The organism is Priestia sp. TRM10, from assembly GCF_057808375.1.
Genome location: NZ_JBJZOT010000002.1, coordinates 458805 through 515825 on the forward strand (window position 1 = coordinate 458805; position 57021 = coordinate 515825).

Consider the following 57021-nt stretch of genomic DNA (forward strand, 5'->3'; position numbering starts at 1 on the left):
AGTTATATAGCACACGAAATCAATTAGTTGAAAGTCTACTTAAGTTCATATATCTTTCTTCTCATAGCTTAGTTGACTGAGAATCCTTCATATTCAGAGGTGAGACTAGATTTTTAGTAAGCAAACTTACAATCACCATAAAGAAAACGTTTATAAGTAAAGCGACAACCCCAACGTTCAAATCTTTTAGCACGTGTGGTAATGAAGGAAATAAAGTACCGATGGTAGACTCAGTGATCGTCATATAAGCGACGGTAATTACACCGACAATCATCCCTGCAGATGCTCCTTGTTTTGTGATCATACTACGTTTTGACAGACTAAAAACAACAGCTGGGAACAGCTGAGTTATAAAGCTATAAGCCATTAAAAGCAAGGTCACAATAGAATTGCCTCCGTTAAACGTAAAGTAAACACAGATAAGAGATATAACAGGCACTAAAGCTCTTGCAAGGTTTGCAATTTGCTTTTCTGTAGCTGAAGGCGTAAACACCTTATATACATTCTTGGATAACGTTGTTGATGCTGCCATTAATAGCATGGAACCTGGAACTAAAGCTGTCAGTAAACCAGCGGCTCCAATCATTCCCACAAACCAAGGGTCAAAAGTTTGAATGGAAAGGCGCAGCAAAGCTAAATCGCTATCAGCTCCCGTTAATCCGGGTACTTGTTTAATAGCGGCAAAACCAACAAAAAAGATAAACAGTAACATAATGGTATAAAGCGGCGTAATAATAGCATTTTTACGAATAGCTTTTGCACTTGATGCTGAATACGTAGCCACAAATAAATGCGGCCACATTAAACCGCCCAAACAGTTCATAATAACAGTAGAAATAAACCATGAAGTGCTCAGCCCTTGATCAGGTAGCGTAAGAAAGTTAGGATTTGTTGCTTGAATCTCTTTAAACATTGGTTCTATGCCGCCATAGTAGTGAAAGGGAATATAAATGCCGATAAAAAGAACAATAACAAAAATCATAATATCCTTAATAACAGCTGTCCAAGCAGAGCCGTGTATACCGGAAATCATGACATAGGCCGTAACAGCAACAACCCCAATCCAAATGGCAACAGTAGGAGAAATCAAGCCGTAAGAAGCCTCAGAAACAATAATCCCTAATCCCTTTAACTGAAGAACAATATAAGGAATCATCGAAATAACACCAATTACAGCTGCAAGAACACCTAAATATGGACTTTTATACTTACTTGTAAAAAAGTCAGACTGTGATACTAACTTGTGCTCCTTCGCGTATTTCCATATGTTCGGATAAAACCAATAAAACAAGCAATAGAGTAGACTTAAATAACCAATGATGTAAAGAGCTGGTCCCCCTTTTCCATATGCCCATGAGCTTGCGCCAAGAAAGGTAAACGTTGTATAAGATTCTCCCGCCATTAAAAGAAACACAAAGATTGTCCCAAATCCCCGTCCACCAACTGACCATTGCTCGAGATCCATATCCTTTCCCTTTTTAGCTCGAATTCCTAAGTAGATTGCTAGTAGTAAAAAGCCAAGTATGACGAAAAGGGACGCATTCATTCCGTATCCTCCTTATTGGCTGGATCGAATCTAAAAACAATGGCCATCGTTACAGAAGTTAACATCGCCCATAACACTACCCAAAACATAATAAATGGCATTCCAAGTACATACGGCTCTACTCGATTTACTAGGGGTAAAAAGCCAAGCATACCGATAAAAGGTAGCATAGATAAAAAGTGAATCCCTTTCATTACACATCACCTCTTCATCATTTTTTTATCTTTACAAGGAGCGAATTTTAAAAGAAAGGTTCTCTCTAGTTCACTTGAATATTATTTTAAAAATTCTGAATATTAATTGCAATGTAGGTTTCTACCTATTAAAATTTAATTAAATGTAGGTTTTTACATAGGAGTTGTGGTAATGATGACAAATACCGGATTAATGCTCTCTTATTTAGAGAGAAATTCAAAAAATATTCCTTATCAAGTTTGGGTTCGGAAGCCACAGGGAGAAAATCAGTATGTGGCAAATGACATAAACATAAACAGCAAAGTTCCCCCTCCTTCCATCCCTAGAAATCCAACTTTTACAACGTTTCGGCAAAATCAGCATGTTTATCTTTCTTTTGGTTACTTGGAAGACTATGAGGTAATAATTGCTATTCCGGAAAAGTTCTATGTGATGAAAGTTGAAGAGTTGGAGTATTTAAATCTTCTTTACAAGCTTTCGTATCAACAAGAAATTGTCCAAAAAAAGGATCTAGAATTGGAAAACCTTATTGAAGGAATTCGTTCGATTACTTCATCTCTTGATTTGGATGAAGTATTAAAAAAGATTGTGACAAATACTTTAAAAGTGATTCCTGCTGCAGATAGAGGGTTTCTGCAATTATATGACCCTGTTATCGACAGACTTATCCCTAAAGCATTTGTGGGGTTTAACGACCGTCTCCAGCTGTTTAAAGTTAAAGTTGGAGAATCTATTACAGGAAAAGTATTTGAAGATGGCAAACCAAGAATCTATTATTCAGAAGAAGAAGTTTATGCTGCGATGGACAAGTATCATATATCAAAAAAGAATAATGATCATATTCTCTCTTCTACCTCTCCTTTCAATAGTATAAAATCCGCTATGTGTGTACCTGTTTCTATCGGAGAAAATCGATTAGGAGTCATGATTGTGCACCAACGATCTAGAGAAAAGAAATTAACAGATCATCATCTGAATTTATTAAATGGGTTTGCTTCTCAAGCTGCTGTCGCTATTCAAAATGCTCAGCTTTATTCAGAGGTCAAAATAAGATTAGAGGAAGTAACAGAGTTAAGTGAAAAACTAAAGGAAAAAAATCAGTTACTTTCAAAGAGAAATGAAGTCCACGGGACGTTAACAAAGCTGTCCCTACAAAATAAAGGAGCGGAAACCATTATTTTAGAATTAAACCGGATGATCGGTAAATCCCTTTCCTATTTTAATGCAACGGAAAATATATGGTATCCAAACCAAGCAAACCGTGTACCTGTGTTTAGCTCCGATGAAATTGAAAAAATCTTTTTAAAAAGACGAACGCCGGTTTATGTTGACGTCTTTACTCAAAAGAAAGAAAGTTATTATTTATATCCTATTGTTAATGGAGCTATTTTTTTAGGTTGTTTCGTTGTATCAGTTTCCGAACCATTTTCACCACTTGATCAAATTACAGTTGAACAAGGGAGTGCTGTTCTAGCTTTAGAACTAGTAAAAAAATTAACAATGACAGAGCTTTACTATACAAAGACACATGAGTTTTTCAATGAATTATTACAAAATAAGAATCGAGAAACATGTTTAGAGAAAGGAAAAGAATTTAATTTAAATTTGAATTCTTTTTTGTTCGTGGCGATATTTGAAGTTACTATATATAATGACCTACAAGTGTTAGAAATGAATATTCATCGTTTAGTCTCAAGAATTAAAGAAAAATTACAACCCTTTAGTATCCTTATTTATGGTTTTCATAACAAGGTTGTTCTGCTTGTTTCCCTATCTAACCAAAGCTCTTTATCAGCGGTTACTAAACAGTTTGATGTCACGATGAAAGAATGGAGAGCAAACAGCGGTGCCCCTTTGCGTGTAGGAGTAGGCACTCTATATAAGGGGATAGAGAATGTAGTGAAAAGTTATGAAGAAGCAAATCTGTCACTCTCTTATTTAAAAAGTCGTAATAAATCAGAACTTTTCTTTTATGAAGACATAGGGGTAAATCGTTTATTTTTACAACAACCCTCCGATGATATTGAGAGATTTTTGAATGAAGTATTTGTTCCATTACAGACTGAACACGGAGAACATAACGATTTAGAAAAAACTCTCCTCTCTTATATTAAAAATAATAAATCAGCAATTAACACCGCAAAACAACTCCACATTCATATTAATACTCTTTATCAGCGGTTAAAAAAGATTGAAAAACAATTAAATTTGAGTTTTGATAATCCAGAAGACGCTTTAAAAATCCAGTTAGCTTGTCATCTTAGAGAAACATTTTTTTATTCGCAAATTTAGAGATGTACTTTCTATATAAAGGGATAAAAGATCAACTTTCTTAAAAATTAGGGATTCTACTGGTTCTCCTTTTTCAGACAGACTCCCCCTTCTCCAGACAGGTTTCCTTTTTGGTGTACATGTTGATAAATTCGAAGAAACCACCTTATGTAAGGTGGTTTCTTCGAATTCCATCTTTAAACGAGATTTTGAGATACAGTAAGTCACAGCCCCTTCTTACCCTCAATAAATAGCATAGTCTTGCTGATTAAATAATCGATTTTAATGTGACTTCATGTGACCATTCTGAGCGATCAGAGTAAGCAAATACTGCATTCGTCACAACCCAGCATCATAAAAGAAGGCATAACGTACAAAATAAACAAGTGTCACCTAGTCTTGATCAAGAGCACAAATTTACATCAACTATATTCTCACTTCTATTATGTTTCTTCTTTTTTCTTCAGTGTACATTGGTAAATATGCATTGCCTCTTCATATGGAATGTGATGGAGGGAAACTTTCACTTTTTCTTTTCCTGAAGTTACAGCCATATTGATGGATGCCAGATGTTTTCTTTCTTGCAGCCATGTTTGGCGTAGCGCTATCCATTGAATACGTCCTCGTTTAATAATGGCCGTATTGCGAAAAAAAACACCGTATTGCAAAGTTAGAAAACGTTCGCTTTGATTCCAACCCGTAGTGCGGTATTCTCTCCACCCTAACCATAAACTTATGATTGGGATAATGAGAGAAAAATAGTGATATGGCTCTGGTATATACATCCACGATGGAATTAAAAGAAGACAACCTATTAGAAAAAGTGGTCCTACGTAAGAAATTCTAGCTTTCTTTGGCGGAGTGTGCAGATTGTTGCTCCTTTCATATCCAGTAAAAATCTCAATTAAAGATTGTACTCTGTCCTTTTTAACAAAAGGAATCAAAGAGATTGTTTTTTTCACTTGTTCATCTTGACTATTCTGAATAACAACAGCTTCGATTGAGGCATATCCTAGCAGGCGCTGTAATGGTCTTTCGGTGATAAAAATGGCCTGTATGCGGTGTTGTGCAATTGTTCGATGCTTCTTTTCGAATAGTCCTTGTTGAATTTCAATTTCTCCTCGTTCATTTTTATCTAATTTAAAATGATAATCACTAACATAGGTTAGGAACAAGGAAAGAGCAAAGGAGAGAAGAATCATGAGAGTAACAGTAGTGAAGATCCAGTTAGAACCAAACCAACTGGCTAAGTACGTAAATAAGGTATCCCTATCGCCTCCTTTTGTTATATCCCAATATTTCAGTAATCCGAGACATAAAAAGGTAAATACAATGCCAAACTTCGGAGAAAGCAAGCTATGGACTATTAAATCTTTGTTAGATAATTGAAGGCCGGATTCTTCGCCACTCTCTCCTAGCTTATCTTTGTTATATTCGTATAAAACTTGGCGGATCCGCTGCTCTTCTTCCTTGGAAATGCAGCTAAGGATGATACTAGATTCCTTTCCACCTGCAAGTTCAATCGTTAAAGTTCGGGTAGAAAATAAATGATCATACACACGTACTGTAGAGTCTAACGATTGAATACGGTCAGATGTTACCCATCTTTTTTTCGTTACAAATACACCTGTTTCAATATATATTCCTTTTTCTTGAATTTGATAAGTAAAGGCTTGCCATTTCAACCCCGCTACAACTAAAAATAAAAGAATAATTAAACTACCTGCGGTTACGTTGATTATTAAAGTAGAAATTTGATCTCCTATTTTTTCATGAACAAATAAAACGATAAGTGGAAAAACCCATATAAAAGATAGAGATTCTTTAATAGCAGCAACCATAAAATAAAGAATGGAAATAGGGTGAAGCCGGTGAATGGTTAATTTGTCAGACTTGTTCATCGTCTAACCTCGCATACATCTCAATTTCCCTACGAATCTCATCAGCTGTTTCTTCGGATACTCCAGGAATCTCATGGCTACCTGCTGCTGTGGATAAGACAATGGTATAAAGACGATACTTTTTCAAGATAGGACCTTGTTTTGCATCAACATGTTGAACTTTTACCATGGGAATTAATATTTTACGCTTAAACAGGAATCCTTTTATAATTTCAATACTTGTCTCACTTATACGGTATCTCCATATCCGATATTCCCACTTCGGCAGAAAATAAAGATGAAACGGTATAGATAATAGAGATAAGCATACGGTCACACCTATAATCCATTTTGGCCATTCCCATTTTGACGTACAATAGAACAATAAAAGAATAATGATTGCATATGCACATAAAGAAAGGATGCCTTCTATCATTTTTGCATGTACACTTTTTTCATTTAATCGTCTAAACCCCGTGTTACTCACTAAATCCTCTCCTAATATATATTCTCTTGTTGTATGATAAAAGATGCTTGCAAGGTAGACTCTAGATTTAAAAAATAAATTCTCTTTCCGGTTATAACCAATCTCTCACATAAGCTACTAACCCTAAAAAGTCGCCAAGAGAAGCTCCTATGAATAAGCTGTGAACAGATTTCCATTCCATTTGCTTTGTGTCATTCTTTTCTTCAATACTAACCCCTCCTACCTTCCTATTTTAAAATGGTTTTTCCTCTTTCTCTGTTAACTCTACGAGAAAAGGGAAAAAGAGAATGAACAGGATAGCAACGGTTGCACTTATATACCCTAGTCCAATTAAAGGACTGGTATTTTTAAAGGAGATAAACTGCTTTGTCCTACAGACAGGACATTCTCTTCCTTCTTTCGAAAACCCTAGTTGCCATACTCTTCTTTTTTTCCATTTATGATTACAATTTGTACAATGTGCCATAAGTTCACCTTCCTCTTTTCTTATACGTAACCTCATTGTTTTTGTTTCAATATTTTTGCATGTTTTCTACGGATAGCTCCAATCATAAAAAAGAGCGAGATCCTCTTACGCCTCTCTTGTTAGTTAAGAAAAGCCCTTATTTTAACTTTTCTTAGATTAATATGTTACTAAAATATTCGTTACAGCTGTAGTAAGAAACTTTTAAATCCTTGCTTTTTGTTACAGTTACAAGTGAATAAAACATAATTTGTTTAGATTCTTTATATTTCAAACAAACACCTTGTTTTCTTTTCGATAAAAAAACACTCAGTATGTACTAAGCAGATTATTAAACAAAACCTCGACATTATATTAAAATATAATAACTGAGATAAAAGAAATCCATTTTATTTCCTAACTGCACATAAAAGGTAAATCTACTGTATACATTAAAAATTGTATGAAGAAAGGACACACTCCTATGTCAAATATTAATATCCCTGTTTCGGTTTTAAACTTAGCTCCTATTCGAGAAGGCCAAGATGGGAAAGAAGCGATTGACGCTGTTGCCAATCTTGCTCAATCTACGGAGAAGATGGGCTATAAACGATATTGGATTGCAGAGCATCACAATACCCCTACACTTGTAAGTTCTGCAACTTCTATTTTAATGAAACATACGCTAGAAAACACAAATAGCATCCGCGTTGGCTCTGGAGGAATTATGCTTCCTAACCATGCTCCATTAGTCGTTGCAGAACAATTTGGGACGATGGCAACAATCTATCCTGACCGCGTTGATTTAGGTCTTGGGCGTGCACCTGGCACAGATATGATGACAGCAAGTGCTCTGCGTCGCTCAAAAAGTGATTCTGTTCATACTTTTCCAGAGGACGTAAAAGAATTATTAACGTATTTTGGTTCAGAAGAAACGCAAGGGTATGTAAAAGCCTATCCTGGCGTAGGGACAAATGTGCCCATTTATATTCTTGGCTCTTCCACTGATTCAGCTTATTTAGCTGCAGAACTTGGATTGCCATATGTATTTGCATCTCACTTTGCTCCTGCACAGATGGAAGAAGCGATTTCTATTTATCGTAGACGTTTTAAACCTTCTCCATATTTGGATAAACCATATATGACGGTAGGGTTAAATGTTATTGGAGCTGAGACTGATGAAGAAGCTGACTTTCTAGCTTCAACAATGCATTTCTTCTTCCTTAATGTTATTCGCGGTACAAAAATGCCGATGAAACCACCTGTAGAAAACATGCAGGCTCATATGAATCCGATGGAAGAAAACATGATTTCATCTATGACAAGCGTAACCTTTAAAGGAAGTAAAGAGACGATTCGTAAACAGCTAACAGGTTTCCAAAACAACTATAATGTAGATGAAATTATGGCTGTTTCATATATTTATGATCGTGAAAAACAAAAGCGGTCATATGAAATCTTAAAGGAAGTAGTAGACGAAAAATAAGGTGGAGAAATGCGAATATAAAAAGGGTTCCTAATTAGGAACCCTTTTTTTGTGTTTTTTTCTATTGAATCATGGCTTCATCATCTTTTTGATCATGAGTTCGTACACGCTTGTCTATTCTGAAAGCATAATAACTAATCACAACAACAGCAAGGAAACCAATTCCTACAATAAGGGATATTCTTGTTTCTTCATTAATCCACATACCAATAAGGACCATTAGTAAGAACGCAATGGTGATATAGTTTGTGAAAGGAGCAAAAGGCATTTTGAATGGATGGTGATCCATTTTTACCCTATTTCTTTTCCTGAATTGAATTTGACTAATAAGAATAACAAACCATGGAATCATACCTGGAAGAACGCTTGCACTATATACATGTACAAATAAGTTTTCTGGTGCAATATAACTTAAAACAACGCCAATGGCTAGCCCAATTAAAACACCAAATGTACCAAATAGCGGAACCCCACCAAGAGAGACTTTCGCAAAGAATTTAGGGGCTTGTCCATTTATACCTAACGTATAAAGCATGCGTCCTGCACTATAAATCCCACTATTGCATCCAGACATCGCAGCTGTGATGACAACAAAGTTAATAAATCCAGCGGCAGCTGTAATCCCAACTTTTGCGAAAGTGGCTACAAATGGACTCCCAATTGCATTCAGTTGATCCCATGGATAAACAGTGACAATAACGAAAATAGCGCCAATATAAAAGATTAAAATTCGCCAAATTGTACTTTGAATAGCTTTTGTTAACGTTTTTTTCGGATCTTTTGCTTCACCAGCTGTAATTCCAACAAGTTCTACACCTTGATAGGCGGCAACAACGAGAGATAAGGCAAAGAAAAATCCTTTCCATCCGCCTGTAAATAAGCCACCATGCTCCCATAAATTCGATAATCCGATGGCTTTCCCTCCACTTCCAAAACCAAAGAAAATGAGTCCAATTCCTGCTACAATCATTAAAATAATCGTTACAATTTTAATGAGCGCAAACCAAAATTCAATTTCGCCAAAAGATTTAACAGAAATTAAGTTAGCTGCTCCAAGAATAATCATGGCAATAAAACCTGGAATCCAAGCAGGAAGATCAGGGAACCAATACTGCATATACGTTCCAACCGCAATAATTTCCGCCATCCCAACAATTACCCACTGAAACCAGTTACTCCACGCTGTCATATACCCTGCTAATGGATGAATATACTTATAGCCAAATGTCGCAAATGAACCTGTACTTGGTTCTACATACAACATTTCTCCCATTGCCCGCATAATGAGAAATATAAAAACACCGGAAATTGCATAAGCTAACATAACAGACGGCCCTGTCCATTGAATTGTGCTCGCTGATCCCATAAATAAGCCAACGCCAATCGTACCACCTAACGCGATCATCTGAATATGACGACTTTTCAAATCCCTATTCAAATCTTTGTTTGCCATCCTATTTCCCCCTACACTACTCATAGTCAAAGTTTGATGAAACTAATGCTCCTGTTTTAAAGTTTTCTTCACGCCTAAAGAAAGCGCTTACTTTTAAAACAATATTAAGAGTGCATAACGTACTGATCTTTCATTCTCTTTGAATACTACATACAGTACTTCAAATAATAGGCTGATCTAGGCAGTAACTGAAATTGATTTTAATCTTAGCTTTGATAATATATCTTTCGTCATTTTTTCTAAATTATATTCTGGATTAAATCCCCATTCTTCTATTGCACAAGTTGAATCTATTCGATTAGGCCAGCTGTCGGCAATAGATTGTCTTACAGGATCAACTTTATAATTTAGGACAAACTCTGGAACATGCTTTTGGATTTCAGCGGCGATTTCCGCTGGATCAAAGCTCATAGCAGATACATTAAATGAATTTCGGTGTTTTAATTTGGAAGCATCAGCCTCCATCAATGTAATAATAGCTGTTAATGCATCAGGCATGTACATCATATCCATATACGTCCCCTCAGCAATATAAGATGTATATCTTTTATGTTTAATTGCTTCATAGTAGATTTCAACTGCGTAGTCCGTTGTTCCCCCACCAGGAGGTGTCATATATGAAATGAGCCCAGGGAACCGAAGCCCCCTCGTGTCTACTCCAAATTTGGAGTAATAGTAATCACATAGTAATTCTCCAGATACTTTATTGACCCCATACATCGTTGTTGGTCGTTGAATAATATCTTGCGGAGTCAGATTTTTAGGAGTTGTTGGACCGAAAGCGCCAATAGAACTAGGCGTGAAGAGTTGACAATTTAGTTCTCTTGCTGCTTCCAACGCATTTACTAATCCACCCATATTTAAATGCCAAGCTAAAAGCGGCTTCTTTTCAGCTGTTGCTGACAGTAAAGCAGCTAAATGAATAATTGTATCCACTTCATATTTTTTAGCGATGTTGAACATTGCTTTTTCTTCTGTCACATCTAAAATTTCAAATGGTCCTGATTGAACAACATCACTTTCCGTTCTTCTAATATCTGTTGCGATGATATTATCATGTCCGTAAATCTCTCTCATTTTTAACGTTAACTCTGAGCCAATTTGACCTAAAGCACCTGTTACTAAGATCTTTTTCATGAAAAAAACCTCCCCTTTTTTACTTACGATCCTGCAAGTATTGCTCTTAAATAAGTTCCATCTCTTTTCCTACTTTTTCATAAATAGCCAAAGCATGGTCTAGCATTTCTTTTGTATGCGCAGCTGTTGGCATATTTCTTACTCGCCCTGTGCCTTTTGGAACGGTAGGAAAAACGATAGATTTTGCATACACGCCCTCTTCATTCAGTCGCTTACTAAACTCTTGTGTTTTTGCTTCATCTCCGATTACACAAGGGGTGATCGGTGTTTCGCTTGCTCCAATATCAAATCCTAATGCTTTCAGCCCTTCTTTTAAATAATTGCTGTTTTCCCGTAGCTTATTTTGAAGATCTGAGCTATCCATTAAAATATCAATAGCTTCTATACAAGCAGCAACTGCTCCAGGTGTGACCGCTGTGGAAAATAAGAATGGACGACTTCTTACTTTTAACCAATCTATTAAATCTCTCTTTCCTGCTACATAGCCTCCTACAACCCCGATAGCTTTAGATAACGTTCCTATTTGAAAGTCTACTCGATCTGATAACCCAAAATGTTTCACTGTTCCTGCGCCATTTCCTAATACACCTGATCCATGGGCATCATCAACATATGTCATTACATCAAACTCTTCAGCAATCTCCACAATCTCTGGAAGCTTGGCAATATCTCCATCCATCGAGAATACTCCATCTGTGATAATCATGATTTTGTTGTATAATCCTGACTCTTTTGCTTGGCGTGTTTTCGTTCGTAGATCTTCCATATCAGAATGGTTATAGCGGATAATCTTTGCCTTTGATAATCGACATCCATCAATAATAGAAGCATGATTAAGTTCATCTGAAAGAATAGCATCATGTTTATCCATCACTGCTGAAATGGCTGCCATATTACAATTAAATCCTGATTGATAGGCAATGGCTGCTTCTGTATGCTTAAATTGGGCGAGTCTCTCTTCTAATTTGACGTGAATATCTAGCGTTCCATTAATTGTGCGAACAGCTCCAGCTCCAACGCCATAGGTTTTCGTTGCTTCTAAACAAGCGTCTATTAATCTCTGATCTGTTGCCAAACCTAAATAGTTATTAGATGACAAATTAATTAACTCTCTTCCTGCAATTGTAATGATTGGCCCATTTGGCCCTTCTACAGGATCAATCACATTATAAAGTCCTTTGTTTTTTAACTCATCCAAGTTTTCTTTTAAAAATTCATGTAATGTTTTACTGGACATTTCATGTACCCCCTTATTGTTTGTAGAAATAAACGTAAAATCTTTAATGATTTATCCCTATTTCAACGCTGACTTTTAAGAACACTACGCTTATTTCTCTTTTTAAAAAACACATGTGTCCTCCCCAAAAAGACACAAACAACCACTAAAAAGCTTTTATGATAGCGTTTACAAAACTTATAGTAATAGAAAAAATTAATTTTGTCCACCTTTCATGGACAAAAAATCAGAATTTTATTTACAAATAATTCTTTAGTCCTTAAGGATCCCCATTTCATAAACATGCTCAAATTCAATTCAATTCTTTTGATTAGTCTGTTGGAGCGATAATAAAATACTAACCAAGCGCAGTATAGTCGATATTCTATAACTACAGAGGTAAAGAAGGAATCTTCTAACTCCTATTGAAGTAATGTAGCCATAAGATAAATTTAAGGGAGAGGAATATGGGATGAAAAAGAAGCTGAACAAGTTATAACCTCTTTTTATTTTGCTGTTTTCACATCACCCACGCCCTCCTCCATGGCTAAGTTAAAACAAACTAAATATTTCAAGTCTCAAGGAGGGATATGGAATGAGAACTGAACAAGAAATGATGAATACAATCATGAACATTGCCCAAAATGACGATCGGATTCGAGCGGTATACATGAATGGCTCACGAACAAATCCTCATGTTCCGAAAGATATTTTCCAAGATTATGATATCGTTTATGTAGTGACAGAAACTTTACCTTTTATAAAAGACAAAAAATGGCTAAATCTGTTTGGTGACGTACTTCTCATGCAGGAACCAGATAAAAACGATCATTCTCAAAATAGTGCTATAGCTTCCCCTTGTTCATATAGATATCTTATGCTTTTTACAGACGGTACTCGAATAGATCTTCATATTGAAAAAAAGGAATATATGCAGGAGCATTATGGTCATGAAAAACTAACTCTTCCACTATTTGATAAAGATCATATTTTATCGCCTATCCCCTCTCCTATAGATGCGGATTATCATGTAGAAAAACCATCAGAGTTTATGTTCACCGAGTGCTGTAATGATTTTTGGTGGAACCTTCAAAACGTAGCAAAAGGCATTTGGCGTGATGAACTTCCATATGCTAAAGGAATGTTTGAATGTGTTATTAGATCAAGGCTAGATGAAATGGTATCATGGTGGATTGGCAGTCAGCACAACTTCGAAATTTCAGTAGGTAAAATGGGGAAATATTTCAAAAATCACCTTCCTAAAGAGTACTGGGAAATGTACAAAAAATCATATGGGGACGATAACTATGATACCTTTTGGAATGCAATATTTGTTACCTGTGAACTGTTTAGACATTTAGGAAAAGATGTGGCTAGAAACTTATTGTTCACTTACCACATTGAGGAAGATCAGAATATGGTGAGCTACCTTACACATGTGAGACATTTACCTTCTGATGCTGAGAGTATTTATTAAAGAAAAATCTTTAGCTCCTATACGAAAGAGCACGTTTTAATGAAAATAAAACGTGCTTTTTCTTCTTTAAATAGGCAGAAAATACACCATATATGGAGAGTTTATGCTTCGCTCGACTCTTTTGAAGACAATTTCTTGTTACATGGGAAGCATATCAACTGACCATTTCGGATAATAATTCCATCTAAAAATCCATCCAAACAATAAATGTCTCTCTTGCATTCAATGCATACTCCAACGGGCTCTTTCACTCTTCTCCCTCCCTCAGATGTTCTCATTCATAATAAAACATTTAAATGGGTTATTTTTCATCCCTTTGTTTTTTATATGGATTAACTAGAGGAAAAGCGATTTCCTACAATAAAACAAAATATTGTAAGGAATGTAATAAATAAATAGTAAAAAACGTTCAACATCTTGATAAAAGCCTAGTAATGCTTTAACCTTTTCATCAGGGAGTGAAAATTATGAGGGAAAATATTTCCGATATTGACTATAAACAAGTAATGGAATATGCATTAGATCCACTTATCATCCATTCAAATCATAAAATTATATATGTGAATCACGCAGCTGAAGAGTTTTTTAGAGGTACAAAAGAAGAGATTATTGGTGCAAGTCCATTAGATATCTTTCAAGAAACTTCTAAAGAAGCTATAAGAACAAGAATTCAATCTGCTTATGAACGTCCAGCAGAGCTCATTGAGGAAACGATATACAGATTGGATGGGACAACAGTTAACGTTGAATTATACTGTCACCCTATATTAATGGGAAATACAAAAGTAATCCAAACTTATGTCAGAGATATAACAACAAGAAAAGAACATGAGAAAAAACAAAAAGAAATCGTACAGCAAATAAACGAACTGTCTGCAACCCTTGTTCCTCTTTTAGATGGAATTGCAATCCTCCCATTAGTAGGCTCTATAGATGAGGAAAGAGCACATCAACTTTTAACAGATGTCCCCATAAAGGTACAGACTCAAAAAGTAAATTGTTTAATTATCGACTTTTCAGGTATTTATAAATTAGATTCAATTGTAACAGAGCACCTTTTTAAAATTAATCATGTAATGTCATTACTTGGCGTTCATTGTATTTTAACAGGATTAAGACCAGAGCTAGCTTTATCTGCTGTACAACTAGGTATTAATCTTGAAGGGACTTTAAAAATGGCTACTGTAAAAGACGCCCTGCACTCTTTAGGTATCATTTTCACTAGTGATTCCTCAAAATAAATAATGTGAAGTGAAACAAACGTGTTTTATGGATATTTTATTCATATCATGTAATTTAAAGGAAAAAAAGGCTTGAGTTGAAATAAACTCAAGCCTTTTTACTTGTTACGTAAAAGTACATTTGTTTTTACAAGTTTTTTAAATAATGCCAATCCAGATTTTAAGAGCAGTAGCCAAAATGAATAGAGCTAATAGCCATTGTAAAAACTTTGCCTTCATTCTTTGTCCTAGATGAGCTCCTAGCGGAGATGCTAGTAGACTAGCAATAATCAGAATGGAAGCAGGTACAAAGAGAACTTGACCTGTACTAACTTTTCCAATAACTGTTCCCATAGAAGAGATAAAGGTAATAGCTAGAGAAGAAGCAATCGTTGTTCTTGTTGAAATGTTCAATACACCAAGCATAATAGGAACCAATATGAAGGCTCCTCCCGCTCCTAAAACCCCAGATATTCCTCCAATGATAAAAGCTAAAGAGGAAGCTAACCATTTATTAAAAGTCACTTTTCTATTTGCCACGTCTTCTCTCTTTGTTTTAGCAGTAAACATGAAAATAACAGCTATAAGAGCTAATACTCCATATATACAATTCATTCCTTTTTCAGATAGTAAATGAGAAAAGTAACTCCCTGCTATGCTGCTGATAAAAATGCTGATTCCCATATATATAATTAACTTTTTGTGTAAAAATCCGCTTTTTCGATAGGCCCAAACCCCACTGATTGTAGAAAAAAACACTTGGATAGCCCCGATTCCCGCAACTTCATGTGCTGTTAATGACATTACCCCTACTAACGGAGGAAAATACAATAACATAGGATAGTTGATAACAGATCCTCCAATGCCTATCATCCCGGATATAAAAGAACCTATAACCCCAATGATAAAAAGAGTTATAACAAATGTAATATCCATTAGGGTTTCCTCCCTTTCAAGATGAAGAGGTATCCTTTCATTCGATCTCCTTCCATCTTGATTGTTCCTTATCCTTTTTTAATCCAAAATGTTAATACATTGTCCTCTTCCACTTGTTTTAAAAGTTCATGGCCACTTGAATTAGTCCAAGCGGTAAAGTCATTTTTAGCTCCCTTGTCTGTTACATGGATTTCTAAAATTTCACCTTGTTGTAACTCATTGATTGCTTTCTTTGTTTTAATAATGGGCATAGGACATGCTAATTTTTTTGCATCTAATACTTTATCTGATTTCATATTTACAGCTCCTCTGTTATCGTCTTATCAACCTTTTCATATTTTCTATTTATCGAATAGCACAGCGATTTGGTCCAATTTCCATTTCACGTTGCTTTTCTTCATCAGGATTTCTTTTCCCCATATTTGTTTCACGAATTTCTTGATATGCATGTGGTTGAGGCGGTAGATAATCTGTCACTAAGTGTTTAAATTCTCTCTCATCCTCAATATTTAAACCATGATTTTTAGCAAACAACGTATTTAGTGTTTTGGCTACACTTCCATCTTCATTTAACTCGTTAATCAACATAAAGTGAGCTGGTAGGACAATTAATTCATCCCATAACTCTTTGTATCGCTTGTAGAGCGTTTCTCTTAAATCGCTTATCCAATCTTCCGCCATACCGGCTAGATCTGGTCTACCAATCGAGTCAATGAACAGAATATCGCCTGAAAGAAGATACTGTTTATCGATGATAAAAGAAGTCGAACCAATCGTATGACCTGGAGAGTAAAGAGCTTGAATAGAAACGTCTGTATTTCCAATAGTAATAACCGTTTCTTCTAATGGTTCATAATCAAACTCAACTTCTTTAGCATCTTTTTCTGGTAACCAGTAAGTTGCTTTTGTTGCTTCTGCAAGTGATCTTCCACCTGAAATATGATCTGCATGGAGATGTGTATCAAATACATGAGTAATGGTTGCTCCGATTTCCTTTGAAAAATCCACATAAATATCTGTCATACGTGTAGCATCTATCACAACTGCTTCTTTATTTGCTATAACCATGTATGAGAGACACCCTTTACCGATTCGAACAAATTGATATATCTCTCCACCACCTTTTAGATCTTCTACTTTTACAGGCTCCACATGTTCACTCCATGCTCTCATCCCCCCTTTCAGATATGCCACAGTAAGACCAGCTTCTGAAAGCATATCAGCTACCATAATTGAAGAACCTTCTTTAGCACAAACAACTAAAATCTCTTTATTAGGAGGCATTTTTTCTAAAATCTCCTCTACTCCATCTAGAAGATCAAAGTAAGGTACATTGAGATATTCAAAATAATGGCCTTCAATCTTCCAATCCTTAAAATCATGTTCATTACGAACATCTAAAATAAATAAGGGTTCTTTATTAAATATTTTTTGGGTGATCTCTTTTGCGGTAAGAGTATATACAGACACTTAAAATACCCCCAGTAGTATATTTTGTAGTAAAAAAATTTCATAAAGATTAGAATATAAATCATGCTTTTTTTCTCTCGAAATAGTTCAAAGTTGCTCTGTTTTACCTCTCCAATCACACATCCCTGGCACAACATTAATCACCTTTTTAAAACCTTGTTTTCTCATAGTTTGAGCTGCGATTTCACTTCTTTTTCCAGAATGACAAATAACATAGATTTCCTCATCTTTGTTTAACTCATTTGAACGCTTTTCAACTTCACTAAGAGGAATATGAATCACTCCTGGAATATGAGCTTGTTTATATTCCTCTATTTCACGAACATCTAAAATACAAGTCTGTTTATTACTTTCAACTTTCTTTCTGAATACTTCTAGTGAAATAGTAGGAATAGCAAATCTCTCCTCTGAGAGATGATCGCCATCTTTACAAAGAAAATGATGAAGTATATTTCCTTCTATTTTCGTTTCTAAATATTTGTGACCTGTCTTTTTTGCCCAAGCTTGTAAATCTGCTGTCGAGCCTTTATCTGTTGCTTGCACTTCTAATACTTGTCCAGCCTTTAACTCATCCATTTTCTTTTTTGTTCTTACGATAGGCATTGGACATGCTAATCCTTTTGCATCTAACACAACATCTGCTTTTATCATTCTTATTCCTCCTTATTCTATATAGGGAGCGGGGTATATTAGAGTTTAAAAATTATTTTTCTTACGCTCAATACCTCTATCATTTTCTAAGATAATTTTTGTTTCTATGTTATGAGAAATCTCTATATCCAAGTATTCATTCCACCTTTTATATTCGTTACTCTTTTAAACCCAAGCTTTGTTAACAATCGACTTCCTTTAGCGCTTCTCATACCGCTTTGACAAATTACAAAAACTTCTCTCTCCTTTGAAAGATGATGAGACTGTTGACGGAGTTCTGCAAGAGGAATATTCTGAAATCCTTTAATATGTTTTGTGCGGAACTCGGAAGGTGTACGAACATCTATAAACTGTTTCTTTTTGTCTTCCAACTCCCTTTTTAACTCTGTTGTTGTAATTTGTTTCATTCCTTTTCTAGTAATAAAACGTTGAAATACAAACAATAAAATGAACCCAAAGATAAGTATGTTAATGAAAATACTCTCGTTCATCGTCTTTATTACACTCCTTTTGTTCTGTGAGGCTTTTTAACTTATTAGATGAATAAATTCACATTTCCCTCTTCTGCATCTGCTAAGTAAGCTGCTACACCTGCATATTCGATATCATTCAGCAATTCTTCTTTCTGTAACCCAAGAAGATCCATCGTCATTGTGCAAGCTACTAGGTTCACATCTTGTTCCTGTGCCATTTCAATCAGCTGTGTTAATGTTAGAGCATTATGTTTCTTCATAACGTGCTTAATCATTTTAGGCCCTATCCCACCGAAATGCATTTTTGACAATCCCATTTTATCTGCGCCACGAGGCATCATTTTAGCAAACATCTTTTCTAACAGTCCTTTACTAACAGGAGCTGCTGTTTCCTGACGCAAAGCATTTAATCCCCAAAATGTATGAAAAATAGTTACTTTATGATCATAAGCTGCTGCTCCGTTGGCAATAATATAAGCTGCCATTGCTTTATCGTAATCTCCACTAAATAATACAATGGTTGTTCGTTTCTTTTGTTCGGTCATAATAATTCTCCTTCTCTTCGTCCAAATACCTATAGGGGTATAATAGCAAAAAAAAATTATAAATTTCAAGTTTAAGCATTACTTACGATGATTAATTACATATACCCGTATAGGTATATAAATGTGTGTAATAAAGTACGTCAACCTTTAATCAATAAGGTTGATGAACTTTATTATCTGCTTTTGACTAATAATTCGACAGCTTCTCTTACTAGATTTTCTGTACTTTCCCCTTTTTCAATGCTTTCACGCACACACTGCTCTAAATTTTCGCTTACAATAACGCCCATAGTTCGATCTATAGCGCTTCTGGCAGCTGATAATTGAGTTACGATATCTCTACAATCTTTATTTTGTTCCATCATACTTAGCACACCTTTAATCTGCCCTTCAATTCGGCGCAAACGATTTTTCACTTTTTGATTATATTCCAAAATTCAACACTCCTTTCTTTTCTATTTAGGATAAGTGGTTCTAAAAAACGATATTCCTAGCTTCTCAACCTAAAAGTATTCCTTCGTTTACAAGAAGAACAATGAAGATTACAGCACTAATACTATACACCCCAAGGTATAAAGTCAAGTTTGAAAATTATCTACATACATTAAAAATTCATCTCCGTATGGAGGATAAGTAACCTCAAAAGCTTCTTTTACCAACAAAAAAATCACTTTCTACAATAAGACCTATAATAAAATTAAAGCATTAAAAGATATTTCCTTTCAATTAAAATATGGAAAATGGTAGCTATTATGTAGATGAGCGATTTAGGAAAAAGCACATCGCTAAATATCTTAAGAGCTCTTAATAAACTAATAATAAATAAGCAAAAGAGGATCTATATTAGTAGATCCTCTCTGTTATTTCTCTATTACTTTTCCCCTCTTTTTATAATGCTTAGGATGATAAAAAGAAGAATGTCCCTAACATAAAAGCCTAGAAACTCTATCGTGTTAAAACTCTTTGCGGCTATAAATCACTCTGCAAATGAAGTATGAAATCGTAAAGCATAGTACTGAGACTATAAGGTGTATAATCGCAAAGATTTCATCACTATTTTGCCCCTCTAAAGAAAACAAACCACCTAATAAAAACCACAGTCCAAATGAAAAACCTATACTGCTTCCCATTACTATTTCTGACTTTTTGGTTCCTAAAATATATGTTAAAGGATATGCTAAAGCCCCTATACATAATGCTAGCGATACTCCTTTAGCTACAAGAGCGAAAGAAGAAGTAGTAAACTGAAACCAATCTAAAAAATTAGCAATTAGCATCCCTAAAGATGTAACTGTAATCCCAAGGATAACGAGAAGTAAAAACGTAAAGTACTTACTACTAATAATATGAGCTCTTTTGACAGGAAGGGTAATTTCGTATTTGTTCCACCCTGATTCATTATCATGTTTTAACGTTTCCAAAGAAGTTATGGCTAATAGAAAAAAAGGAGCTAAGAATGCCATTCTCAATACTGGACCTTGATCGGCGGCCATTAACACAAATGGAATCGCTACAATAGCGAAAAGCATACATACTTTAATGCTTTTTTCAATCGAATATAAATTACTTAATAAGAGTCCCTTCACGTTTCATGTCCCCTTTCATTAATAGCAATGTAATATCATCAATTGTAAAGTCTTTGTTTTGATATTGCAGAGGAAGTTCTTTGCTGTAAGGTAAGAGAATATCAAACATACCATTGTCACGCTTACGTATGCTAATGCTCTCCTCTGCAATTGCCTCTACATCATGAGCTTTACATTGAACAATAGTGTAATTGTTTAATAATTCCTCTGTGCTAACCCTTAACACAATCTCTCCTTTCTTGATAAATACGAGTTGATCTGCTATTTTCTCAATATCACTCGTAATATGAGAAGATAGAAAAATTGACCGCTTTTGGTCTTTTACAAACTCTGAAAACACGTCCAATACGTCTTCTCGTGCAACAGGATCAAGCCCTGCTGTTGCCTCGTCTAATATTAAAATTTTCGCATCATGGGAAAGAGCCACCGCAAGCGAGACTTTCATTGACATGCCTTTTGAAAAACTCTTTATCGTCTGTTTTTTAGGGAGAGAAAACACATCAATATAATGTGAATACGTCTCACTGTTCCAGTTTTTGTAGACATGTTTCATTACTTTTCCTAGCTTTGTTACGTCCAAATTACCAGGGAAATTCATGCTGTCATACACAACACCAATATGTTCTTTTAACTCATTTTTTTCATCGCTCATTTCTTCGCCAAATGCTCTTATGTAGCCGCTATCCTTTCTTAATGTTCCAAGTATCGTACCCATGGTGCTTGTTTTCCCTGCTCCATTTTCTCCAATAAATCCGACAATAGAGCCATAAGGTACAGAAAAAGATATGTCTTTTAGAGAAAAACCCGATTTTGAAAATGACTTTTGTAGATTTTCTACTTCTAATGCATGTTCCACTATTAATCCTCCTCGTTAAAAAGAAAAGAATGTTATAATAATCATTCTTTTCTGAATTTATTACATTTAATGATAGATTAGTTCGTTGTATAATATGGTTATTTTGTTACAAAAAAGGATTATATTAATCTTTCTCTTTTTAGCTAACAAATAGAAATACACAAAATAAGTTTGGGTAAGGTTGCTTAGCTTTCTAATAGAAAGCTTTCATTTAATTGTTTTTGTACAAATTTATTTATATGTTGCAAAGCTTGATTAGCTAACAATTTATTATAATGACTTGAGAAAGGATTCATAAACCCATGAGATCCTTCAAACCTTTTTATCTCTAAGAATGAATCTCTTTTTTCCTCTAACAGATCTACTAGTTTAGGAACATCAAATGATTTTTCTTTATTTGCAAATATAAGTAATGTAGGACAAACAGGCTTAACATCTACATAATGGCGGATGCGCGATCCGTAACAACCTATTATAAAATCACATATGTTATTTCTTCCACATAACCATGATATTGTTGCTCCAACACTAAACCCCATAACTCCAACCTTCCTATACTGTTGCTTCAGGTTAAGGATGACTCGATTGATTTGGAGCACTCCGTTTTCAAACCCTATGTTTTGTATAAAATTCTTATAAGCATGTTCTTCTTCCGCATCTGAATAAGAAATATCATTATGTAATAAATTAGGACATATTACATCTATCCCTAACTTTGATAACCTCTTCTTCATATATTGCATATGTTCATTAACTCCATATATTTCATGAACTAGTATAATTGCCATATTATACTTCTCCACTACACCCCTCCTATTCTTTTACTTTTTATTTCTGGTTCACATGAGATTTCTTCTTAATACTAAAAGAGGGCTTAAAAAATGAAGAAGCCTTTTCAATCACATTGATTATTATACCTAACTTGGAAATTAGTTACAATAAAAATATAAGGATAACAGACTATTATCCTGTTACCCTCTTTTTTATAAAGCGAATGAAAATGAAGCTCTTTAAAAGTTTGCATAATTAGATTTTTAAAGAGCTTTTGTTTTAAGAAAATTTTAGATAACTATAAGTCTCTAACTTACAATGATAGACAATACTAAGCCAAAATTGCTTTTCTGAAAGTATAAGAATCTTAGTTATTTTACCGGAACACAAATTTCACAATAATCCTGATTAATCAGTTCACCGCTATATCTTTCAAAAATGGGTTTATCATCAATTTGATAATCGCTGTTTCGCAATTCAGTGAAAATTCCATCCCATGCTTGTTGGATGTCTTCTGCTGTATGTTTTACTTTATAGATCGCATATTTCCCACCAGATAGCTCACCTTCACTCACAGCCTCATCAATCTCATAATCATTTGAAATGACAAGACAAGCATCATAGCGGCATTTTTCAGGAGGAGTTGTGTCAGGATGATCCTGCGCAATTCCAAGTATTATCGCCTTCTCATGGAGTAGATTATTGTCTTTAGCCCAGTTTTTTAAGTTCTCCATTGTTTGACTATTATGAGGGCCATATGGACCAACTTGTCTTACATATGCAATGCGATAGTTTGGTAAATTTTCAATCTTAATCTTCATAGATCATTTCTCCTTTTCGTTGATATTTCCTACATTGTCAAAATTATCATGTTATAAAAAAATAAACACTTAAATTTTTAAAATTTTTATTGTATAAAAAATCAAAGAACTTCATTCATATAAAAAAGCTATCCACATTTATGGATAGCTTTTTCTGTGCTTTGTTAGCCTTTCTGAAGTTGTTGATCTTTTCGCTTTAGCGTTAGCGCCAATATGAAAGCAAGAGCTGCAAAACCTAAAGCTGTATAATATACGGTATGCACACCTTCTGTCATCCCTTGTACTTCAAGAAGAGATTGTTCCCCTCCCTCTGCACGTTCTATAAATCGTTGTGACGCCATTGTCATAATGCTTGTATAAAGAGCCGGCCCAATCGCACCTGAAACTTGGTTAATCGTATTTGAAATCGCTGAACCATGCGCATGCAGTTCTTTTGGAACTTGATTGAGAGCAAGCGTCATTGCAGGCCCTACGCTTAGACCTACACCGATCGTAAAGAAAGCATATAAAATCGTTGCTTCAGTTGTTGTTGTATCACTCGAAATTCTTGTAAATAAGCTTAGCATGATGATAAGAAGAATAAGACCTACAACAAGAAGAGGCTTGAAACCTATTTTATCGAATAATCTTCCTCCAATCATGGCTGTAAAAGCAAGCGTAATTCCACCTGGCAGCATAAGAAAGCCTGTTTGGAGTGGAGACAATGATGCTGCTGTTTGGAAATAAAGAGGTAAAATAAGCATCATAGAAAACTGAATCATCATAACGAGAAACATTAAAAGAATGCCTCTTGAGAAAATAGATGATGTAAAGGGTGTCATGCTAATCATTGGTGAGGTCATTTTTGTTTGTTTTCTCACAAAGATAGCAAGAGCAATAATGCCAATTGCAAGTGTAATCCATACCGATGGATTCCCCCACCCAGAACCTTCACCAGCTACACTAAAGCCATAAACAACTCCGCCAAAACCTAGCGTTGAAAGCACCACAGATGGAATATGAATCTTTGGTCTTGAGGTTTCTAACACGTTTTTTAATTTAAAAGCGGCAAATAATAAAATAAGAACCGCTGCAACCAGAAGACCTAGAAAGATAATTCGCCACGAATAATACTGAATGGCAATCCCTGAAAGGACAGGTCCAATAGCGGGAGCAAATAAAATAGCAACTTGGAAAACGCCCATTACTGTCCCTCGTTTATGTACAGGCACAAGCGTTAACATCGTACTCATCACTAATGGTAAAACAAGACCTGTGCCTAAGGCTTGAATCATTCTTCCCATTAACAATATAGAAAAAAGCGGTGTCATAAAGGCCATCAATGACCCTACTACATATAAGCTCATCGCTGTTATAAATAACTGTCTAAGTGTAAATCGTTGAATTAAAAAGGCAGATACAGGGACAGATACGCCAATAATGAGCATATATCCGGTTGTGAGCCACTGAGCAGAACTTGTAGGAACATGAAACTCTGAAATAATCATTGGTAAAGCCACATTCATGACGGTTTCACTAATTAAACATAAAAAGTTTCCTAGAATTAAGATGAAGAGAATAAGCTTACTTTGTCCACTCATCTTTTCGTTGTTTGTCATTTCATTCTTCCCCCTTTAGTATTTTATTTTCTAGTTGTAAGGATATCATAATGAAATATGTAGCTCTAGACATATGAATATTGAAAGAATTAGATGTTTTTCACGATTTAAGAACGAGAATTTGATTTCTTTCTACTCTTTTTCTTATATGTAAAAAGCACAGAAAATAAAAGACCCCCACCAATTGTAAGAGGCAGAAATATTATAACAAAATAGGTATTTATAGGAATTTATAGGAATATAAAATACATATGGTAAATAATTTAGGAGAAATAGGTATATAAATAAGGTCGTAATTTCCAATAAGGTTTTCACTCTAATCCCCTTTACATTGGATATCTATTCTGTGCTTTTGTCCATCTCATTCTACTACCTTTCCTTTTGTTCATAATCGCAACCTAAAACTCTTGACCTGGGGTGTACTCTAGGTTATATATTGTTCTCATAATATAAAAATCTCAATAAGAGGAGAAAAAAGATGTCTAAAAATTATACAATGAAAGAACTTGTTGAACAATGTGAGGTAAGTGAAGATACTCTGCGTTATTATGAAAAAATGGAACTTTTACCTCCTGTTGGCCGAAAAGCAAACGGACATCGAGTATACAAGGAAGTTCATAAAGAAACTCTTAAAATGATTAAATGCCTTAAGAAAACTGGCATGTCCCTTCAGCAATTAAAACCCATTCTGCTCCTTCAGCAAGAGCAAAACAAGGAAATACCATACGATTGGCATGAAATGTTGACTGCTTACCAATTGAAAATAAAACAGCAGCAGAAAGAGCTACAAGAAGCATGGGAAATGATTGAGGAGAAAAAGCTAAAAGAGGAGAAGTTTGGCCACTACCCTTCATTGTCCCTCCAATCAAAAAAATCGTCCGAATAATTAATTCTTGCTTGACCTTGTGTAAACACCAGGTTGTATGGTTGGAACTAAAGTTTCCTTATATAAAAGGATGCTTTAGTAATTTGAAGAGGAGAAAAAAGATGAAGAATGTAGAGAATAAAGTTTGTATTGGTAAAACAGGATTGCAAAGTTCTAAAATGGGATTCGGTGCAGGCGTTGTTGGCAATGCAATGATGTATCCCAAAATGGATGACCATAAAAGTGAAGAATTGCTGTATTCCGCTCTAAGTCACGATATCGGGATGATTGATACAGCATATCTTTACGGGATGGGACGATCTGAAGAATTAATTGGGGAAGTCATTCGTAAACAAGGAGTACGCGATCAGTTAATTCTTTCTACAAAAGCGTCTTCAAATCCGCAGTTTGGAGAAGATGGGTTGAAGGTGGACAATAGTCCTTCAGCATTACGTGAGGCTGTTAATGATAGTTTAAAAAGACTTAAAACAGATTATATTGATATTTTCTACCTTCATTTCCCAAACAGCTCTACTCCTTTACTTGAATCAGCTTTTACACTTGCACAATTGAAAAAAGAAGGGAAAATCAGAGCTGTTGGTGCTTCTAATCTCAGTTTCGAGCAGCTTCAAGAGTTTAATAAAGAAGGCTATTTAGATGTTCTTCAAGCAGAATATTCCCTGTTAGTCCGAACGGTAGAAAAAGATATTATTCCTTATTGTTTAAAAAACAATATATCCCTTATTCCTTTCTTTCCATTAGCTTCAGGTTTACTTGCTGGTGCGTATAAGGAAGACGACGTGTTCACGGATACGTCTCGCTCGAATAACCCCTTATTTCAAAAAGATGCTTTCCTTGCAAATTTAAAACGAGTAGATCAATTAAAAGAATTTGCAAAAAGAAAAGAAGTACAACCTGCTCAAATTGCACTTGCTTGGCTATTAACGCGTCCATCTGTAGATGTGATTATTCCCGGAGCAACGAGACCTGATCAAATAAACTCAAATCTTCAAGCGCTAAACATACAATTAACGGAGAACGAACTTTATAAGCTTGATCATATCTTTGACCAAAATAATGAATAAGAATCAAACTTTCTTTTTGCTCAGAGAATTGAACAATATAAACGTATAGGACATCATGACTTCCTATATGTAGAAAACGTTACAAAAGAGCCTTTATTAATAAAGGCTCTTTTGCATTGAATTTCTTCTTAAAAATGAGTGCTCTCTCTACAAAAAACGATAGGAAATACTTTATATCTCTTACACTTTCTTTTTCTATTTTCATATATTAATTATTATGATATATAGGGAGGATCCTTATGAGCGAATTTGAGCAGTTTCAATTGTTTCTCAACCAAACTAGGAAGCGATATAAATACTGTCTAAGACGCTTTGGCTATTCTTCTCCTATTACTGAAAAAGCAGCTCAGCGGCTCGTTATCCTACTAAGAGTTGAAGAGGCGTACCTTAACAAATCAGGACTTTTCAAATGAAATGTACGGAAGCTGTTTTTCACTCTTATTCGTTGGACAATCTTTATTCCGCTACTCCCTCTATAGAGTTTAACTTTAAATTTATAAAGCTTCACCATAACTAAGAGAACGGGTTATGCCAAAAATAAACGAGCAATCAAAGTAAACATTCTGAAATAGATGAACAAGAAAACCACCTTTTGAGGGTAATCTCTCAAAAGGTGGTTTTTATTATCTTTACTTTCCTATATTCAATACTGTTTCTTTAAAACTTTCATAAACATATGACCATAAAACAGATTCATTCATATAACGCTTTTGTAAAGATTTTATCACTTCTTCCTGCTTTTCTGAGAAAGAAGGATCTTCTTTTGGTGGAAGAGCTGAGCGCACTTCGTTGACGAGTTCTTGCACTTTTGGCGCGCGCGGTCCCCATTTTCCAATTAGCTCCCCTTCATTATTAAGAATGAGCACTATTGGAATAGCACGTCCTCCACTTGTAAGATGGCGGTCAATTAAATCCGTATCTTTATCGCGTAAAGCAACGCGAACTTCTACATCCGCTGCTTCCGCTATCTTTCGAATCACGGGATTAATCATCATTGCGTCTCCACACCAATCTTCTGTAATAATCAAGAAATGAAGATTTTGTGTTTTTAACTGCTCTGCAAACTCATCTTGAGGAAGCTGAAACGCGTTATACACAGAAAAGCTTTCTTCTTTTAATGTACTCATTTCCTCCATATATGTTTGAAGTGTTTTTCCTTCTTCAAAATACTGTTGTTCTGTTTTCATACTACTACCTCTTTTACTATAATATTGATAACTATACCATACTAAATTTTTAACTTTTTCTCGACTATTATGCCCTATTTATCTCATTTCACAGATAAAAACATCCTCAAAATTACTTTGTTCTTATGAACTGTTGCCTTAAAGTTCACTTTAAGGTCTATAATGAAAAGAATAAAGGAAATCATGGAGGATACAATGGGACTTTATATAAAAGAAGCAGCCGAAAAAGTCGGATTACCAACACATACACTACGCTATTACGAACAAGAAGGACTTCTTCCTTTTTTAAAACGGGATGAAAATGGAAATCGTATTTTTGAGGAAAGCGACTTATCTTGGTTAGAACTGATTATCTGTTTACGAAAAACAGATATTGCTCTTTCTAAGCTGCGTGAGATTGTGGAATTAACAACAGAAGGTGATTGGACAATTCCACAGCGAAAGAAAATTCTCGAAGAGCACAAAGAGAAAATGTTTGAAAAACAAAGGGAGTTAGATCGAGCTTTTGCTAAAATTGATCATAAGCTCCACTATTATGATGAGTTAGAAGAGAACGCTAAAAATAAATCATAAAAAACGCCGTAGGCATCTAGTCTACGGCATTTTTTATGATTATATTTTGAGATACTATAATGTTGCCACATCAATGACAAAGCGGTAGCGAACATCACTTTTTAAAACGCGCTCATATGCTTCGTCCACTTGACTTGCATTGATAACTTCAATTTGAGGAGCAATCCTATGCTCTGCTGCAAAATCAAGCATCTCTTGCGTTTCTTTAATACCACCAACAAGAGAACCTGCAATACTGCGACGTCCCATAATTAAAGAGAACACGCTATATTGATCAGGCTCAGCTGGAGCCCCTACATTTACAAGCGTACCATCAATGCGAAGAAGAGATAAATAAGCATCAACCTCAAGGTTCGCTGATACAGTATTTAAAATTACGTCAAAGCGACCTGCTAATTCTTTAAACGTCTCTTCATTGCTTGTTGCGAAATAGTGGTCGGCTCCAAAGCTTAACGCTTCACTTTCTTTGTTCATAGAGCGGCTTAATACCGTTACTTCTGCTCCCATTGCATGAGCAAATTGAATGGCTACATGACCAAGACCACCCATACCAACGATTGCTACTTTCTTACCAGGTCCTACATTCCAATGTTTTAGAGGAGAGTATGTTGTAATACCTGCACATAGTAGTGGGCTCGCTACGTCCATTTCTAAAGCGTCTGGAATACGAACAACAAATCTTTCTTTTACAACGATTTTTTGGCTGTAACCGCCGTATGTTTGTTCCCCATCATAATCTAATGAATTGTACGTTTGCACAACGCCTTTTTTACAATATTGCTCATCACCAGCTAAGCAGTATTCACACTCTCCGCATGAATCTACGAAACAACCAACTCCAACGCGGTCTCCTACTGCATATTTTGTTACGTTTCGGCCAACAGCTTCGACAACTCCCGCAATTTCATGTCCAGGTACCATTGGGAACATGCCTCCTCCCCATTCATCAAAAGCACTATGAATATCAGAGTGACAAATTCCACTGAACTTAATATCAATTAACACATCGTCTGGACGTAATGCTCTTCTTTCTATTGTTGTTGTTTCAAATGGGGCTTTCGCATTTGAAACACTTAATACACGTGTTGGCGTTGTGTTTGTATGTTGATTACACATAAGGAATAACACAATCCTTTCTCAATAATTTGTTATGCTGTAAAGCTACAAAACTAGCATAATCCTTAAAGTACACTTTAAGGCAAGAGATTTTCCTCAAATATTTTAAAACTATGGAAAAGAACCTTCTTTTTCTCTGTTTTCTTTACAGAAAGCTATTAGAGAGAAAATCTAATAAAGTTTCTTTCAAAGTAAGGTGCTCATTTTATAGATAGATTGTTTTTTCTCTACTATATTCTCTCTTCTAGGCATAAAAATAATATAAATTGTTACTATTTAGAGGGGGCGTTTTTAACTTTGAATAAAAAGGCAAATAAATATCATCAAAATCTTGTTGATCAACCAGGATATGTTAATCATATGCCTGCTTCTCATTCTCCTATTTATCCGATTGCAGGAGTTCCGCAACCTAACCAATATGTAACAGGATTAGATCCTGTATTTGTGCAACATCTAAGTAGACATCAAGGTCAAAAAATTGCGGTGATGACAACAGGAGGTAGAATTGAAGGAATAAATGCTGGAGTTGCTGTAGATCATATTCAAATTAATTTGGAAGATCGTTCTACCCATATCCGAATCTCACAAATCATTTATTTTGAAGGTCCTTTGGCTTCTTACAGAAAATGAATAAGTGATAATAACATCTTGACTTCCTTTCATAAAAAACAACTACCTTTTCTCATTTCAAGAAAAGGTAGTTGTCTCCTTTTCATTCTATTTAAAAATGAAAAGGAGATAGTTAGTATAGTTCTTGGAAGGTTCCCTCTTTCTTCATATTACTTAACCCTATGAAAGGTAACCGTTAGTTAAAATACAGTATAGTACTCCTACTACTAATCAATAATCGTTATCTTTTCTACAATATCTTCACGCGGCTGAGCCTCTGGAACGTTATCGAATTTACCAATCATTAATATACCGACAATCTTTTCGTTTTCTCCTACTCCTACGGATTGTTGGAAAGATGAACTGTGAATTAATTTTCCAGTTTTCCATAGAACACCGATTTTGTTTTCCCAAGCTAACAGAAGGAAATTTTGAATTAAAGCAGATACAGCACTAAGGTCTTCTTCTTGTTTTAAAGGGTCTGTATTTTCAGGCATGATTACCACAATATTAGCCTGAGCTTGAGTGAATTTTTCTATTTTTTTAGAAGGAATATTATCGGATGATTGAAGTAAAATATCCCTAAGTTTTTCTTTGCCATCTCCATGAAACAATACAAAACGCCAAGGTTCACGTAACTTATGATTTGGAGCCCATGTTGCGTCTCTTAGCATGTCAACTATGGTATCTAAAGAGATAACCTCATTATTAAAATTTCTAATTGTTCGTCTCTGTTTAATAACTTCCCTTATTGATGTAGTCATATTGTTCTCTCCTCATATTATGTAATAACCATTTCTCTGTAACGTTTTTTAAAGCTAAAATCGACAATCAAAGTTTAAACTTAAGAGGTTTTACCCGTGTTATTCTTTATAAAAAAGCGAATAGCTTGCGATATATCCATCTTATGTTTTGAACAAAAGTTCAGTAAAGCATCATACGTATTTTCATCTAATCTCACATGAATAGAGTGGTTAAGGTTCCCCTTCTCTTCTTTTAGAAAATGTTTCTTTCCTCCATGTTTATGTGTCCCTCTTTTTCGGTGAAAAGAGATAGTAACAGAACCCTGTTCCTCAATAGCCTTGTCACCTTCATTTTCTATCCAAACCTCTTGTATGTGGTGTTCATAGTTTTTAAGGTGGTTGTTTAGCTCTTCTCCTTCTATTCCTTTTCTTTTCGCTTTATGAACAAATTTTCGTTTCATAAATTCTTCATACTGGGTATAACTCTTAAATGTTATGGTTCTCATTTCACTTCACCATTTCTATTCTTGGTATACGTAGGTACATCTAATTGATAACCATTATTCCGTGTAACGATAATGGTTATCAATTATGTTGAATAAATCATAATCTAGATTTTATTAATTGTCAATTCATAATAGAAAAAACTACTGATTATGAACTGCACCCCGATTGTTAGATACAATCTAACAATTGGAGGTGCAGTTTTTTCTATTCGTTTCCTCTACTACGATAAATTGCTTTTTTAATCCATAAAATCATTTACTTTGTATTTGCTCTATATGCTTCTTCATAAATCTTCTCAATTTCTTTAACCGTTAACCATCTTGGATTATTGTTGAGCAAACGATCAATTTTACTTGCTTCTTCTGCGAGGTTTGGAATATCTTCTGCTGTAACCCCTACATCTTTTAAACTAGAAGGAATTCCTATATCTTGAGCTAATTGAGTTAATGCATAAACCGTACAATTCGCTGCTTCCCTCAACGAAAGACCTTCTATATTTTCCCCTAATGCTTTAGCAACTTCTGCAAATTTTTCTAAATCAGCCACCACATTATATTTCATTACAAAAGGAAGAAGAAGAGAATTTGCGACTCCATGAGGAACTTTAAATTTCCCGCCAAGTGGATAAGCAAGTGCATGAACTGCACCAACGCCCGCATTCCCTAGTGAAATACCTGCAAGCAAACTGCCCATTGCCATATCTTCACGTGCTTTTACGTCTTTTCCATTGTACACAGCTTTATGTAACGAACGAGAAATTAGTTTAATCGCTTGTAAAGCAATTCCATCCGTTAATTCTCCAGCGCGAATAGCTGTATAAGATTCAACAGCATGAACAAGAGCATCCATCCCTGTTGCTGCAGTTACTGATGGAGGAACCGTTAACGTTAATGCTGGATCTACAATTGCTACTTTAGGAAGAAGGTAAGGACTAACAATCCCTTTTTTCACCTTATCCCTCACATCTGTGAAAATAGCGTTGTATGTAACTTCAGAACCTGTTCCAGCAGTAGTAGGCACTAGAATTGTAGGAATTCCTGCATTTTGGACCTTTTCAATTCCTACCAAGTCTCGTACATTCTCTTGATTAGTTAACATAATAGAAAGAACTTTGGTGGCATCGAGCACGCTCCCTCCCCCTACACCAATAAGAAGATCATACTCTTTTCCTTCGAGTTGAATCATCATTTGTTCCAAGTTTTCAAATGGAGGCTCAGGCATTACTTCATCCATAATGTCTACGGCTAAATCAATCTCTTCTAAAGGGGAAATAACTCTAGATAGGAGGCCAGTCTGTTGAATAACCTTATCTGTTATAATCATAGCTTTTTTTGAGCCTAACTTTTTAGCTTCTTCTCCTATTTTAGAGATAGAATCCCTTCCTGTAATCAAAGTTTGAGCTGTCCGAAAATAAGAAATGGTCATAATACTTCCTCCCTATAGTGAGTTGATGCTCTTTAATTTGAGCTCAGATGTACTTTGTTTCTTAACTTAACGCTGAATTTTCTTTTAAAAAGATTACTATCAAAAGAAATTCTCGTTTTCTCTTTGAAGACCTTTAAAATTGGCATAATTGTCGAAAAAGGTCTTTATAAATTACTTGAATCAAAACAAAAGAATTAGGAGGAAATGATTCTACTTTACTAACTGTGAAAGAAATTTCTTAAAGAACCAATAAAGCTATGAAAAAGTAATCATAGCAAAAGCCATTCAGATATCTTTGTATATGGAATTCAAATCATTTAGGATATAATAATGTGAAGAGAAATGATTTCTGGACATGCAAAAGGCCCCTATCCAATGGATAAGGGCTTAATTTGTGTTATCATCCAACTTTTGTTGAATGAACAACAGAACTATGTGTTTTTATTGTTCACTTTAATTGTCTATTTTATTCTTAATTTAACCAATTCGAAGTGGTTTTACTTAAAGGAGCTCCTACTGTCATCTTCCCAACGCACACAATCAACTTCCCATATGTAATTAGATATAATTTATTACAAATTGGAATGAAAGGAACAAAAAATCTCCTATTCAGTTTAAGCTTCAATTTTATAAAAAAGGTTGTTCATTTTCTACCTATTTTGTTCTAGAATTGCACCCTTTAGCTTAATAACAAAAGTGTTTCACAAAATTACTTTTTACTTAATTTAGCGTAAATATTTCGAACGATATCCGTGATTTTCTCATCGTACTTAGGATATTTATAATCTAATGTTATTCCATATTTTCTTGTCTATTTTCTAAAATTATTTTTAAAACAATTAAACAAATAATTAACCATGTCCCGCCTACTGCGAAACCAGCCAGAACATCACTTGGATAATGAACACCGAGATATATTCTACTAACGCCAATGAGTAACACAAGAAGAGAGAAGAAAAGGATAGTTATGATTTTGACGAACCTCTTTACATAAAAGAGAACTAGGAAATAAGTTATCATTCCGTAAAGTACAAATGAAACCATAGAATGGCCACTTGGGAAACTATAACCGGTTTCTGTTATAAGTGGATGGATGGATGGATGGTCTTGTTCTTTGAAAAATAAACTTAAGCAATAAGTTAAAAAGAGAAGAACCTAATACTGCCACTACGAAAAATAAGGTTTCCCACCATTTTTTATTAAATAACATTAAGATAATGATAAGAATCGAGATGGCTATTACTGCTTTTGCAGAACCTAAGAAAGTTAATGTCTCAAGGGTTTTAGTTAATTTATCGGATATAAAGGACTGTACCCAATCAATGATCGTTATATCAAAAGTGTGTAATTCCGCCTCTACAAGCGTATCTGCAAATTTCCAAAAGATAAAAATTGAAAAAAACAACATACAAAAGGCATACATAATAAATCTTTGTGTGGATGAAGTAAATTGTTTTAGCATCATCTTTACACCTCTTTAGATACTTTTTTTCAAAAAGATTCTATACAGTAATTCTCGAAATCGTTTGTCACCACAAAAGTACGAACCATATGTATCTATCGCCTTTACTATTTAAACAAACGCTATTCTCTGCAATATTTTGCATCCAATACAAAATACTATTCCATATGAGTGTTGGAACAGAGTAAATCCTCCAACCCTAAAGAAAAGAAATAATTAATCGAAACTCCTTAGTTAGCTCAATAAGCCTTACTTAATTAAATGGCCCGATTGTTGAGCAAGAAGTAAAAGGGTGATGCATAGTCATGACTAATATGCATCACCCTTTATTTTTTATGACTTTTTACGATTTAGGTCTTGATAAGATTTTATCAGGTAGATTCGCATACTTATAAATTTTATTTAAAGCAAGGTTTGCATACTTATCTTCTACATTATCTATAATACGTTCAAGACCTCCACAATTAAATACATGCTGACTAATAATCATAGCATAAAGATCATAAAGGTCTGATAAAAGAACCCCTTCTCATATGAAAAGGGGTTTCCTTTCTATTAAATAAAAAAGCATCAATTCAAAATAAGAAGGTTATAACGAGGTATACTTTGATCTATTCTCCACCTTATAATGGACTACCTAGGTCCCATATCTTTCCTGACTAGGTCCTCTTTTCCCGCTGTATAGTCAACCTCTATTAGTTGTTAATATAATAGAAAGAATATATACTGGGCTATGTCCCTAGAAAGAATTTCACTGAACAAGATATTAAAGATAAGGAGGATGTTACAATGCACAGAAATAATAAACTATATCATTTTTTATTGGAACGAACTCACTTATTAACAGAACAATGGTATGAGTCTTTAGATAAAAAGAATTCATCCGGTATATATGCTTCAAATGACCCTGAAGTAATTGAAATGCTCAAGAAACAAAATTATGAGTTTCATCTATGTTTTTGTAAAGTATTTGATGAGTCCTGCTCTGAAGCTGAGTTTTTATCTGCCTTTGATCAATGGATTTATGCCGCTTCTGAGAAGGAAGAATACCAACGTACACCGATTCACCTTATAATACGAGAATTTTTCAACAATCAAGAACAATATCTAGATTATGTACAAGAATTTGTGGAAACAAGTGACGAAACCTACTCTCTAGAAACCATTAATAAATGGAACCGTAAGATTATTGAGAACTTTAATTATGTAATTGCAGCTTTCACAAAGCAAAGTTATGAATACGCTGAAGAACGTTTAACTGCTCAAAAAGATATGATTTATGAGTTAAGTTCCCCTATCATTTCCCTTAGTGAGGATTTAGCTGTTCTTCCTCTTGTTGGTGACATTGATACAGAACGAGCTAAGAGAATGATTGACAGTACCTTATATCAATGCGCCGAACTAAGAGTGAAACGCCTCTTCATTGACTTATCTGGGGTGCTTATTATTGATACCATGGTGGCTCATCAAATTTTCCAATTAATTCAAGCTTTAAAATTGGTAGGTGTAAAGTGTACCCTGTCAGGGATGCGACCTGAAATTGCTCAAACTGCCGTCCAAATTGGTATAGATTTTGAGGACCTTTCTGTGGTTTCAGATCTCAGAACAGCCTTAGCCTCTTCTAAAACCGTTTAAAACTCTAAATAAGAGTTACCTTTTAAATTAAAGATTTTGTAATTTTAAACAAGTTACTTTTTATATTATATAAAATAAAAAAGCAGGCGTAAAAAGTTTATTTCACCTCCAGGATTTATAACTTTTTTACTGCCTTTCTCTTTATAGTAAAAAAGGCTCTTATCCGCTATGGATAAGGGCTTCCTTTTTATAATATCCAACCGTGGATGAACAAACGGAATAGGTTCATCCATGCACGTTTTATTTCTTGCAAATTCCTAGTTAATCTACAATTTGCACATTTAGATAAATATTGATCATTCCCTACTTTCATGCTGAAACGTGCATTTCTACAGTTATCACACCGATCAGAAATTTTATCTGGTAAACCTGCATACTCATAGGTTTTATTTAAATCCAGATTTGCATATTTATCTTCTTAATTATCTATACTATTGACGACCACCAATATCAAACTGTTGACAATCACACAACGAAAGTCGAACTCAAAAAGCCCCTTACTCGTGACAGCAGGGGCTTTTTTATCTAATAGATAAGGAATAAAAAAGAAATATTTAATTGAATAAAAGAAGATAAAACAGAAAAGATATAAAAAGCGCACTAAATTTTAACAAGGAAGGAGTAATACAAAAATGAAAGAATGGTTATTAAAATCATTAGGAGGGCTATTTGCTATCACGCTAATTACAGGTTGTACAGCAAATGATAATCAAGATTCGCCTCAAGAAGATGAGCAACAAAATGAAGAACAAGCTCCAAATGACGAAGGTGGAAATGACACAAACAATGATAATAATCAGGATGCAGACGATATGAACTTTGAAAATAATGGGGATAGAAATGGGAATGCTCCTGGTGTCGATGAAAATGATACCCTAAATAAAGATGATGAAAAAGACCAAAATCCAGATCGGGAAGATCCAATAGAAGATCCAGAAGATATGCGTGATAAAGATAATAGAGATAATTAATCCAAAAGGTTGGTTCTATTCAAAGGAACCAGCCTCTTTTACTTTTTCTTAAGAAAGTAGCTCTTCTATAAATGATCTACTATTCCCCTTTTATCGTTTGTTTCTCTTAGAAAAAATGTGATCCCATTTCATCCCTCTTAAAGAAGATAGCCTTCAATCTTTATATGAGGGATTCCTCAACATCTCATCATAATAACGTTGAAGCTGATAAAAAACAAACAAAAAGTTGGAGGCATGTTGTAGATGAAACTTGGTCAGATTTTAAATAAGTTTACAGACAACTATTGGATTATCATTTCTGCTGTTATTTTATTTTTTTTGGCTAAAGCCTTGATAGGTTACTTAACGTTTAAACATTATAATCGAAAGCTTAAAAATATTGAGGATAAAATTGAAGAAATTTTACGAAAGGAACAAAAATTCAATTCGTCTAAGCCATATGATAAATAAGGATAAGTTGATTTTAATTCTCCATCCTTGGAAGAATCTAAATAAAATAAAAAAGAGAAAAGAACAGAAGATAGGAGAGAGATTTTAAAACATCATAAAGAAGGAGATGATAAATCATGAAAAAGAACATCCAAGTGTTACCTATTGTTGCTTCTATTGGTATCGGAGCTACTGCTTACACTATGATGACAGGACGTGGAGGACAGCTTCAAAATATGCTCCCACAAATGTCTAATATGAACAATCAAGGAAGCAGTCAAACGATGGATCAACAAACTAATCAACAACAAAACCAATAGTCGCTTCGTTTTTAATCCTCCTCCAAATATTGAAATCTTATTTCGCTCTTCACTTCTGAACAAAAGAAAAAATCCCCCATTCACCATGAGAGGGGCGCAATAAGGGTTAGGAAAAACTAAGTTATAACAAGGTAGATCTCTTGCTTTATTGTGTAAGAGGACAAAAATAGTTGTGTAAATGTGTAGATAAAATAGACATATGAATCATAATACAAGCATGGGTCTCCTTCAGAACCAACTGATTCGTCTTCTTTAAATAACCCTAAAAAAGCCCCTACTCCACTGAGTAAGGGGTTTTTCCATTCTCTTGGATATACAAAACGAAAATAAAAAACCTCTTGCGATGAAAAGAGGATAGGAATAGAGTCGGGAAAAACATAGTGCGTTAAGAAGGTATATCCCCTTGCCATAGTATATAAGTGGACAAAAATTAGTGTGTTATCGTGTGTATAAAATAGGTGTATGACTTACAATATAAATAAGGATCTGCCAAGTAGCTGACTGCTTTTCCTTTTTTCCGACAATCACAAAAATCCCCCTGCCAACTGAGCAAGGGGATTCTTTTATTTATTGCCGAAAAGAAATGACGAGCTTAGCCAGCTGTTATGCGTAAAACAAGGCGTGTTAGAGTCTGTTCTCTGTATTATATAAAACTCTACAACAAGTGTGCCGATTTTGTATGAATATTGGATATATGCCTTATATTATTAATGAACGGGCTAACTTTTTTCATAATTACCTCCAATGAGTAAAATTTCAATTCACTACTGCTACTCCTCATAGTAAAAATGAAAAATCCCCCCCACTCGCAAGAGTCGGGGTTTCTTGTTCTCTTCCCTGCAACAAGTTAGATTCCTACCTATCTCAACACATTCTATATTTAAAAAGTTACAAAAAACGAATAGAAACTTTTCTTTCGAATATACTATAAATACTTTCTCAAACGCGCCGATACGTTTGCCTATTACGTTTATATTTAAATGCCTATTTATTAAGAGTAGGGGTCTTCTTTGCTAGTGGTAACGCCCCTTACATGCCAATAATCATTAGATCAAGAAGGGGCAGCAAGATAGAACTCCTTATTATTTAAATTATAGATCGCTATTTAGGAAATTGTACAGAGGGTGAATAAAAAATCGATTTTCATTTTATATTATAAACAAGGACCTTCAGTAACAATTGTTTTTCCTCTCCAAGGTATTCAATCAAAAAAGCCCCCTACTCACAATGGAGCAGGAGGCTTTTTGTTGATCCTTTTATATAATATTTATAATCAATGTTTATTCTACTTTTTCAATATATAATCACGCTTTAAACGATGACTAAAATAGCATCCAAGAAAGCAACTTCCCCAACTGTAATGGACTTATCTGCTACTTTCTTCTCCCAACGCTCATCTTTGAGCAATTTATCTTGTCTTGCTTCTCGATAAATCGTTTCTAACTGATTCATTTGATAATCTCCAACACATTCACACATTTTCATAGCATATGCTTCCTTTAAACTTTCTTCTTTTTTAGATACAGCTGGTTTTTCTTGTGACTGTTGTGCTGCTTTATAGACTTGATCCAACTTATCTAATGTGAGTGGGCTAGCGATGCCATCCACACTTAATCCATATTGTCCATCAATTCCATACTTGCCGATGTTAAAACCTAATGATTGAAGCTTTCCTTGAAGCCCTTTTACATAAGTTTCTGCATCTCCACGTTTTAATAAAGTAGGAGCTGTTGGTGAAGGTGCTGGTCCTGATTGAGTCACAGGTGTTTCGCCTTGCAAAGCATTCAATTCACTTTGAATACGTTGTACAATCTCATTCCATCGTCCTTCTTGTAACACACGATGAGGACAATACTTACCGCTCCATTCTTGATGACGTTTAACACGATTAACGCCCCACTCATATTCATGTAGGAACTGAGCAATAAACTTAATTCCTAATGCTTCTGCTTTCTTATAACGCTCTCCACCGCTTTTGCTGTAGCAGATTTCTACACCAATAGATGTACGATTACCTGAATTCGCTCCTGATCCATCCACTTATGTTCGATGTAGTTCGCAAGGCTACATCCGTTCTTTTCTAAGAACTGCTTATAGTTTCCTATAAGGCCAGACTATATCTTCATCCTTTTGAAAAAAGGAGCTCCCCATTTCCGCTATCATTAGCTTATAGCGTACGCCTTTCGGCTAGTCGTTGAACCTTACCTATCAACAAACTCCCATTTGTAACCGTGTGCGGTAAAACCTTGACCATTACAAACTTTAGATATAGTCGAATAATCTTTACCAATACTTCTCTCTACTATCCCAAGGGACTGCAATTCCTCATACGCAGCAACAACTGTACTTCAGTTTACTTCAAGCTCAGCAGCTAGAGTGCGTTCTGAGGGTAATAGACTATCTGCTGGGAATGTGCCTGAAGAAATGCCTTCTTCAATATAATATGCAATTTGTTTATAAATCAGTTTTTTATCTGTTCGATTTGGTTTCCAGTTCATATAAAATGCTCTCCTTGCTCATTAGCTTGTATCGTTCTCAAAAAGAGAAGACGATTAACCCAATTTATCTATTTACCTCAATTAAAAAATCTTCTTCACAACAATCTCCTGCAGAAGTAAGAAAACGCTCCATCCTCCAATGCCCAACATTACAGATACTATTAAAGGGAAAGAAGATTTGAGTGAGATAGCTACGATGATGAGAAGAACGGCTGTTGCTGGAAAACCCCAGATGACTCCTAAAGCAAATTTACTGAGTGCTGTTGTAGTTTCTCCCTGAATAGAAAGCCAAACTAAGCTTAATAAACTTACTAATGGTAAAGCCGCTATCATTCCGCCATACTTAGGCGAAATTTGAGCAATTCCTGAGATAATTCCAATAATGAGTGCTGAAACCAATACTTTAAGAATTAAAAACATTTTTTCGCTTCCTCACTAAGAAGCGAAAAGGCTTTTTCAATAGCTTTAACTTCAGACGCTTCCATACTTTCTAATAGTTTCTTTAATTTATCTGTATCTAATCGAGTATGTCTATGTAGAACATTCGTTCCTTTCTCTGTTAACACGACAAGTACTTTTCTTTCATCTTTTGGACTTCTTTGTTTAGAAACAAGTTCTTTTGCAATAAGTCTTTTAATATGTTCAGAAGCGGTATTGTGAGAGACCTGCAAATATGCGGCTAAATCCCCTATCATTGTTTCAGATTTCTTTTCGATGCGTTGAAGAATACGTATTGCTTGATGGGAGATATTCTCTTGATGAACATAGTGTAAATGATGATAAATATCTGTCCAATTCTCATTTATATGAGTGATAGATTTTTCAATAGTCATAAGTTCAGTTTTTCTCCTTTTTATTTATATCTTAACATACGATATAATCGTTTCAAAAGATAATTTTTAATAATATAAAATAATGTTCTTGTATACTAGATGTTCCTTAATTATAGAAAAAACAGCCTCTTTGAAAAGGCTGTTTTTTTTATAGCAATCTATAAAGTTTTATTTCTCTTTTAATTGCTGATATGAAGTAAATAAGCTTGGATAAATAAGAAAACTAAGCATAACACATGTCAGCGTAGCAGAAGCCATCATCGTAAATATGATTAACAACTGAAAACGGACAGCTTGGACAGGATCAGCTCCAGCGAGAATTTGTCCTGTCATCATGCCTGGTAGTTGAACAAGGCCAATGGTTTTTTGGCTTTCCAAAGTCGGAATCATACTTGCTTTCATACTTGCTTTTAAAATGTGAGAAATTGCTTGTCTTGTTGATCCGCCAAGCGATAAAATAAGCAAAACTTCCTCTTTCCGAATTTCTACTTCTGAAGATAGACGGTTTAGAAATAAGCTAGCGAGAACCATAGAGTTTCCGATAATCATTCCACTGATTGGAATCATGTACTTTGGTGTTGGAGGAATAATGCCTAATAAAAGAAGCAAACCTTGTGTTATGCCTTCTACAACAATAAGTGTAAGCAGAACTTTCCAAAACACGCCTTGCTTCTTCTCCTTTTTTTTCACTACATTTTGAGCCGCTACTAATATCATGCACAAAATCATAATGATCGTAAAAAAAGGATTATTTAGGTTGAAAATGAATGTTAGGAGATACCCAATAAAAAGTAGCTGAATGCTTGCTCGAATTGTCGCGATAATAATGTCTTTTTCAATGCCGATTTTAAATGATTTTGATAGAAATAGAGCAATAAATACAAAAACAATCGTAAATAAAAGTACTATAAAGTCCATGCTGCTTCTCCCATTAAAAATTGCTTTGTTCGTTCATGTGTAGGAGCGGCGAAAAAATCTTGAACAGAAGCTCTTTCAACTAAACGTCCATCTTCAATCAACCAAACTAAATCTCCTACTCTTTTTGCTTGCTCAAGGTCATGAGTAACCCAAACAACCGTTTTGTTTTCTTCTTTATTCAGACGCAACACAAGATCCTCTACTTCATGTGTTGAAAGAGGATCAAGAGCAGCTGTGATTTCATCTAAAAGAAGGACTGAACTATTATTAGCAAGCGTTCGTGCTAACGACAATTTTTGCTTCTGCCCTCCTGATAGACTTCTAGCCTCTTGTTGTAAAAGAGTTTTAGGAAGACCTGTAAAAGCTATCAATTGTTCAACACTGTATGTCTGTTTCTTATGAAGTTTATATGTAAGCAAAAGATTATCCTCGACAGTACCATCTAAAACAGGCGCATTTTGAAATGCAATGCCTACATGCTGTCGCAACTTACTTATGTTCCACTCCCGCACCTCCTTCCCTTCTATGACAATTTCTCCTTCATTAGGAGAAATGAGAAGATTACAAAGAGAAAGAAGCGTACTTTTTCCTGATCCAGATGGACCAACAAAAACAACAACGGAATTTCGCTGAATGGCACCAGAAATGCCGTGAAGCACAGGCTTCGTTTCCCCATTTTGGATAAAATGTTTACTAACAGATTTAAATTCAATAACAGGTGACTGAATCATGAGTTTTACACCTTTCTTCTCTTTTTATATGTATGTTTTTCATACTTTACTTTTCGTATGAATCCTAGTAAATTTTATCATTTATTAAACCTTATGGATAACCCAAAATATAAGAAAGTTCATTAAAAAAAGATGCTAGTACAATTTTCCCGTCACTAAGGGTTAACTAAATGTAAAAGAGGCCTTTATCATTAAGGCCTCTTTTACATTTAGCTTCTGTTTTTATTACATATTTATTTTGATAAACATCATATGTCTAACGATTATTTCTTGCGTACAAAAGAGGCAATACTAGGGTGAATTTTCAACTACACGCCCATCTTTATAAATATGATACCATCCAATTGTACCTGTTCCACCTTCATCTATCCAGTCCTTGTTGGCTGCTTTAAATCTATAATAAGACTGTTTTTTAGAGTCTTTTAGTAGTCTACCAGTGCCTCCAAATATAATATTGCTCCCTAATTCCTTCTGCCCTAATGCGATGGCATCATCGACGGTAAACTGCTGTCTTTCCACCTTATTCTGATCTAAAGCAGCCCATGTTGCAGGTCCTACAATTCCATCTGAAGATAGATTATGATCCGCTTGAAACTGTTTTACTATACTTTGAGTTTTCGGACCAAAAATCCCATCAATTCCTGTATTATACTTCACATCTGTAAGACTTTGTTGCAGGATTCGTACATAACTAGAGTGAGAACCAAGACGCAAAGTCGGTCGTGTTTCAGCTTTTGTTGCAATTTTTTGAGAATCAGCTTTAACTACTGCATGATTAGGCAATACTCCCATTGTTAAAGGTGTTGTGACAAGCATGAAAGTTGGAATAACAGCTAGCAATTTCTTCTTCATAATAACTAACCTCCATGTCTAATAATATGGTCCATTCATTTTTCTGGTGTTCTAAACAAATCAACTTCATCAGTTATTTAGAACGTGATAAAAAACAGCTAAACAAACTACCCTTCCCCTGCCAGTAGTAAATCATTTGTCAATTAACTTACCTATATATAAATCTAACTATAAATTTCCTTCATTTAAAAGCCAGTAAAGGAAATTTATATAATAATTACAACGTTTATACTACAACTATTACATAAATAAAACAACAGTTTTTTCGAAAAATTAAAATTTTACATTTTTTTAAAATTACTCTTCAATATATTCTCTCTATCCTATATGGGTTATTTCCCATAAGAGTGCTCTTTCCTGACGTTGTTTAAATAACTTCTTTGTGACTTCGATCTACCTCATTGATCTAAAATTTATCTTTTTTAGGAAAAGTTACGCAATGCATACACCTAATCAAAAGGAGAATAATAAGCTAGAGGTTAACTTTATGACAAAAGATTTTATCCCAGAACCTACTAAATGCTGGTCCTGCTAATCACTGTTGGTTACGTTGATTAGTACGTTGCTGCGTTGAATGTCTAATCTACGCTCTAAAACAGATTACGATTCTTTAGAATAGCGTCTCAGTGTCATTGTTTTTGGTCTTAAATTTAAACCCATAAGAAAATCTTCATTTATTTAACTTGAAGATAACAAGTATTGTTAGGTGTGAAACAGATGTATAAAAAATTATTAGGGTTCTTTGGATTGATGTTATCTATTACAGTAATGTTGTTAGAAAAAGATATTTTGTTAGACATGATAAAAGAAGGCACAATGATGTCTATAATCCTCAGTATTTTATTTATAGCTATTGTTTCTCACTTCCCCATTATTCCTTTCTTTCTAACTGTTGGTATTATGGGTGCCATCTTCGGCCTTCTGAAAGGAACTTTAATTTCGTTAATAGGCGTTATGATAGGTGTCTTGGCTGTTTTCTTTCTTACAAGATACAGCTTTCGAGATTTGATAAGCAAAAAAGTAAAGAATTCTCCTACAACACGCAAATATGAAGACTATTTTGCTAAAAATGCTTTTACATCCATCCTGTTTTTCGGAGGGATACTCCCTCTTCTTCCTTCATTACTCACAAGTAGTTTATGTGGTTTGAGTAGTGTACGATGGACTGTTTTTTTTCTTGCCTCACTAGTCGGTCAAATTCCAAGAGTTTTCGTTATCACAACAGCAGGTGTTTATTTTCCTACTAACAAGCTAATGTCATTAAGTATATATATAGGCTATATTGCCGTTACTTTATTGATGAGCTTTCGAAAGTTTCCAAATTTATTTAGAATAACAAAGGGAACAGATAGAGGAATAATGAAGATGATAAATAAACGTATCAAATAAACCAAGAATGTATACGAACTCATCCTTGGTTTATTTTCACCAACTATTTGTCCTCTTATTTAAACACGCTGTCTTAACTTCAATATGAATTTCGTGAACCAATAAGCAAGAAATACGATAACGAGATCTATAACATAAAAGTGAAAAGGTGTAATTCCTTTTTTTAATTCAATTATATTCAGTGCTCCTTCAATAGGAGCAAGAATAAATGCGAATAGAGCGCTTAAAACCAATGTATAGAGAATAAAGCTTTTCTTGTGATTTGTACAATACTGATAGAGAAGTAAAAATCCTATTGGGAGAACAGACGCCGTAATATTTATAGAGCGAGGTAACAAAGGAGTTAAATAATAACCTCTAATAACATAGCCGCTATTTGTTAACGCAAGCTCCGTATATGTCCATATTATATGTACTGTATAACCGAAGAAAAACACTTCAAAAATCCGTTTTCGATCAACCGTAAAGTACAATAAAATAAGAGGAATAATTAAAGAAGCAAGAACTAACCAAAAATGCCAGTCTCCAAAATCTGTATACTTTCCCCAATAAGAAGAGAATAAAGAAGACATCTCTTGTCCTTTACTATAGATTTTCTCCAAGTGCTGCTCACGATCCATAAAAGAACCTCCTAGTGAAACGTTCTTTTTAGTCTTGTTACAACACTTCTTTTTTATACATAGTCTATCTTCTACTCCTTATGTAATAAACCTATGAAGCAAAATAAATTTTTTCATACGTATTCTATAACTTCTGTAAGAACCGAATAAACTTTTTCACACTTTGAGATCTTTGCTTTCCTTTCTTCACCACAAATTGAATTTGAACATCTTCTGAAAGCTCCTCAAACTGTACAATCTCCCTACTCAGACGAGAATGTGCTATATCTGCTGGAATAATGCTCATTCCGAGTCCATTAGAAATCCCTTGCAAGATCGATTCTAATGAATCAAATTCCATTAAAACTGGTTTATCGAAATTATGGTTTTGAGAGAACTCTACTATTTTCTTTCTATATATACAATTTGGGTCACTATTTACGAGTAATGTTGGGGATGATTCCCTTTTATCATGTCCTTCACAAGACAGAAGAACAACTTTTTCACGATCACAATAAACTTCTTCAAATCGATCTTCATCGTTATCTCCACTGAAAAAAAGTCCATCAATTTCTCCATATAAAAGTTGCTCTTGCAGTATTTGCTTTGTATCTGTTTTAACTTTTACAGATTTTTAAATCTTGGCTTTCCAAAGGTAAACTCACTCCTTTGATATCATTTAAAATGATACTAGTCTTATTATTAACTATTATATCTTCTTTACATAATAAAGTTATAATAAATTACGATAAAGAGAAAGGAAGGATAAAACATGAGCGATTTTGAAAACAAAGTATATATTATCACTGGCGGGGGCACTGGTGTGGGGAGAGCAATTTCATTAAAATTAGCAGAAAGAGGCGCAAAAGTTGTTATCAATTATCGTAAATCAAAAAAAGAAGCAATAGAAGTAACTGAGAAAATTACAGCGTACGGAAGGATCGCTCTATCCTTTAAAGCAGACGTTGCGATAGAAAAGGAAGTCCGTGAAATGATTTCACACACTATAAAGGAGTTTGGGCGAATAGACGGATTAGTAAATAATGCTAGTATTACTGCTCAAATTGCTATGAATGATTTAGAAACTGCCACAGACGAAATATGGGATTCCTTGTACGATGTAAATGTAAAAGGTATGTTTCATTGTATAAAAGCTGTTGTGCCTTTTATGAAGAAACAAGGCTCAGGCGCTATAGTAAATTTAGGAAGCGTAGCTGGAATAACCGGAATTGGCTCTTCTATCCCCTATGCAGCAACAAAAGCAGCTATTCATAACATGACAAGATCTCTTGCAATTGCTCTTTCTCCTCATATTCGAGTAAACTGCATATCTCCAGGTGCTGTAGACACAAGATGGTGGTCTGGCAATAAAGATAAGATGTATGAGCTTGTTGGGAATCTACCGCTTCAACGTATTTCATCACCAGACGATATTGCAGATGCTGTCCTTTTTCAACTTACGCAGGCGTCTGTTACAGGGCAAGTATTTACTATTAATAATGGTCAAACTCTTTAGTTTTAAATAGGAGTTATTTCTATATTTTTTATCTTTTATTTCTTTTAGAACAACGTTTATTTAGATAATGTTTTTGCTTTATAACCTATTTTCCTATATAAAAACAAGGAGAGATTTTAATAACTCTCCTTGTTTTCGTCCGTTTGTTATCCATTAATTCCCTCTTATTCATGACCACATAATTTTTTTATTCCTTCTGCCCTCGCCCCTCCACATTGCTAAAATGAATATAGACCAAAAAGAAAAGACAATGCTAATGCTTATAATGCCTGTCCAATATATCTCCATTCCCCTTTTGCTAATTTTTCTCTTTCTCATAAAACTGTAGACTTATCCATACTACAAGTGTAAAAAGTTATTCGGAGTAACACGATTTTTTCTACTGTCCACTAAAGTAATACAGTGAGCCAATCGCTCTACCCCTAGTTTAATTTTACTCTCGTTTACTTGAGAGATACTTAATCGAATAAGATTTTCCTTTTTATATTGTGGTAAAAAAAATCTAAAGGCATCATCAACATATACATGCTGTTCGTTTAGCATATGAACTATCTGTTTTGCTGTCACCTTTTCAGGCAAACTGATGGATAGATAGAATCCTGAAGAGGGTTTAGAAAAATGAGTATTAGCCGGTAGCAATAATTCACATGCTTCTTGCAAGATCTTCATCTTCGTACAATATATCTCTTTTACTTTTTTTAGATGACTATTAAACATCCCACTTTTTAAATAAATTTCAAGAGCCCCTTGAGAAAGTGCTGGACTATTAAAATCTGAACTAAATTTATATCGTAAAAAATGGTTATTCATTAATGGAGGAAGAACGACAGTAGCAATCCTTAATCCCGGGAGAAAAATTTTCGAAAAACTTTTAATATAAATCACTCTTCCATAAGGATTAAATGAAAATAAAGGATCTGATTTCGCATTTGGATCAAGGTCTCCTAAAAAATCATCTTCCACTATATATACATCGTATTTTTCAGCTAACTCAACGATTTTTTTCTTTTCACTATTCGTGTAACAATGTCCAAGAGGATTGTGGAATCTCGGGATAATATAGAAAAATTTTATATCATTATTTCGGAAAATGTATTCCAGACGATCAAGATCGATCCCTTCCCTCGATAACTCAATTCCAAAGGTAGTCGCTTGGTGAAGAGTGACAGACTCAATAAACCCAAAATAAGTAGGTTGTTCAATAAGAATATTGTTTTTTCCATTTGGAAAGGGCATAGAAACTAGTAAATTAAGGGCTTGTTGCGAACCGGATACAACTACTAATCTTTCAGGTTGAGTGAACACCTGTAAATTCTGCAAATATTTCACTATCTGTACTCGTAATGAGTAAAACCCTTGCTGGTCAGAGTAGGTAAAAAGCTCTTCTTTATATTGTTCAATTGCTTGATTCATACAGTGCTGAAATTCAAGATAAGGCATCACGTTTTTATCTGGACCCGCAGACAAGAAATCAATGGTCTCATGTTCGTTCGTTGCATCTTGAAATTCATTCACAACATAGTAGCCGCTTTTAGGAACGGAATAAATTAAATGCTCTTTTTCTAGCTCGGCATATGCTTTAATAACCGTATTTTTGCTACATGAAAAATCTTCGGATAATTGCCGAACAGAAGGGAGTTTACTACCTGCAATGAGTGATCTTTCCCTTAGTCGAAGCTTTATTTCATCCATTATCTCTACATACTTCGAGCTCATATCTTCATTCCCCCTTTTAACTGTACCAGTACAGATAGATGAAAAAAGGATTTATTTTACTGTATGTACCCTATTATTATGTTAATTATATCAGAACTGTTTTTTAGAAAAGTAGAAAATAGGACAGATATAGCACAAAATGAAAGGATAGGGGTAAAATATGATACAGAGAAAAACAAAGGAAAAACTTGGACTGTTGTTAGGATTAGTAGGTGTTGTTTGTTTTAGTTTAACGCTCCCTTCCACACGTGTTGCAGTAGAGTATTTTGGGACTACAATTGTCGGTTTAGGAAGAACAGTTTTTGCCGCTATTTTAGTAGCTGTCGTATTAATCGTTCGAAAAGAAAAATTACCTTCTCTTCTGCAATTCAAAAGTCTATTTATTGTTGCTTTTGGTGCAGTTCTAGGATTTCCTCTCCTCACTTCTTGGGCAATGGAATCTTTGCCTGTTTCTCATGGTGCTGTGGAAGTAGCTCTGTTACCATTAGCAACAGCTGGATTTGCTATGTTTAGAGGAGGTGAAATCCCTTCACTCAAATTTTGGATTTCAAGTATAATTGGCTCTTTAGCTGTTATTATATATGCTCTTCATCTTGGATTCGGCGGATTACAATTTGCCGATTTAGCTATACTAGCATCTGTGCTTATACTTGGACTTAGTTACGCAGAAGGTGGGAGATTAGCGAAAGAATTAGGTAGCTGGCAAGTTATTGCTTGGGCAATTATGATCGGTGCTCCATTTTTCATTGTTCCAGTTGGGCTAAACCTGACAACTGAAATGATTCATGCCCCCATACATGCGTGGGTTAGTTTTATTTACCTTGCAGTGGTCAGTCAATTTCTAGCATATGTTGCTTGGTATAGCGGAATGTCTATGGGCGGAATAGCAAGAGTTAGTCAGATTCAATATTTACAACCATTTTTAATGATCCTATTTGCAACCGTATTTCTAGATGAATCCATCACATTTTTCACTCTTGTAATAGCAGTAATTGTTGTCTTTTCCGTAATATTAGGTAAAAATGCTCCTGTATCCAAAAAAAGATCCCTATTAGAGAAAAACTAACTGTATGTTCAAAAATTGTGAAGAAATCCACTTAAACTAAGAGATACATTTATTTCTAAAAACATAACAATATTAGTCACATATACTCTGGAATGTCCCTTAATTTATATATTTCTTTTGAAATTAGGTAATAGTAAAAATTCAAGTTTAGATAGACCATAAATACAAAAAAGGTTGGGATTCCTTTGGATCCCTAACCTCTTTTGTATATAACAAGATAACTTTTTGTTTTTCAGTACCATCTATTCGGGAAACTTTACTTATTTATATTCTTCTTAGAGAATTTATTTATATCTCTAGGCAAAAACAGGTTTTTGACGCATAGTACTCATCCAATCTTCACTTTAACAATTTCATATGATATTACATATAGAGTCGAGGAGGTGAAGATATCTATGTATGAATACGAATACGAGTATGATAGAAAAGACTATTATGAAGATAAACATGACAAACATGATAAAGATAAAAAAATGAAATGTTACTATGAAGAGTTAGAGGAACACCCTGAGTATGATGAGTATTATGGTAAATATGATCGTAAGCTTGACAAGCATTACAAACATGATAGATATACAAGGCTAAAATGTTACTGGGAAAAACCAGATAATGAGTATGATGATAAATATGATGACCAAAAGGATTACGAAGAATGTGACTGTAAAAAAAGATATTACTAAATTGATTCTACTTTAAAACATCTCCCAATGATAAAAAAGGCTAATCCAAGAGTTCAGTTTTAACTCTCTCTGGGACTAGCCTCTTTCTCTTCATTTTCTTTATAAAAACCCCTAAGTTGCATAATAATAAAAAATGAGGTTAGATTTGCTAATAATAAAACTCCTCCCCTTCATCAAGCTTCACTCCCTTCACTTTCCCTTAATGTGTAATTCAAAATGCTTTCTACAGCGTCATAATCAAATGAATGAATGGTAACAAGCCTCCTTTTAAAAAGGACAGATTGTTTTAGCTGTTTAAATACACATTAAAACGAAGTTCGAATACGCTAGGTACTAATACAAATAATACTTAAGCTTAGAATGAGGGATAATATGATACAAATATTGGGGATGCCTTTTCAACAAACTGACATGTGGCCGTCTGGTAGTATTGAAAGTGTGATCGTTCGACGAATGAATGCAGACCAAATCGTTTATTCGTATCAATCCATTGATGAATTATTGTTTGAACTCAAGTTGCGAAAAAATATCATAGCAAGTGCAAGAGCTATGAATCAAGGTCATGCAGAGTTTGAAATCTTTGAAAACTCTCGCTGTAATCCTCAGTACTGGAATTTAACGCGTTCTGGCGGATTCCAACTGAAGCGTAGTGTAAGGCCATCTGATGCAATTCAAGACATTTACAAGAACAGTTCACTATATGCTTTTGAATGTGCTACGGCAAAAGTGATTATCTATTACCATGCCGTTCTAAACAGTATTGGTGAACATTTATTTAATCGATTGTTCCGCCCTCTCTATTTATACAGCTGGCATTTTGATCCTGATCTTGGAATACACGCTATTAAGACGAGGAATTTCTTACCTGGGGATATTGTCTATTTTAATAATCCGGATTTTGATCCAGAAGCCTCTTGGTGGAGAGGTGAAAATGCCGTTGTTCTCGAAGATGACACTTATTTTGGTCATGGGGTAGGAATTGGAACTGCTGAACAAATCATTGACGCTCTGAATCAAAAAAGAAAGCCAGAAGGTAATCAATCAGCCTATCTGACAAATTCAGTCGCAAGACCATCTTTTAAACATCTAGCGAACATTTCGATGCTACCTCAAGGTTATCGGGATTATAAAGTTCAATATATTAAAGTACATCATAACGAAATTTCGATTTCATGTGATCGACATCTATTCTATTTAAATGAAGTATACAACAGGATAACGTATTCAAACCCATTTTCATAATGAAAATGGGTTTAGTAATTTTAGAAATCAAATCATTTATGAAAACTCGTAAACTGAGGGCTTATAAAATGGATCTTCAGGTACATATAATCATTCAAAGTGGATAGTCCAAGAGAGCAGGTTACCTGCCCTTATTCCGCTAACATGACAGTTCAGCAGAACGACCTTTTTGTTAAGAGCATAAGAAAAGAACACCGTAATTCCTTTCGCACTTAAAAAATTCAAGTGTGAAAAAAAATCAGTATTCTCTCTTTATAAACAATGTTAAGATTTTCTTTACAAGTAATCCTGTAAACACCCCTGGGATTACAAATAACATCGGTAAAAAAATAGGTCCCAACAGTAACCCGAAAATTTTAATTTTAGTAGAAAACATCAAACCTACAGTCACAAAATATGCAGAAAAAACAAATGGCAAAAATAAAAGAGTCGAATTTTCTCTCTCTTCATCCGCGTCTTTTACAGCATCCCACATCGAAAAAAAATATAAACATGGGTAAAACATAAGCCACTGGAAATCAATTACTTCAATAGAATGATGAATATTTCCAACAAAGCTTGAAATTATTGCAGTGTTAAAGTTGGATTGAATATTAACAAAAAGCTCTAAGAAGATAAACAAAATCCCTTTAACATATTGACAATTTAAAAGTTGTCCAAAACCGGGGAAAGCAATAGACCATAACAATCTTTCAAACATAGCCTTATTCACATTTTTAGCATCCTACTTTCTTTTATCAAAATAATAAATAAAGAAGTTATTTCAACTAAATACTTTAGCTTTGATTTTCTCCTGAAGATTTTGAAAGTCCTTTTCTGTCAGGAGCTGTATACGGTTCCTCAAACCAACCATGTTCAATCATTATATTTAAGCCATCATTATTAAATTTTCCAATTAGTGAAATTAACTTTATAAACTCAGCTGCTAAGTCATGCCTTAACATTTGAGAAAGCGCAGCACCAAAGTTTTGTATAGCTATATTTCCTGCTAATGACGCATGGTACATCATAAGTTTATCTGAAAAAGGAGAAGTAGTGGAATCTGTTATATGGGCATCCATTAGCTTAGGAGCAGGGAGATCCTGATTCATTAGATGGTCAGAAAAGTTCTTTATTTGATTGCCTGATAATTCAGCTCCTTTTTGAAAATATTTTCTGATTTTATTCGAGGATGCAACCTGACTAAAACCTAACATTAATGATTTACCAAGAATATTAGTATTAATATTATATTGTAAATGCTTGATCTTATTAGCTGTAAGTGGTCGATCTCTACCTGTAATAATGGATATAAAGCTTTTCTTCTCTACAAAATCAACTTTTTTAGCATAAGGAATAGTTGGGAAACCTAAATAAAGAATCGCCCATATAATTACTAAACAAATTAGCCAATTCAGCTGAAGTTAACTGTTTATTTTGTTGATGTTCTTCTATTTCCTTTTCAGTCAATGAATCTTTATCCATTTTCCCCCTCCATTCGTCTATATTCATATTATCTGTATAATAAAGGGAAAATATTTAAAGAAATGAAAGAAGATAGAAAAAACGGTTATCAAAATTTATTACAATTAGCATTAATTTTGATAGGGAGAAGCACTCTTTTCATTGGGTATTTGTCACAAAATGAAACGTCTCTCATACTATACGTTAGATTAAATATTAGGCGAAGTGGAGATGGGAGTACGTGTCAACGTCTTATATGGATTATACAAATGCTAATGTTCAATATTTCTCTGATGTAAACAAGAATAGATTAAATACTAGAGATCCTAAAAATTTTATTAATCGATTAGGTCGGGATGTTTTAAATACGCTTGGAAACGTTTCGTTACTTGATATTTATTTAAGTGAAGATCGAGTTGTAGAGCCACATTACCATCAAAATGCGGCTGAACTCGTTTATTGTATTTCAGGGGCTGCTGTTGTTTCTTTAATCAATCCGTTTAACAATAAAGTAATTAACATTTCAATCCGTCCTGGGCAAGTTGCCAATATTCCTCAAGGGTGGTGGCATTGGGAAGTTGCTTCCGAAAACAATACTCACTTACTAGCTATTTTTGATGCTCCGTATCCAGAGTATATTTTTGGGTCAGATATTCTTACAAAAACACCGATAGAAGTTCTTGCTCATACGTATTGTTTGGATGCTGAAAAATTAAAAGAAACGTTGGCTCCTTTGAAAAACGAAACAATTGTAATCGGACCGACTAATGAGTGCGTCTCAAATAAATCTAAAAAGAAAAGCAAACATGACCGCTTTACCTATCCATCTATCCCAAGTTACCATCAGCCGATGCAAGTACACCATTGGTATCCTTACTACTATTAGTAAAGAGCAAACCTTTGTTGCTTAAGTTTCGATGTGAAAATCTTTTCTCAATTTAAAGCTTTATAGAAGCCTTACACTATAAAGCTGCATTGCTTTTAGCATTCCTTTTATCTCTAAAATTTCATTTGTAATTAAATGACGCAGTCGCTATTCATAATAATCACTGTGATAATCAGGAATATGACCCAAAAGCTCACCAATCACTCGTGCCGAGGGAAGGAAATCTCTGTTCTGTTGTTCTTTATGTAAAGAGAGGCATGTATTAAGAATATAATGATCATAATAGTAATCTACAATACTATGTATGCGATTGTTTTCCTATATTCTTAATACTTCTTCTGTTTGAGAGAGCGTTCTCCATTCCTTCTCAAGCTGACCTCGTTTTTGTGATGAAAGAAAAGTTACCCCCTCTTCACTTCTATACATTTCTTCCAATTTTTCATGTTTAATTGTCCTGTACCATTGATTATGTGCTATATAAGAGGCCTAAAGAAGTATTGCTTCTTTAGGTCTCTTATAAGTTTAGAGTAGTTTAATCCCTGCCCCCTTTTTTTCTATCATAAGCTTTTTTCCAAAAAGCTAAATAAATGCTGATTCAATCAACTTTATAACTTCTTGTTTTGTCTCGCTCAAGTATTCATTTGTCCTGGTTGAAATAAGGGTCCCTATAAGCAAATTTGGTTGAAATTCATTGACATTAAAAACGATATGATCTTGTTTTAGAGACGTTCCTTTAGGAATAATTCCTATTGAATCTTCGAACAGCATGTCGGGAATGAGATGAAGGGCACTGCAATTATAGACTCGTTTGAATGCTAGATTGTTCTCTGCCAAGAAGGCACGAACAGATTGAGTGTAATAACAGCTGTTTTCTCCCATTAGGACAGGGTAATCGACAATATCCGAAATTCTAACATTCTCCCTTTTCAAAATCGGATGTTTAGAAGAGTTAACAATGAACTGAACTTCTTCTTTCCATAGAGGATTAAATGTTACGTTAGACATGGTTTGATTATAGCCACAGACCGCAAAATCAATTTTATTTTGATTTAATAGCTGTGATAAAAGAGCGGTGTTTCCTACTACAAAATGACAGTGAATATATGGTTTCTTTTTGTTTAAATAGGCTAATATTAACGATACTAGCTTTGTAGAAAGCGATTCTACAATGCCAATTTTTATTGTTCCTTTTTCTTCATTGCTAATCCGCTGTGCTTGAGAAATAGAATAGTCCCAATGAGCTAATAAGCTTTCTACTTCTTCTGCAAATAAAATCCCTTCATTTGTTAACCGTGCATCCCATCCTCGTTCAAATAATAAAAAACCAAGTTCATTCTCCAATTTTTTGATATGGGTTGTTACAGTAGATTGTGCATAGTTCAATTTTTGAGCGGCACGTGAAAATGTTCCTTCTTCTACAATTTTTTTAAACGTATGTAATTCTTTTATTTCCATTTGCTCTCCTCTTCATCGGTTTTTTTGATAATTATTTAATATATTTTCAATTATACAAATAGAAAAGAGCGCAGTAAAATAAATTCATACCGAAAGGAAGTGTTCAGATGCCATTTATTCATGTTTATCATCCAAAGTCACAGTGGGAAGAAAAAGAACTGCAGAAAGTGAGTGAGGAAATCCACAAATCTTTAATCACCCATTTTAACATTCCAGCAGAAGATTATTTTCAGCTCTTTTCTCCTTATGCGTTAGGGCAATTTTATTATCATTCTAATTATCTTTTAGAACATGAGGCAAAGAGAACAGCTAGAATGATACTTGTTTCAATTACTTGTGCTCCAGGAAGAACTGCCAAGCAGAAAACAAGCTTATACCAAGCTATTGCTGATGCTTTTAATGAACATTTAAATATTCCTATTGAAAATATTTTTATCATCCTAAATGAAACACATCGTGAAAATTGGTCGTTTGGTCAAGGAAAAGCACAGATGATTTCTATTAAGGAGGAAAAAGAAAAATGAATCACCCTATTGAATCCAAAACGTCAAAAGAGATGAAAGAACTAGCCCCTATTTTTGTCGCTTACGGAGAAAAAATATTATTTGAAGAAGTATGACAAGATTCGACATTAACATCAAAAGAAAGAAGCTTAGTGACACTTGCCGCTCTCATTAGCATGGGTAATACAGAACAGCTACCATTTCATCTTCAATTAGCTGAAAAACATAGGATAAATGAAAAAGAAATTATTGCTTTAGTTACACATATCGCTTTTTATTCAGGATGGCCTAAGGCAGCTGGTGCTTTAAATATTCTATTAAATAAAAAGAAAAAACCTCTAGAGTCATAACTCTAGAGGTTTTCATTTTCATTGTATTCTTCTATTCCAAATTACTATGTTGCTGAAATGCATCACTATGGCTAACTTGATTCAACTGTCCATATTCTAAACAAATCGTATCAAACACAACATGGGCACATTGATCAAAAAGTGAGCCTAATGGTTGAATGGATGGTGCTTCATTTTCATTTCGATATTTAGTTGCCGCAGGAATATGAACAACCTCTGTTGCATGTTCACTTAAAGATGAAGCAGGATTTGTTGTAACTGCAATAACAGAGCAACCTAATTGTTTTGATTTTTGTGCGACAGTAACAACTTGCTGTGTCTTGCCTGAACCAGACACGGCTATTAATAAATCATTTTTAGTAATAGACGGCGTGATTGTCTCGCCTACAACAAAAACGGTTGCTCCTAAGTGCATAAGTCTCATTGCAAAGGATTTTGCCATTAGCCCTGAACGCCCTTCACCAATGACGAAAATACGCTTTGACTTATGAAGGGAAAAAGCAATATCATCAAGATGTTGTTGGTCGATTTTATTAATGACTTCTTCTATCTCTTTTAGAACATTGTTTAATTTTCTCATTTTACTACCCCTTTATCTTCTATTTTATTTTTAAATGCTGCCGCTGCTTTTTCAATATCTTTTGCTTTTGTAATAGAGGATCCGATAATGATAACATCTGGCGTTAATAAGGAGAGAGATGACATTGTTTCTAGATTCACGCCTCCTGCAACAGCGACTTTGGACCCTTCAAAAAAAGGCGCTCGCAAGTTTGTATAAGAGGGAGTTGACTTCCCTCCTATTTCTTGTTCATCTTTACTTAAATGATGACAAAAAACGGCTTTGTTATAGATTGCTAGTTTTTGCTGCGTTTCCTGTGCTGTATTCAACAAATCAATCAT

Annotated in this window: 64 protein-coding genes and 3 pseudogenes (1 of these 67 cut by a window edge); 21 read left to right on the plus strand and 46 right to left on the minus strand. The window is 34.5% G+C overall.

Features of this window, described 5'->3' with window-relative positions:
• Positions 1–61: 61 nt before the first annotated feature.
• Both ACK3CR_RS02315 and ACK3CR_RS02320 read right to left on the minus strand, forming a co-directional pair.
• Entirely contained in the window at positions 62–1546 is a 1485-nt protein-coding gene (locus ACK3CR_RS02315; RefSeq protein WP_243509275.1) for a sodium:solute symporter family protein, read from the minus strand.
• Positions 1543–1740 carry a DUF3311 domain-containing protein gene (locus ACK3CR_RS02320; protein ID WP_328123697.1) on the minus strand — a complete coding sequence of 66 codons (198 nt, stop codon included), beginning with the start codon at positions 1738–1740 and terminating at the stop codon, positions 1543–1545. The genes ACK3CR_RS02315 and ACK3CR_RS02320 overlap by 4 nt, the downstream gene beginning before the upstream one ends.
• 172 nt (positions 1741–1912) lie before the next feature.
• Here ACK3CR_RS02320 and ACK3CR_RS02325 point away from each other — a divergent pair, with 172 nt between their 5' ends.
• Positions 1913–4033: a helix-turn-helix domain-containing protein gene (locus tag ACK3CR_RS02325; RefSeq protein ID WP_430238468.1), complete on the plus strand. Its 2121-nt coding sequence runs from the start codon at positions 1913–1915 to the stop codon at positions 4031–4033.
• A 422-nt stretch (positions 4034–4455) separates the two neighbouring features.
• Here ACK3CR_RS02325 and ACK3CR_RS02330 read toward each other — a convergent pair whose 3' ends face one another.
• From ACK3CR_RS02330 to ACK3CR_RS02340, 3 genes are all read right to left on the minus strand, one after another.
• Positions 4456–5913 (minus strand): PH domain-containing protein, encoded by a 1458-nt coding sequence (locus tag ACK3CR_RS02330; RefSeq protein WP_488974680.1) that lies wholly within the window; start codon positions 5911–5913, stop codon positions 4456–4458.
• Entirely contained in the window at positions 5900–6379 is a 480-nt protein-coding gene (locus tag ACK3CR_RS02335) for a PH domain-containing protein (RefSeq protein WP_488974681.1), read from the minus strand. The genes ACK3CR_RS02330 and ACK3CR_RS02335 overlap by 14 nt, the downstream gene beginning before the upstream one ends.
• Before the next feature lie 232 nt (positions 6380–6611).
• Positions 6612–6845 carry a hypothetical protein gene (locus ACK3CR_RS02340; RefSeq protein WP_488974682.1) on the minus strand — a complete coding sequence of 78 codons (234 nt, stop codon included), beginning with the start codon at positions 6843–6845 and terminating at the stop codon, positions 6612–6614.
• Positions 6846–7305: 460 nt separating this feature from the next.
• Between ACK3CR_RS02340 and ACK3CR_RS02345 the strand changes: the two genes are divergently transcribed.
• The gene (locus tag ACK3CR_RS02345) at positions 7306–8307 is read left to right on the plus strand and encodes an LLM class flavin-dependent oxidoreductase (protein WP_488974683.1); all 1002 of its coding nucleotides are present in this window, start codon (positions 7306–7308) and stop codon (positions 8305–8307) included.
• 61 nt (positions 8308–8368) lie between these two features.
• Here the strand turns inward: ACK3CR_RS02345 and ACK3CR_RS02350 are convergent, their stop codons facing one another.
• The 3 genes from ACK3CR_RS02350 to ACK3CR_RS02360 all read right to left on the minus strand — a co-directional run bounded on the left by ACK3CR_RS02350 (position 8369) and on the right by ACK3CR_RS02360 (position 12134).
• Positions 8369–9760 (minus strand): amino acid permease, encoded by a 1392-nt coding sequence (locus ACK3CR_RS02350; RefSeq protein ID WP_488974684.1) that lies wholly within the window; start codon positions 9758–9760, stop codon positions 8369–8371.
• A 177-nt stretch (positions 9761–9937) separates the two neighbouring features.
• Entirely contained in the window at positions 9938–10897 is a 960-nt protein-coding gene (locus ACK3CR_RS02355; RefSeq protein WP_488974685.1) for an L-threonine 3-dehydrogenase, read from the minus strand.
• Positions 10898–10943: 46 nt separating this feature from the next.
• A complete protein-coding gene (locus ACK3CR_RS02360) occupies positions 10944–12134 on the minus strand; it encodes a glycine C-acetyltransferase (protein ID WP_328123704.1) in 1191 nt (396 codons plus the stop codon).
• A gap of 574 nt (positions 12135–12708) precedes the next feature.
• Here ACK3CR_RS02360 and ACK3CR_RS02365 point away from each other — a divergent pair.
• Positions 12709–13590 (plus strand): aminoglycoside 6-adenylyltransferase, encoded by an 882-nt coding sequence (locus tag ACK3CR_RS02365; RefSeq protein WP_488974686.1) that lies wholly within the window; start codon positions 12709–12711, stop codon positions 13588–13590.
• 101 nt (positions 13591–13691) lie between these two features.
• Here ACK3CR_RS02365 and ACK3CR_RS02370 read toward each other — a convergent pair whose 3' ends face one another.
• Positions 13692–13841 (minus strand): hypothetical protein, encoded by a 150-nt coding sequence (locus tag ACK3CR_RS02370; protein WP_328123706.1) that lies wholly within the window; start codon positions 13839–13841, stop codon positions 13692–13694.
• A 216-nt stretch (positions 13842–14057) separates the two neighbouring features.
• On the opposite strand from ACK3CR_RS02370, the gene ACK3CR_RS02375 reads away from it, so the two are divergent.
• Positions 14058–14831 carry a PAS domain S-box protein gene (locus tag ACK3CR_RS02375; RefSeq protein ID WP_430238454.1) on the plus strand — a complete coding sequence of 258 codons (774 nt, stop codon included), beginning with the start codon at positions 14058–14060 and terminating at the stop codon, positions 14829–14831.
• A gap of 138 nt (positions 14832–14969) precedes the next feature.
• Here ACK3CR_RS02375 and ACK3CR_RS02380 read toward each other — a convergent pair whose 3' ends face one another.
• The 12 genes from ACK3CR_RS02380 to ACK3CR_RS02435 all read right to left on the minus strand — a co-directional run bounded on the left by ACK3CR_RS02380 (position 14970) and on the right by ACK3CR_RS02435 (position 24517).
• Complete coding sequence (locus ACK3CR_RS02380; protein WP_488974687.1) at positions 14970–15746, minus strand: sulfite exporter TauE/SafE family protein; 777 nt, start codon at positions 15744–15746, stop codon at positions 14970–14972.
• 68 nt (positions 15747–15814) lie between these two features.
• A complete protein-coding gene (locus ACK3CR_RS02385; RefSeq protein WP_243509236.1) occupies positions 15815–16042 on the minus strand; it encodes a sulfurtransferase TusA family protein in 228 nt (75 codons plus the stop codon).
• Positions 16043–16091: 49 nt separating this feature from the next.
• On the minus strand, positions 16092–17216 hold the full coding sequence (locus ACK3CR_RS02390) for an MBL fold metallo-hydrolase (RefSeq protein ID WP_488974688.1): 1125 nt from the start codon (positions 17214–17216) through the stop codon (positions 16092–16094).
• 87 nt (positions 17217–17303) lie between these two features.
• The gene (locus tag ACK3CR_RS02395) at positions 17304–17867 is read right to left on the minus strand and encodes a sulfurtransferase TusA family protein (protein ID WP_488974689.1); all 564 of its coding nucleotides are present in this window, start codon (positions 17865–17867) and stop codon (positions 17304–17306) included.
• Between the two features lie 122 nt (positions 17868–17989).
• Positions 17990–18358: a rhodanese-like domain-containing protein gene (locus tag ACK3CR_RS02400; protein WP_328123709.1), complete on the minus strand. Its 369-nt coding sequence runs from the start codon at positions 18356–18358 to the stop codon at positions 17990–17992.
• A gap of 44 nt (positions 18359–18402) precedes the next feature.
• Positions 18403–18885 carry a DsrE/DsrF/DrsH-like family protein gene (locus ACK3CR_RS02405; protein WP_430238444.1) on the minus strand — a complete coding sequence of 161 codons (483 nt, stop codon included), beginning with the start codon at positions 18883–18885 and terminating at the stop codon, positions 18403–18405.
• A 173-nt stretch (positions 18886–19058) separates the two neighbouring features.
• Complete coding sequence (locus ACK3CR_RS02410) at positions 19059–19319, minus strand: metal-sensitive transcriptional regulator (RefSeq protein WP_430238442.1); 261 nt, start codon at positions 19317–19319, stop codon at positions 19059–19061.
• Positions 19320–19838: 519 nt separating this feature from the next.
• On the minus strand, positions 19839–20471 hold the full coding sequence (locus tag ACK3CR_RS02415) for an ABC-2 transporter permease (protein ID WP_328123710.1): 633 nt from the start codon (positions 20469–20471) through the stop codon (positions 19839–19841).
• A complete protein-coding gene (locus ACK3CR_RS02420) occupies positions 20449–21327 on the minus strand; it encodes an ABC transporter ATP-binding protein (RefSeq protein WP_430238438.1) in 879 nt (292 codons plus the stop codon). Before ACK3CR_RS02420 ends, ACK3CR_RS02415 begins: the two co-directional genes overlap by 23 nt.
• Before the next feature lie 185 nt (positions 21328–21512).
• A complete protein-coding gene (locus tag ACK3CR_RS02425) occupies positions 21513–22130 on the minus strand; it encodes a dienelactone hydrolase family protein (RefSeq protein ID WP_243509213.1) in 618 nt (205 codons plus the stop codon).
• Between the two features lie 339 nt (positions 22131–22469).
• Positions 22470–22919, minus strand: coding sequence for an AraC family transcriptional regulator (locus ACK3CR_RS02430; protein ID WP_430238436.1), 450 nt, complete (start codon positions 22917–22919; stop codon positions 22470–22472).
• 164 nt (positions 22920–23083) lie between these two features.
• Positions 23084–24517 (minus strand): DHA2 family efflux MFS transporter permease subunit, encoded by a 1434-nt coding sequence (locus ACK3CR_RS02435; protein ID WP_410915383.1) that lies wholly within the window; start codon positions 24515–24517, stop codon positions 23084–23086.
• A 478-nt stretch (positions 24518–24995) separates the two neighbouring features.
• Here ACK3CR_RS02435 and ACK3CR_RS02440 point away from each other — a divergent pair, with 478 nt between their 5' ends.
• The 3 genes from ACK3CR_RS02440 to ACK3CR_RS02450 all read left to right on the plus strand — a co-directional run bounded on the left by ACK3CR_RS02440 (position 24996) and on the right by ACK3CR_RS02450 (position 26880).
• Positions 24996–25403 (plus strand): MerR family transcriptional regulator, encoded by a 408-nt coding sequence (locus ACK3CR_RS02440; protein WP_488974690.1) that lies wholly within the window; start codon positions 24996–24998, stop codon positions 25401–25403.
• Positions 25404–25504: 101 nt separating this feature from the next.
• Entirely contained in the window at positions 25505–26467 is a 963-nt protein-coding gene (locus tag ACK3CR_RS02445; RefSeq protein ID WP_488974691.1) for an aldo/keto reductase, read from the plus strand.
• A gap of 239 nt (positions 26468–26706) precedes the next feature.
• Positions 26707–26880, plus strand: a complete 174-nt coding sequence (locus ACK3CR_RS02450; protein ID WP_243509197.1) for a hypothetical protein — start codon at positions 26707–26709, stop codon at positions 26878–26880.
• A gap of 216 nt (positions 26881–27096) precedes the next feature.
• Here ACK3CR_RS02450 and ACK3CR_RS02455 read toward each other — a convergent pair whose 3' ends face one another.
• On the minus strand, positions 27097–27654 hold the full coding sequence (locus ACK3CR_RS02455) for a thioredoxin family protein (RefSeq protein WP_480380599.1): 558 nt from the start codon (positions 27652–27654) through the stop codon (positions 27097–27099).
• Positions 27655–27849: 195 nt separating this feature from the next.
• Here ACK3CR_RS02455 and ACK3CR_RS02460 point away from each other — a divergent pair, with 195 nt between their 5' ends.
• Entirely contained in the window at positions 27850–28227 is a 378-nt protein-coding gene (locus ACK3CR_RS02460; RefSeq protein ID WP_243509192.1) for a MerR family transcriptional regulator, read from the plus strand.
• Between the two features lie 54 nt (positions 28228–28281).
• Here the strand turns inward: ACK3CR_RS02460 and ACK3CR_RS02465 are convergent, their stop codons facing one another.
• Positions 28282–29343, minus strand: a complete 1062-nt coding sequence (locus ACK3CR_RS02465) for an NAD(P)-dependent alcohol dehydrogenase (RefSeq protein ID WP_243509189.1) — start codon at positions 29341–29343, stop codon at positions 28282–28284.
• Positions 29344–29640: 297 nt separating this feature from the next.
• On the opposite strand from ACK3CR_RS02465, the gene ACK3CR_RS02470 reads away from it, so the two are divergent.
• Entirely contained in the window at positions 29641–29973 is a 333-nt protein-coding gene (locus ACK3CR_RS02470; RefSeq protein WP_019394194.1) for a DUF2642 domain-containing protein, read from the plus strand.
• Positions 29974–30179: 206 nt separating this feature from the next.
• On the opposite strand, the gene ACK3CR_RS02475 is transcribed toward ACK3CR_RS02470, so the two are convergent.
• From ACK3CR_RS02475 to ACK3CR_RS02495, 5 genes are all read right to left on the minus strand, one after another.
• Positions 30180–30716, minus strand: a complete 537-nt coding sequence (locus ACK3CR_RS02475) for a nitroreductase family protein (RefSeq protein WP_243509186.1) — start codon at positions 30714–30716, stop codon at positions 30180–30182.
• An 80-nt stretch (positions 30717–30796) separates the two neighbouring features.
• A complete protein-coding gene (locus ACK3CR_RS02480; protein WP_243509183.1) occupies positions 30797–31201 on the minus strand; it encodes a hypothetical protein in 405 nt (134 codons plus the stop codon).
• Between the two features lie 256 nt (positions 31202–31457).
• Positions 31458–32627, minus strand: a complete 1170-nt coding sequence (locus ACK3CR_RS02485) for an iron-containing alcohol dehydrogenase (RefSeq protein WP_488974692.1) — start codon at positions 32625–32627, stop codon at positions 31458–31460.
• A 792-nt stretch (positions 32628–33419) separates the two neighbouring features.
• The gene (locus tag ACK3CR_RS02490) at positions 33420–33722 is read right to left on the minus strand and encodes a phosphatase PAP2 family protein (RefSeq protein WP_488974802.1); all 303 of its coding nucleotides are present in this window, start codon (positions 33720–33722) and stop codon (positions 33420–33422) included.
• Complete coding sequence (locus ACK3CR_RS02495; RefSeq protein ID WP_488974693.1) at positions 33691–34092, minus strand: phosphatase PAP2 family protein; 402 nt, start codon at positions 34090–34092, stop codon at positions 33691–33693. Before ACK3CR_RS02495 ends, ACK3CR_RS02490 begins: the two co-directional genes overlap by 32 nt.
• A gap of 786 nt (positions 34093–34878) precedes the next feature.
• On the opposite strand from ACK3CR_RS02495, the gene ACK3CR_RS02500 reads away from it, so the two are divergent.
• Complete coding sequence (locus tag ACK3CR_RS02500) at positions 34879–35724, plus strand: STAS domain-containing protein (protein WP_488974694.1); 846 nt, start codon at positions 34879–34881, stop codon at positions 35722–35724.
• A gap of 187 nt (positions 35725–35911) precedes the next feature.
• Here the strand turns inward: ACK3CR_RS02500 and ACK3CR_RS02505 are convergent, their stop codons facing one another.
• Positions 35912–36124, minus strand: coding sequence for a DUF8096 family protein (locus ACK3CR_RS02505; protein WP_488974803.1), 213 nt, complete (start codon positions 36122–36124; stop codon positions 35912–35914).
• Positions 36125–36356: 232 nt separating this feature from the next.
• Here ACK3CR_RS02505 and ACK3CR_RS02510 point away from each other — a divergent pair, with 232 nt between their 5' ends.
• The 3 genes from ACK3CR_RS02510 (at position 36357) to ACK3CR_RS02520 (ending at position 37444) form a co-directional block, all read left to right on the plus strand.
• Positions 36357–36695: a hypothetical protein gene (locus ACK3CR_RS02510; RefSeq protein WP_488974695.1), complete on the plus strand. Its 339-nt coding sequence runs from the start codon at positions 36357–36359 to the stop codon at positions 36693–36695.
• Between the two features lie 243 nt (positions 36696–36938).
• On the plus strand, positions 36939–37145 hold the full coding sequence (locus tag ACK3CR_RS02515) for a hypothetical protein (protein ID WP_243520378.1): 207 nt from the start codon (positions 36939–36941) through the stop codon (positions 37143–37145).
• Between the two features lie 116 nt (positions 37146–37261).
• Positions 37262–37444: a hypothetical protein gene (locus ACK3CR_RS02520; protein WP_111925280.1), complete on the plus strand. Its 183-nt coding sequence runs from the start codon at positions 37262–37264 to the stop codon at positions 37442–37444.
• A 1311-nt stretch (positions 37445–38755) separates the two neighbouring features.
• On the opposite strand, the gene ACK3CR_RS02525 is transcribed toward ACK3CR_RS02520, so the two are convergent.
• The 7 genes and pseudogenes from ACK3CR_RS02525 to ACK3CR_RS02555 all read right to left on the minus strand — a co-directional run bounded on the left by ACK3CR_RS02525 (position 38756) and on the right by ACK3CR_RS02555 (position 43276).
• Positions 38756–39484, minus strand: a complete 729-nt coding sequence (locus tag ACK3CR_RS02525) for a peptidoglycan recognition protein family protein (protein WP_276517250.1) — start codon at positions 39482–39484, stop codon at positions 38756–38758.
• A gap of 245 nt (positions 39485–39729) precedes the next feature.
• A pseudogene (locus tag ACK3CR_RS02530) lies at positions 39730–39942 on the minus strand (GntR family transcriptional regulator); the annotation flags it as partial.
• A gap of 81 nt (positions 39943–40023) precedes the next feature.
• Positions 40024–40362, minus strand: a complete 339-nt coding sequence (locus tag ACK3CR_RS02535; RefSeq protein WP_243520377.1) for a DUF3147 family protein — start codon at positions 40360–40362, stop codon at positions 40024–40026.
• The gene (locus tag ACK3CR_RS02540; protein WP_243520375.1) at positions 40353–40775 is read right to left on the minus strand and encodes a MarR family winged helix-turn-helix transcriptional regulator; all 423 of its coding nucleotides are present in this window, start codon (positions 40773–40775) and stop codon (positions 40353–40355) included. The genes ACK3CR_RS02535 and ACK3CR_RS02540 overlap by 10 nt, the downstream gene beginning before the upstream one ends.
• A 168-nt stretch (positions 40776–40943) precedes the next feature.
• Positions 40944–41693: an ABC transporter permease gene (locus tag ACK3CR_RS02545; RefSeq protein WP_488974696.1), complete on the minus strand. Its 750-nt coding sequence runs from the start codon at positions 41691–41693 to the stop codon at positions 40944–40946.
• On the minus strand, positions 41681–42424 hold the full coding sequence (locus ACK3CR_RS02550) for an ABC transporter ATP-binding protein (RefSeq protein ID WP_243520373.1): 744 nt from the start codon (positions 42422–42424) through the stop codon (positions 41681–41683). The genes ACK3CR_RS02545 and ACK3CR_RS02550 overlap by 13 nt, the downstream gene beginning before the upstream one ends.
• A gap of 291 nt (positions 42425–42715) precedes the next feature.
• Complete coding sequence (locus ACK3CR_RS02555) at positions 42716–43276, minus strand: peptidoglycan-binding domain-containing protein (protein ID WP_480380596.1); 561 nt, start codon at positions 43274–43276, stop codon at positions 42716–42718.
• Positions 43277–43993: 717 nt separating this feature from the next.
• Between ACK3CR_RS02555 and ACK3CR_RS02560 the strand changes: the two genes are divergently transcribed.
• On the plus strand, positions 43994–44665 hold the full coding sequence (locus ACK3CR_RS02560; protein WP_488974697.1) for a TVP38/TMEM64 family protein: 672 nt from the start codon (positions 43994–43996) through the stop codon (positions 44663–44665).
• A gap of 59 nt (positions 44666–44724) precedes the next feature.
• Here the strand turns inward: ACK3CR_RS02560 and ACK3CR_RS02565 are convergent, their stop codons facing one another.
• Together ACK3CR_RS02565 and ACK3CR_RS02570 are read right to left on the minus strand one after the other, a co-directional pair.
• Complete coding sequence (locus ACK3CR_RS02565) at positions 44725–45285, minus strand: hypothetical protein (protein WP_328123721.1); 561 nt, start codon at positions 45283–45285, stop codon at positions 44725–44727.
• A 124-nt stretch (positions 45286–45409) separates the two neighbouring features.
• Positions 45410–45880: pseudogene (locus tag ACK3CR_RS02570) on the minus strand (LysR family transcriptional regulator substrate-binding protein); the annotation flags it as partial.
• Between the two features lie 156 nt (positions 45881–46036).
• Here ACK3CR_RS02570 and ACK3CR_RS02575 point away from each other — a divergent pair.
• A complete protein-coding gene (locus ACK3CR_RS02575) occupies positions 46037–46780 on the plus strand; it encodes an SDR family NAD(P)-dependent oxidoreductase (RefSeq protein WP_488974698.1) in 744 nt (247 codons plus the stop codon).
• Between the two features lie 339 nt (positions 46781–47119).
• Here ACK3CR_RS02575 and ACK3CR_RS02580 read toward each other — a convergent pair whose 3' ends face one another.
• Entirely contained in the window at positions 47120–48496 is a 1377-nt protein-coding gene (locus ACK3CR_RS02580; protein WP_488974699.1) for an aminotransferase-like domain-containing protein, read from the minus strand.
• 160 nt (positions 48497–48656) lie between these two features.
• Between ACK3CR_RS02580 and ACK3CR_RS02585 the strand changes: the two genes are divergently transcribed.
• The 3 genes from ACK3CR_RS02585 to ACK3CR_RS02595 all read left to right on the plus strand — a co-directional run bounded on the left by ACK3CR_RS02585 (position 48657) and on the right by ACK3CR_RS02595 (position 51484).
• Positions 48657–49562, plus strand: coding sequence for a DMT family transporter (locus ACK3CR_RS02585; protein WP_419182626.1), 906 nt, complete (start codon positions 48657–48659; stop codon positions 49560–49562).
• Positions 49563–49957: 395 nt separating this feature from the next.
• On the plus strand, positions 49958–50242 hold the full coding sequence (locus tag ACK3CR_RS02590) for a hypothetical protein (RefSeq protein ID WP_328123723.1): 285 nt from the start codon (positions 49958–49960) through the stop codon (positions 50240–50242).
• A gap of 372 nt (positions 50243–50614) precedes the next feature.
• Positions 50615–51484 carry a protein-glutamine gamma-glutamyltransferase gene (locus tag ACK3CR_RS02595; RefSeq protein WP_430238420.1) on the plus strand — a complete coding sequence of 290 codons (870 nt, stop codon included), beginning with the start codon at positions 50615–50617 and terminating at the stop codon, positions 51482–51484.
• Positions 51485–51722: 238 nt separating this feature from the next.
• Here the strand turns inward: ACK3CR_RS02595 and ACK3CR_RS02600 are convergent, their stop codons facing one another.
• From ACK3CR_RS02600 to ACK3CR_RS02610, 3 genes are all read right to left on the minus strand, one after another.
• Complete coding sequence (locus ACK3CR_RS02600) at positions 51723–52196, minus strand: hypothetical protein (RefSeq protein WP_243520354.1); 474 nt, start codon at positions 52194–52196, stop codon at positions 51723–51725.
• Between the two features lie 64 nt (positions 52197–52260).
• Entirely contained in the window at positions 52261–52869 is a 609-nt protein-coding gene (locus ACK3CR_RS02605; protein WP_488974804.1) for a DUF3231 family protein, read from the minus strand.
• Positions 52808–52948: a hypothetical protein gene (locus ACK3CR_RS02610; protein WP_488974700.1), complete on the minus strand. Its 141-nt coding sequence runs from the start codon at positions 52946–52948 to the stop codon at positions 52808–52810. The genes ACK3CR_RS02605 and ACK3CR_RS02610 overlap by 62 nt, the downstream gene beginning before the upstream one ends.
• Before the next feature lie 220 nt (positions 52949–53168).
• Between ACK3CR_RS02610 and ACK3CR_RS02615 the strand changes: the two genes are divergently transcribed.
• Positions 53169–53813, plus strand: coding sequence for a cupin domain-containing protein (locus ACK3CR_RS02615; RefSeq protein ID WP_488974701.1), 645 nt, complete (start codon positions 53169–53171; stop codon positions 53811–53813).
• Between the two features lie 147 nt (positions 53814–53960).
• On the opposite strand, the gene ACK3CR_RS02620 is transcribed toward ACK3CR_RS02615, so the two are convergent.
• Positions 53961–54119, minus strand: coding sequence for a DUF3658 domain-containing protein (locus ACK3CR_RS02620; RefSeq protein ID WP_419182629.1), 159 nt, complete (start codon positions 54117–54119; stop codon positions 53961–53963).
• 273 nt (positions 54120–54392) lie between these two features.
• Positions 54393–55268 carry a LysR family transcriptional regulator gene (locus ACK3CR_RS02625; RefSeq protein WP_488974702.1) on the minus strand — a complete coding sequence of 292 codons (876 nt, stop codon included), beginning with the start codon at positions 55266–55268 and terminating at the stop codon, positions 54393–54395.
• Positions 55269–55375: 107 nt separating this feature from the next.
• Here ACK3CR_RS02625 and ACK3CR_RS02630 point away from each other — a divergent pair, with 107 nt between their 5' ends.
• A complete protein-coding gene (locus tag ACK3CR_RS02630) occupies positions 55376–55792 on the plus strand; it encodes a tautomerase family protein (RefSeq protein ID WP_243520347.1) in 417 nt (138 codons plus the stop codon).
• Positions 55789–56121 (plus strand): annotated as a pseudogene (locus ACK3CR_RS02635) (carboxymuconolactone decarboxylase family protein). The gene ACK3CR_RS02630 and the pseudogene ACK3CR_RS02635 overlap by 4 nt, the downstream one beginning before the upstream one ends.
• Positions 56122–56152: 31 nt before the next feature.
• Here the strand turns inward: ACK3CR_RS02635 and hxlB are convergent.
• Together hxlB and hxlA are read right to left on the minus strand one after the other, a co-directional pair.
• Positions 56153–56701 (minus strand): 6-phospho-3-hexuloisomerase, encoded by a 549-nt coding sequence (gene hxlB / locus ACK3CR_RS02640; protein ID WP_243520343.1) that lies wholly within the window; start codon positions 56699–56701, stop codon positions 56153–56155.
• A protein-coding gene (gene hxlA, locus ACK3CR_RS02645) for a 3-hexulose-6-phosphate synthase (RefSeq protein WP_328123728.1) crosses the window boundary here: on the minus strand, positions 56698–57021 show its 3' portion. It continues 318 nt past the right edge of the window; 324 of the gene's 642 nt are visible here — the last part of the coding sequence; its start codon lies beyond the right edge, outside the window; the stop codon is at positions 56698–56700. The genes hxlB and hxlA overlap by 4 nt, the downstream gene beginning before the upstream one ends.

Bases quoted from the DNA above. Each gene is read 5' to 3' on its own strand.
- ACK3CR_RS02315 (WP_243509275.1), bottom strand. From the start codon at position 1,546: ATGAATGCGTCCCTTTTCGTCATACTTGGCTTTTTACTACTAGCAATC.
- ACK3CR_RS02320 (WP_328123697.1), bottom strand. From the start codon at position 1,740: ATGAAAGGGATTCACTTTTTATCTATGCTACCTTTTATCGGTATGCTT.
- ACK3CR_RS02325 (WP_430238468.1), top strand. From the start codon at position 1,913: ATGATGACAAATACCGGATTAATGCTCTCTTATTTAGAGAGAAATTCA.
- ACK3CR_RS02330 (WP_488974680.1), bottom strand. From the start codon at position 5,913: ATGAACAAGTCTGACAAATTAACCATTCACCGGCTTCACCCTATTTCC.
- ACK3CR_RS02340 (WP_488974682.1), bottom strand. From the start codon at position 6,845: ATGGCACATTGTACAAATTGTAATCATAAATGGAAAAAAAGAAGAGTA.
- ACK3CR_RS02345 (WP_488974683.1), top strand. From the start codon at position 7,306: ATGTCAAATATTAATATCCCTGTTTCGGTTTTAAACTTAGCTCCTATT.
- ACK3CR_RS02350 (WP_488974684.1), bottom strand. From the start codon at position 9,760: ATGGCAAACAAAGATTTGAATAGGGATTTGAAAAGTCGTCATATTCAG.
- ACK3CR_RS02355 (WP_488974685.1), bottom strand. From the start codon at position 10,897: ATGAAAAAGATCTTAGTAACAGGTGCTTTAGGTCAAATTGGCTCAGAG.
- ACK3CR_RS02360 (WP_328123704.1), bottom strand. From the start codon at position 12,134: ATGTCCAGTAAAACATTACATGAATTTTTAAAAGAAAACTTGGATGAG.
- ACK3CR_RS02365 (WP_488974686.1), top strand. From the start codon at position 12,709: ATGAGAACTGAACAAGAAATGATGAATACAATCATGAACATTGCCCAA.
- ACK3CR_RS02375 (WP_430238454.1), top strand. From the start codon at position 14,058: ATGAGGGAAAATATTTCCGATATTGACTATAAACAAGTAATGGAATAT.
- ACK3CR_RS02380 (WP_488974687.1), bottom strand. From the start codon at position 15,746: ATGGATATTACATTTGTTATAACTCTTTTTATCATTGGGGTTATAGGT.
- ACK3CR_RS02385 (WP_243509236.1), bottom strand. From the start codon at position 16,042: ATGAAATCAGATAAAGTATTAGATGCAAAAAAATTAGCATGTCCTATG.
- ACK3CR_RS02395 (WP_488974689.1), bottom strand. From the start codon at position 17,867: ATGATAAAAGCAGATGTTGTGTTAGATGCAAAAGGATTAGCATGTCCA.
- ACK3CR_RS02400 (WP_328123709.1), bottom strand. From the start codon at position 18,358: ATGAACGAGAGTATTTTCATTAACATACTTATCTTTGGGTTCATTTTA.
- ACK3CR_RS02405 (WP_430238444.1), bottom strand. From the start codon at position 18,885: ATGACCGAACAAAAGAAACGAACAACCATTGTATTATTTAGTGGAGAT.
- ACK3CR_RS02430 (WP_430238436.1), bottom strand. From the start codon at position 22,919: ATGAAGATTAAGATTGAAAATTTACCAAACTATCGCATTGCATATGTA.
- ACK3CR_RS02435 (WP_410915383.1), bottom strand. From the start codon at position 24,517: ATGACAAACAACGAAAAGATGAGTGGACAAAGTAAGCTTATTCTCTTC.
- ACK3CR_RS02440 (WP_488974690.1), top strand. From the start codon at position 24,996: ATGTCTAAAAATTATACAATGAAAGAACTTGTTGAACAATGTGAGGTA.
- ACK3CR_RS02445 (WP_488974691.1), top strand. From the start codon at position 25,505: ATGAAGAATGTAGAGAATAAAGTTTGTATTGGTAAAACAGGATTGCAA.
- ACK3CR_RS02450 (WP_243509197.1), top strand. From the start codon at position 26,707: ATGAGCGAATTTGAGCAGTTTCAATTGTTTCTCAACCAAACTAGGAAG.
- ACK3CR_RS02455 (WP_480380599.1), bottom strand. From the start codon at position 27,654: ATGAAAACAGAACAACAGTATTTTGAAGAAGGAAAAACACTTCAAACA.
- ACK3CR_RS02460 (WP_243509192.1), top strand. From the start codon at position 27,850: ATGGGACTTTATATAAAAGAAGCAGCCGAAAAAGTCGGATTACCAACA.
- ACK3CR_RS02465 (WP_243509189.1), bottom strand. From the start codon at position 29,343: ATGTGTAATCAACATACAAACACAACGCCAACACGTGTATTAAGTGTT.
- ACK3CR_RS02475 (WP_243509186.1), bottom strand. From the start codon at position 30,716: ATGACTACATCAATAAGGGAAGTTATTAAACAGAGACGAACAATTAGA.
- ACK3CR_RS02480 (WP_243509183.1), bottom strand. From the start codon at position 31,201: ATGAGAACCATAACATTTAAGAGTTATACCCAGTATGAAGAATTTATG.
- ACK3CR_RS02485 (WP_488974692.1), bottom strand. From the start codon at position 32,627: ATGACCATTTCTTATTTTCGGACAGCTCAAACTTTGATTACAGGAAGG.
- ACK3CR_RS02495 (WP_488974693.1), bottom strand. From the start codon at position 34,092: ATGATGCTAAAACAATTTACTTCATCCACACAAAGATTTATTATGTAT.
- ACK3CR_RS02500 (WP_488974694.1), top strand. From the start codon at position 34,879: ATGCACAGAAATAATAAACTATATCATTTTTTATTGGAACGAACTCAC.
- ACK3CR_RS02510 (WP_488974695.1), top strand. From the start codon at position 36,357: ATGAAAGAATGGTTATTAAAATCATTAGGAGGGCTATTTGCTATCACG.
- ACK3CR_RS02515 (WP_243520378.1), top strand. From the start codon at position 36,939: ATGAAACTTGGTCAGATTTTAAATAAGTTTACAGACAACTATTGGATT.
- ACK3CR_RS02520 (WP_111925280.1), top strand. From the start codon at position 37,262: ATGAAAAAGAACATCCAAGTGTTACCTATTGTTGCTTCTATTGGTATC.
- ACK3CR_RS02535 (WP_243520377.1), bottom strand. From the start codon at position 40,362: ATGTTTTTAATTCTTAAAGTATTGGTTTCAGCACTCATTATTGGAATT.
- ACK3CR_RS02540 (WP_243520375.1), bottom strand. From the start codon at position 40,775: ATGACTATTGAAAAATCTATCACTCATATAAATGAGAATTGGACAGAT.
- ACK3CR_RS02545 (WP_488974696.1), bottom strand. From the start codon at position 41,693: ATGGACTTTATAGTACTTTTATTTACGATTGTTTTTGTATTTATTGCT.
- ACK3CR_RS02550 (WP_243520373.1), bottom strand. From the start codon at position 42,424: ATGATTCAGTCACCTGTTATTGAATTTAAATCTGTTAGTAAACATTTT.
- ACK3CR_RS02555 (WP_480380596.1), bottom strand. From the start codon at position 43,276: ATGAAGAAGAAATTGCTAGCTGTTATTCCAACTTTCATGCTTGTCACA.
- ACK3CR_RS02560 (WP_488974697.1), top strand. From the start codon at position 43,994: ATGTATAAAAAATTATTAGGGTTCTTTGGATTGATGTTATCTATTACA.
- ACK3CR_RS02565 (WP_328123721.1), bottom strand. From the start codon at position 45,285: ATGGATCGTGAGCAGCACTTGGAGAAAATCTATAGTAAAGGACAAGAG.
- ACK3CR_RS02575 (WP_488974698.1), top strand. From the start codon at position 46,037: ATGAGCGATTTTGAAAACAAAGTATATATTATCACTGGCGGGGGCACT.
- ACK3CR_RS02580 (WP_488974699.1), bottom strand. From the start codon at position 48,496: ATGAGCTCGAAGTATGTAGAGATAATGGATGAAATAAAGCTTCGACTA.
- ACK3CR_RS02585 (WP_419182626.1), top strand. From the start codon at position 48,657: ATGATACAGAGAAAAACAAAGGAAAAACTTGGACTGTTGTTAGGATTA.
- ACK3CR_RS02590 (WP_328123723.1), top strand. From the start codon at position 49,958: ATGTATGAATACGAATACGAGTATGATAGAAAAGACTATTATGAAGAT.
- ACK3CR_RS02595 (WP_430238420.1), top strand. From the start codon at position 50,615: ATGATACAAATATTGGGGATGCCTTTTCAACAAACTGACATGTGGCCG.
- ACK3CR_RS02610 (WP_488974700.1), bottom strand. From the start codon at position 52,948: ATGGATAAAGATTCATTGACTGAAAAGGAAATAGAAGAACATCAACAA.
- ACK3CR_RS02625 (WP_488974702.1), bottom strand. From the start codon at position 55,268: ATGGAAATAAAAGAATTACATACGTTTAAAAAAATTGTAGAAGAAGGA.
- ACK3CR_RS02630 (WP_243520347.1), top strand. From the start codon at position 55,376: ATGCCATTTATTCATGTTTATCATCCAAAGTCACAGTGGGAAGAAAAA.
- hxlB (WP_243520343.1), bottom strand. From the start codon at position 56,701: ATGAGAAAATTAAACAATGTTCTAAAAGAGATAGAAGAAGTCATTAAT.